At 69.1% G+C, this 47405-nt stretch carries 47 protein-coding genes and 1 pseudogene; 38 read left to right on the top strand and 10 right to left on the bottom strand.

The annotated features are described in order from the left end of the window. Positions 1 to 196 precede the first annotated feature (196 nt). On the bottom strand, positions 197 to 589 hold the full coding sequence (locus AWC14_RS02670; RefSeq protein WP_045376290.1) for a DoxX family protein: 393 nt from the start codon (positions 587 to 589) through the stop codon (positions 197 to 199). 77 nt (positions 590 to 666) lie between these two features. On the opposite strand from AWC14_RS02670, the gene AWC14_RS02665 reads away from it, so the two are divergent. Both AWC14_RS02665 and AWC14_RS02660 read left to right on the top strand, forming a co-directional pair. Next, positions 667 to 2013 carry a replication-associated recombination protein A gene (locus tag AWC14_RS02665; RefSeq protein WP_142281524.1) on the top strand — a complete coding sequence of 449 codons (1347 nt, stop codon included), beginning with the start codon at positions 667 to 669 and terminating at the stop codon, positions 2011 to 2013. Positions 2014 to 2109: 96 nt separating this feature from the next. Then, positions 2110 to 2445 (top strand): hypothetical protein, encoded by a 336-nt coding sequence (locus AWC14_RS02660; RefSeq protein ID WP_045376293.1) that lies wholly within the window; start codon positions 2110 to 2112, stop codon positions 2443 to 2445. 2 nt (positions 2446 to 2447) lie between these two features. On the opposite strand, the gene AWC14_RS02655 is transcribed toward AWC14_RS02660, so the two are convergent. Beyond that, positions 2448 to 3071 carry a hypothetical protein gene (locus AWC14_RS02655; protein ID WP_045376296.1) on the bottom strand — a complete coding sequence of 208 codons (624 nt, stop codon included), beginning with the start codon at positions 3069 to 3071 and terminating at the stop codon, positions 2448 to 2450. A gap of 193 nt (positions 3072 to 3264) precedes the next feature. Next, on the bottom strand, positions 3265 to 3894 hold the full coding sequence (locus tag AWC14_RS02650; protein ID WP_045376416.1) for a hypothetical protein: 630 nt from the start codon (positions 3892 to 3894) through the stop codon (positions 3265 to 3267). 311 nt (positions 3895 to 4205) lie between these two features. Between AWC14_RS02650 and AWC14_RS02645 the strand changes: the two genes are divergently transcribed. The 10 genes from AWC14_RS02645 to aroQ all read left to right on the top strand — a co-directional run bounded on the left by AWC14_RS02645 (position 4206) and on the right by aroQ (position 13763). Next, entirely contained in the window at positions 4206 to 4595 is a 390-nt protein-coding gene (locus AWC14_RS02645; RefSeq protein WP_162835650.1) for a secondary thiamine-phosphate synthase enzyme YjbQ, read from the top strand. Positions 4596 to 4652: 57 nt separating this feature from the next. Then, the gene (gene alaS / locus AWC14_RS02640) at positions 4653 to 7349 is read left to right on the top strand and encodes an alanine--tRNA ligase (RefSeq protein ID WP_045376303.1); all 2697 of its coding nucleotides are present in this window, start codon (positions 4653 to 4655) and stop codon (positions 7347 to 7349) included. Next, entirely contained in the window at positions 7350 to 7844 is a 495-nt protein-coding gene (gene ruvX, locus AWC14_RS02635) for a Holliday junction resolvase RuvX (protein WP_045376306.1), read from the top strand. It abuts the gene before it with no gap. A 103-nt stretch (positions 7845 to 7947) separates the two neighbouring features. Then, positions 7948 to 9129: an endolytic transglycosylase MltG gene (locus AWC14_RS29375; protein WP_045376309.1), complete on the top strand. Its 1182-nt coding sequence runs from the start codon at positions 7948 to 7950 to the stop codon at positions 9127 to 9129. Then, the gene (locus AWC14_RS02625) at positions 9107 to 9898 is read left to right on the top strand and encodes a shikimate dehydrogenase (RefSeq protein WP_045376312.1); all 792 of its coding nucleotides are present in this window, start codon (positions 9107 to 9109) and stop codon (positions 9896 to 9898) included. The genes AWC14_RS29375 and AWC14_RS02625 overlap by 23 nt, the downstream gene beginning before the upstream one ends. Positions 9899 to 9908: 10 nt before the next feature. Continuing rightward, positions 9909 to 10313 carry a prepilin peptidase gene (locus AWC14_RS02620; RefSeq protein WP_045376318.1) on the top strand — a complete coding sequence of 135 codons (405 nt, stop codon included), beginning with the start codon at positions 9909 to 9911 and terminating at the stop codon, positions 10311 to 10313. A gap of 114 nt (positions 10314 to 10427) precedes the next feature. Next, positions 10428 to 11636: a chorismate synthase gene (gene aroC, locus AWC14_RS02615; protein ID WP_045376321.1), complete on the top strand. Its 1209-nt coding sequence runs from the start codon at positions 10428 to 10430 to the stop codon at positions 11634 to 11636. Next, a complete protein-coding gene (locus AWC14_RS02610) occupies positions 11636 to 12256 on the top strand; it encodes a shikimate kinase (protein ID WP_045376324.1) in 621 nt (206 codons plus the stop codon). Before aroC ends, AWC14_RS02610 begins: the two co-directional genes overlap by 1 nt. Then, positions 12253 to 13338 carry a 3-dehydroquinate synthase gene (gene aroB, locus AWC14_RS02605; protein WP_045376327.1) on the top strand — a complete coding sequence of 362 codons (1086 nt, stop codon included), beginning with the start codon at positions 12253 to 12255 and terminating at the stop codon, positions 13336 to 13338. Before AWC14_RS02610 ends, aroB begins: the two co-directional genes overlap by 4 nt. Next, entirely contained in the window at positions 13335 to 13763 is a 429-nt protein-coding gene (gene aroQ / locus AWC14_RS02600) for a type II 3-dehydroquinate dehydratase (RefSeq protein WP_045376330.1), read from the top strand. The genes aroB and aroQ overlap by 4 nt, the downstream gene beginning before the upstream one ends. Here aroQ and AWC14_RS02595 read toward each other — a convergent pair. Continuing rightward, positions 13760 to 14473 carry a B-4DMT family transporter gene (locus AWC14_RS02595; RefSeq protein ID WP_081968050.1) on the bottom strand — a complete coding sequence of 238 codons (714 nt, stop codon included), beginning with the start codon at positions 14471 to 14473 and terminating at the stop codon, positions 13760 to 13762. The genes aroQ and AWC14_RS02595 overlap by 4 nt on opposite strands. A 34-nt stretch (positions 14474 to 14507) precedes the next feature. Between AWC14_RS02595 and AWC14_RS02590 the strand changes: the two genes are divergently transcribed. The 13 genes and pseudogenes from AWC14_RS02590 (at position 14508) to AWC14_RS02530 (ending at position 28645) form a co-directional block, all read left to right on the top strand. Then, positions 14508 to 15590 carry a M24 family metallopeptidase gene (locus AWC14_RS02590; protein ID WP_045376333.1) on the top strand — a complete coding sequence of 361 codons (1083 nt, stop codon included), beginning with the start codon at positions 14508 to 14510 and terminating at the stop codon, positions 15588 to 15590. Positions 15591 to 15605: 15 nt separating this feature from the next. Further along, positions 15606 to 16163: an elongation factor P gene (efp, locus tag AWC14_RS02585; protein ID WP_045376336.1), complete on the top strand. Its 558-nt coding sequence runs from the start codon at positions 15606 to 15608 to the stop codon at positions 16161 to 16163. Between the two features lie 2 nt (positions 16164 to 16165). Continuing rightward, positions 16166 to 16648 carry a transcription antitermination factor NusB gene (nusB, locus tag AWC14_RS02580; RefSeq protein ID WP_045376339.1) on the top strand — a complete coding sequence of 161 codons (483 nt, stop codon included), beginning with the start codon at positions 16166 to 16168 and terminating at the stop codon, positions 16646 to 16648. Beyond that, on the top strand, positions 16645 to 17022 hold the full coding sequence (locus tag AWC14_RS02575; RefSeq protein WP_045376342.1) for a hypothetical protein: 378 nt from the start codon (positions 16645 to 16647) through the stop codon (positions 17020 to 17022). The genes nusB and AWC14_RS02575 overlap by 4 nt, the downstream gene beginning before the upstream one ends. 67 nt (positions 17023 to 17089) lie before the next feature. Continuing rightward, the gene (locus tag AWC14_RS02570) at positions 17090 to 19891 is read left to right on the top strand and encodes an aminotransferase class I/II-fold pyridoxal phosphate-dependent enzyme (RefSeq protein WP_045376422.1); all 2802 of its coding nucleotides are present in this window, start codon (positions 17090 to 17092) and stop codon (positions 19889 to 19891) included. Positions 19892 to 20136: 245 nt separating this feature from the next. Continuing rightward, positions 20137 to 20880: pseudogene (locus AWC14_RS02565) on the top strand (GntR family transcriptional regulator). Further along, a complete protein-coding gene (locus AWC14_RS02560) occupies positions 20877 to 21104 on the top strand; it encodes a 4Fe-4S dicluster domain-containing protein (RefSeq protein WP_045376345.1) in 228 nt (75 codons plus the stop codon). The pseudogene AWC14_RS02565 and the gene AWC14_RS02560 overlap by 4 nt, the downstream one beginning before the upstream one ends. A 26-nt stretch (positions 21105 to 21130) precedes the next feature. Further along, positions 21131 to 22486 carry an ABC transporter substrate-binding protein gene (locus AWC14_RS02555; RefSeq protein ID WP_045376348.1) on the top strand — a complete coding sequence of 452 codons (1356 nt, stop codon included), beginning with the start codon at positions 21131 to 21133 and terminating at the stop codon, positions 22484 to 22486. Then, positions 22483 to 23331: an ABC transporter permease gene (locus AWC14_RS02550; RefSeq protein WP_045376352.1), complete on the top strand. Its 849-nt coding sequence runs from the start codon at positions 22483 to 22485 to the stop codon at positions 23329 to 23331. The genes AWC14_RS02555 and AWC14_RS02550 overlap by 4 nt, the downstream gene beginning before the upstream one ends. Next, positions 23328 to 24068: an ABC transporter ATP-binding protein gene (locus AWC14_RS02545; RefSeq protein ID WP_045376354.1), complete on the top strand. Its 741-nt coding sequence runs from the start codon at positions 23328 to 23330 to the stop codon at positions 24066 to 24068. The genes AWC14_RS02550 and AWC14_RS02545 overlap by 4 nt, the downstream gene beginning before the upstream one ends. Continuing rightward, the gene (locus tag AWC14_RS02540; RefSeq protein ID WP_045376356.1) at positions 24065 to 26761 is read left to right on the top strand and encodes a fumarate reductase/succinate dehydrogenase flavoprotein subunit; all 2697 of its coding nucleotides are present in this window, start codon (positions 24065 to 24067) and stop codon (positions 26759 to 26761) included. The genes AWC14_RS02545 and AWC14_RS02540 overlap by 4 nt, the downstream gene beginning before the upstream one ends. Positions 26762 to 26820: 59 nt before the next feature. Continuing rightward, complete coding sequence (locus AWC14_RS02535; RefSeq protein WP_045376358.1) at positions 26821 to 27384, top strand: TetR/AcrR family transcriptional regulator; 564 nt, start codon at positions 26821 to 26823, stop codon at positions 27382 to 27384. 121 nt (positions 27385 to 27505) lie between these two features. Then, positions 27506 to 28645, top strand: a complete 1140-nt coding sequence (locus AWC14_RS02530; RefSeq protein ID WP_045376425.1) for an acyl-CoA dehydrogenase family protein — start codon at positions 27506 to 27508, stop codon at positions 28643 to 28645. Between the two features lie 74 nt (positions 28646 to 28719). On the opposite strand, the gene AWC14_RS02525 is transcribed toward AWC14_RS02530, so the two are convergent. Next, entirely contained in the window at positions 28720 to 29928 is a 1209-nt protein-coding gene (locus tag AWC14_RS02525; protein ID WP_045376360.1) for a serine hydrolase domain-containing protein, read from the bottom strand. Further along, complete coding sequence (locus AWC14_RS02520; protein ID WP_045376363.1) at positions 29925 to 30551, bottom strand: class I SAM-dependent methyltransferase; 627 nt, start codon at positions 30549 to 30551, stop codon at positions 29925 to 29927. Before AWC14_RS02520 ends, AWC14_RS02525 begins: the two co-directional genes overlap by 4 nt. A 150-nt stretch (positions 30552 to 30701) precedes the next feature. On the opposite strand from AWC14_RS02520, the gene pyrR reads away from it, so the two are divergent. From pyrR to pyrF, 7 genes are all read left to right on the top strand, one after another. Continuing rightward, positions 30702 to 31265: a bifunctional pyr operon transcriptional regulator/uracil phosphoribosyltransferase PyrR gene (pyrR, locus tag AWC14_RS02510; protein WP_045376366.1), complete on the top strand. Its 564-nt coding sequence runs from the start codon at positions 30702 to 30704 to the stop codon at positions 31263 to 31265. Next, positions 31262 to 32209, top strand: coding sequence for an aspartate carbamoyltransferase catalytic subunit (locus AWC14_RS02505; RefSeq protein WP_045376368.1), 948 nt, complete (start codon positions 31262 to 31264; stop codon positions 32207 to 32209). The genes pyrR and AWC14_RS02505 overlap by 4 nt, the downstream gene beginning before the upstream one ends. After that, on the top strand, positions 32206 to 33498 hold the full coding sequence (locus AWC14_RS02500; RefSeq protein WP_045376371.1) for a dihydroorotase: 1293 nt from the start codon (positions 32206 to 32208) through the stop codon (positions 33496 to 33498). Before AWC14_RS02505 ends, AWC14_RS02500 begins: the two co-directional genes overlap by 4 nt. Further along, positions 33495 to 33995 (top strand): PH-like domain-containing protein, encoded by a 501-nt coding sequence (locus AWC14_RS02495; RefSeq protein ID WP_045376374.1) that lies wholly within the window; start codon positions 33495 to 33497, stop codon positions 33993 to 33995. The genes AWC14_RS02500 and AWC14_RS02495 overlap by 4 nt, the downstream gene beginning before the upstream one ends. Then, a complete protein-coding gene (gene carA / locus AWC14_RS02490) occupies positions 33995 to 35113 on the top strand; it encodes a glutamine-hydrolyzing carbamoyl-phosphate synthase small subunit (protein WP_045376377.1) in 1119 nt (372 codons plus the stop codon). The genes AWC14_RS02495 and carA overlap by 1 nt, the downstream gene beginning before the upstream one ends. Positions 35114 to 35198: 85 nt before the next feature. Beyond that, complete coding sequence (gene carB, locus AWC14_RS02485; RefSeq protein WP_045376380.1) at positions 35199 to 38546, top strand: carbamoyl-phosphate synthase large subunit; 3348 nt, start codon at positions 35199 to 35201, stop codon at positions 38544 to 38546. Position 38547: 1 nt separating this feature from the next. Next, positions 38548 to 39366, top strand: a complete 819-nt coding sequence (pyrF, locus tag AWC14_RS02480; RefSeq protein ID WP_045376382.1) for an orotidine-5'-phosphate decarboxylase — start codon at positions 38548 to 38550, stop codon at positions 39364 to 39366. A gap of 23 nt (positions 39367 to 39389) precedes the next feature. Here the strand turns inward: pyrF and AWC14_RS02475 are convergent, their stop codons facing one another. Together AWC14_RS02475 and AWC14_RS02470 are read right to left on the bottom strand one after the other, a co-directional pair. Further along, positions 39390 to 39650 carry a hypothetical protein gene (locus AWC14_RS02475; RefSeq protein WP_045376385.1) on the bottom strand — a complete coding sequence of 87 codons (261 nt, stop codon included), beginning with the start codon at positions 39648 to 39650 and terminating at the stop codon, positions 39390 to 39392. A gap of 161 nt (positions 39651 to 39811) precedes the next feature. After that, on the bottom strand, positions 39812 to 40231 hold the full coding sequence (locus AWC14_RS02470) for a TOBE domain-containing protein (protein WP_045376388.1): 420 nt from the start codon (positions 40229 to 40231) through the stop codon (positions 39812 to 39814). 498 nt (positions 40232 to 40729) lie between these two features. Here AWC14_RS02470 and mihF point away from each other — a divergent pair, with 498 nt between their 5' ends. From mihF to metK, 5 genes are all read left to right on the top strand, one after another. Next, a complete protein-coding gene (gene mihF / locus AWC14_RS02465) occupies positions 40730 to 41047 on the top strand; it encodes an integration host factor, actinobacterial type (protein ID WP_003932123.1) in 318 nt (105 codons plus the stop codon). A 15-nt stretch (positions 41048 to 41062) separates the two neighbouring features. Next, complete coding sequence (gmk, locus tag AWC14_RS02460; protein ID WP_081968052.1) at positions 41063 to 41719, top strand: guanylate kinase; 657 nt, start codon at positions 41063 to 41065, stop codon at positions 41717 to 41719. 68 nt (positions 41720 to 41787) lie between these two features. Further along, positions 41788 to 42111, top strand: coding sequence for a DNA-directed RNA polymerase subunit omega (gene rpoZ / locus AWC14_RS02455; protein WP_045376397.1), 324 nt, complete (start codon positions 41788 to 41790; stop codon positions 42109 to 42111). 19 nt (positions 42112 to 42130) lie between these two features. After that, positions 42131 to 43381, top strand: a complete 1251-nt coding sequence (gene coaBC, locus AWC14_RS02450) for a bifunctional phosphopantothenoylcysteine decarboxylase/phosphopantothenate--cysteine ligase CoaBC (RefSeq protein ID WP_045376400.1) — start codon at positions 42131 to 42133, stop codon at positions 43379 to 43381. 90 nt (positions 43382 to 43471) lie between these two features. After that, entirely contained in the window at positions 43472 to 44683 is a 1212-nt protein-coding gene (metK, locus tag AWC14_RS02445) for a methionine adenosyltransferase (protein ID WP_045376403.1), read from the top strand. 22 nt (positions 44684 to 44705) lie between these two features. Here metK and AWC14_RS02440 read toward each other — a convergent pair whose 3' ends face one another. Continuing rightward, positions 44706 to 45644 (bottom strand): alpha/beta hydrolase, encoded by a 939-nt coding sequence (locus AWC14_RS02440; protein WP_045376406.1) that lies wholly within the window; start codon positions 45642 to 45644, stop codon positions 44706 to 44708. After that, positions 45641 to 46579, bottom strand: a complete 939-nt coding sequence (locus AWC14_RS02435; protein WP_057003455.1) for an alpha/beta hydrolase — start codon at positions 46577 to 46579, stop codon at positions 45641 to 45643. The genes AWC14_RS02440 and AWC14_RS02435 overlap by 4 nt, the downstream gene beginning before the upstream one ends. Here AWC14_RS02435 and AWC14_RS02430 point away from each other — a divergent pair. Then, complete coding sequence (locus AWC14_RS02430) at positions 46578 to 47306, top strand: lysoplasmalogenase (RefSeq protein WP_045376409.1); 729 nt, start codon at positions 46578 to 46580, stop codon at positions 47304 to 47306. The genes AWC14_RS02435 and AWC14_RS02430 overlap by 2 nt on opposite strands. The last annotated feature ends 99 nt before the right edge of the window (positions 47307 to 47405 follow it).

The raw sequence follows: 47405 nt of genomic DNA, 5'->3' as shown, positions 1-47405 counted from the left end.
GGCCGTAGCCGGGCGGCGGGGGCGGGGGCGGTGGCTGGTAACCGGGTGGCGGAAAGCCGGGGCCACCGGGCTGCGGGTCGGTGGGGCTGCCGGACTGCTCCGGTGTTTGGCTCATGTCCCGCTCCTACCTCGTCGGCGTGAAGTATGCGCTCGCAGAACTTAGCAAGTATTCGGCAGCGCCGCCGGAAACGCGCCGTCAGTCCGCCCGCCCGCGCAGGCCGAGGACGCGCAGCAGTTCCGGCCGGCGCAGGACCAGTCCGATCCACAGCAGCACGCTGACATAGACCGCGGACAGAACGAATGTGGCGACGGGCTTTTCGACGCGCATGTTGGCCGTCACCGCGCCGCCGAGGTAGGCGGTGATGCCGATCGCGCCGAGCACCGCGGTACGCGGAATGAGAAAGACCACCAGGCAGGCCAGCAGCACCCACCCGATCACCGCGGTCTGCCCGACCGGAAACCCGAGCTCGGCCGTCCCTTTGCGGCTGGCTTCGACACCGAGGATTTTGGTGAGGCAGTCGAACGCAAGGAATACCGCGAGCAGTGCGCTGATCACGATGCCGGCGACGCGGCTGGCTGTTTTGGACATGGGTTCGTTCTCTCGTCAATGTGGCTGTGGATGTGCAGACCACGTCGGCGCGCAGTTTTCATCGGCGCCGCCGTGGTATGCCTGAAACCGTGTCCGACGGTCTGTTCGACGTCCCCGACGCGGCCGGGCTCACCGAGCGCCCCCTGGGCGCGACGGCCGCTGCGCCGTTGGCGGTGCGGATGCGCCCGGCCACTCTCGACGAGGTGGTCGGGCAGGACCACCTGCTGCGACCGGGCTCGCCGCTGCGCCGCCTGGTCGAGGGCTCCGGGGTGGCGTCGGTCATCCTCTACGGGCCTCCCGGCAGCGGCAAGACCACGCTGGCGGCGCTGATCTCCCAGGCCACCGGCCGGCGGTTCGAGGCGCTCTCGGCGCTGTCGGCCGGCGTCAAGGAGGTCAGGGCCGTCATCGATCTGGCCCGCCGCGCCGCGGCGCACGGCGAGCAGACCGTGTTGTTCATCGACGAGGTGCACCGGTTCTCCAAGACCCAGCAGGACGCGCTGCTGTCCGCGGTGGAGAACCGGGTGGTGCTGCTGGTTGCGGCGACGACCGAAAATCCGTCGTTCTCGGTGGTGTCGCCGCTGCTGTCGCGGTCGCTGATCCTGCAACTGCATCCACTGAGCGGCGACGACGTGCGCACCGTGGTCCAGCGCGCGATCGACGACCCGCGCGGGCTGAACGGGCGGGTGCAGGTAACGCCCGAGGCCGTCGACCTGCTGGTGCAACTGGCCGCCGGCGACGCCCGTCGCGCCCTGACCGCGCTGGAGGTGGCCGCCGAGGCTGCCGACCCCGTGACCGTGGAGGCCATCGAACAATCGCTGGACAAGGCCGCGGTCCGCTACGACCGCGACGGCGACCAGCACTATGACGTGATCAGCGCGTTCATCAAGTCGGTGCGCGGCTCCGACGTCGACGCCGCACTGCACTACCTGGCCCGGATGCTGGTCGCCGGCGAGGACCCGCGGTTCATCGCGCGCCGGCTGATGATCCTCGCCAGCGAGGACATCGGCATGGCCGATCCGACCGCGCTGCAGACGGCGGTGGCTGCGGCGCAGACCGTGCAGCTGATCGGCATGCCCGAGGCGCAACTCACGCTCGCGCACGCCACCGTGCACCTGGCCACGGCACCCAAGTCGAACGCGGTGACCACCGCGCTGGGCGCGGCGATGGCCGACATCAAAGCGGGCACAGCCGGACTGGTGCCCGCGCATCTGCGCGACGGCCACTACTCGGGTGCCGCCGCCCTGGGCAATGCGCAGGGCTACCGGTACTCCCACGACGACCCGGATGGCATTGTGGCACAACAATATCCGCCCGACGAGCTGGTCGGGGTGGACTACTACCACCCGACCGGCCGCGGCGCCGAACGCGAAATCGCCGGCCGGCTGGACAAGCTGCGGGCGATCATCCGCGGCAAGCGCCGCTAATTTCGCGCCAGCGAGTGTAACGCCACGGCGGCAAAACCGCCGAATTGTCGCCGTGGCGTTACGCTCGGCGCGGCCACGTCAGCGAGGAGACCGGAGATGAAGACCTTCACCGACGACGAGATGAACGCGCTGCTGCCGGCCGCCAAGGCCTACAGCGTCGTCATCCTCAAGCAGGGGCCCAACTTCGGCGGCGACGACACCCCGGCGATCATCTGGGAGCACGGCCGGCGCAACTTCGCGCTTCGCCACGAAGGCGTCCTGCCGGTGGTGTTGCCGGTCACCGACGGCTCGCAGGTATACGGCGTCGGCGTGTTCACCGGCAGCGTCGACGAGACCACCGCGGTGATGAACGACGACCCCGGCGTGCAGGCCGGGGTGTTCACCTTCGAGGTGCACCCCTGCCGGGGATTTCCGGGCGACGCGCTGCCCTAGTGCTAGACCAGCTCGGGCACCCGCAGCTGGGCGATCGCCAGCTCGAATTCGCCGACGTCGACCTGGTCGGCGCCGAGATCGCGAAGCAGACCGGTGCGCAGTGAGCGGGCCCGGTCGTCGCTGCGCCGCATCGTCTCCATGCTGTCGAAGGTCGACGAGGACACGGCACGGCAGGACGTGCGGTCCAGCATCAGGCTGGCGCTGCAGAACCCGTCGAGTTCCTCGATCGCCGGCAACACCGACTCGCGGTAGAAGCCGATGGCGTTGTCGAACTGCTCGGGCCGGATCTTGAGCCAGGTGGCGCGCACGCAGGCGCCGGGGGCCGAGCGGTGGTCGCGGTGCAGCACCGCGATCTCCCACCGGTCGACGGTCGGGGTGCCGCCGCCGAACACCTGCGCCGCCCGCTGCTGAAGCGGCCGAACCTGCTCGCCGCTGGCGTGCATCGTCTTCTCCGAGTCCCACGAGCTGGTGGCGATGCAGCGGCCGGACTCGCGGTCGACGAGCAGCGACAGTCCCATGCAGCCGTCCAACTCCTGCAGAGCGGGCATCACCACGTCACGAATATGCGCAATCCCGGCGTCGATGCACGACCGTTGCGCCTGGATTGTGGTAGAGCGCGCGTACACGATTCAACCCCTCCTTGCTCGGGGGCAGCGCCCCGGTGGCGCCACCGGTCCTACGACTTCCTTTTCCTACCTTCCTCCAACGGAATGACCCCCGCAATGGTTTTGCCCGGGTTTGGGGAGTTGCCAAGGCAATTGGCCGAACGCCAGCGCACGCCGTCGAATAGTTCGTGACGGCGTTCGAGCAGGGCGCCGCTCAGACCAGCTCGGGCACCCGCAGGTGGGCGAGCGCGAGCTCGAACTCGCATACATCGAGTTCCTCGAGCTCCGGGACGCCCGCTTTCTGAATGCGTGCCGTCCTAAGGGCCCTCGCCTGTTCCCTGTTTCGCTGCATCGCCTCAAGGCTGTCGTACGTCGCACAGGACACGAAACGTCCGGACGCGCGGTCGAGCATCAGACTGGCGCTGCAGAACCCCTCGAGGTTCTCCAGATCGGGCAGGATGGACGTCTTGTAGTAGTCGACGTTCTGGTCCGCCTGGGCGGGATCGCCCTTTACCCACACCGCCCGCACGCAGGCGCCCTCGTGTGAGCGGTGGTCTCGATGGAGCACCGCGATTTCCCACTCTTCGACGGTCGCGGTACCGCCGAACATCTCGGCGGCCCGATCCCGGATCGGACGTACCTGCTCGGCGCTGGCATGCATCGCGTCTTGGGTCTCCCAGGAGCTGCTGGCGATACATCTGCCGGACTGCCGGTCGACCAACAGCGACACACCGACACACCCGTCGATCGCCTGCAGGGCGGGCATTACCTGGTCGCGAATGTGCGCAATCCCCGCGTCGATGGACGAAGGTTGCGCCTGGATAGTGGTAGAGCGCGCGTACACGATCCACTTCCTCACCTACTCGGGGCAGCGCCCCGGTGGCGCCACCGGTCCACCGATTACTTTCCTCCGATCGGGTAAGCGTCGCAACGGGTTTGCCGCGGATTGGCAGGTTGCCGCGGCCGGCTCGTGGCTCGGTGACGGCGACCCGCTGCGCCCGGCTTTGCCGCGCTTGCGATCGCCGGTTCGGTGACGGCGACCCGCTGCGCCCGGCTTTGCCGCGCTTGCGATCGCCCGGTTCGCTGACGGCGACCCGCTGCGCCCGGCTTTGCCGCGCTTGCGATCGCCGTACCCTGGATGACGTGGATACCGATGTGCTGGATGTCGACACCACGCGTCGCCGGATCGTCGACCTGACAGGCGAGGTGCGGTCGTTCTGTGCTTCGCGCGCTGACGGCCTGTGCAACGTGTTCGTCCCGCACGCGACGGCCGGGGTGGCGATCATCGAGACCGGCGCCGGTTCCGAAGACGACCTCGTCGATACCCTGGAGCGGCTGCTGCCGCGTGACGACCGTTACCGCCACCAACACGGCTCGCCTGGTCACGGCGCCGACCATGTGTTGCCGGCCATAGTGTCGCCGTCGGTGACGGTGCCCGTGCAGGGCGGCGAACCGCTGCTGGGCACCTGGCAGAGCGTGGTGCTCGTCGACCTCAACCGGGACAATCCGCGGCGGTCGGTGCGGCTGAGCTTCGTCAAGGGCTGATCCTGCAGACCGGTAAGGTAGTGCGATCAAATTGGCTAGAAGGACAGCGACGACAACGTGCAGACACACGAGATCAGGAAGCGGTTCCTCGATCATTTCGTGAAAGCGGGTCACACCGAGGTGCCGAGTGCCTCGGTGATCCTCGACGACCCCAACCTGCTGTTCGTCAACGCCGGCATGGTGCAGTTCGTGCCGTTCTGTCTCGGCCAGCGCACCCCGCCGTACCCGACGGCCACCAGCATCCAGAAATGCATCCGCACTCCGGATATCGACGAGGTCGGGATCACCACCCGGCACAACACCTTTTTCCAAATGGCCGGCAATTTTTCGTTCGGCGACTACTTCAAACGCGGAGCGATCGAGCTGGCCTGGACGTTGTTGACCAACTCGGTCGACGACGGCGGCTACGGGTTTGATCCCGAAAAGCTCTGGGCCACAGTCTATTTGGACGACGACGAGGCTGCGGGACTCTGGCAGGAGGTAGCCGGACTGCCGGCGGAGCGGATCCAGCGCCGCGGGATGGCCGACAACTACTGGTCGATGGGCATCCCGGGTCCGTGCGGGCCGTCGTCGGAGATCTATTACGACCGCGGCCCGGAATACGGGCCGGAAGGCGGTCCGCTCGCCAGCGAAGAGCGCTACATCGAGATCTGGAATCTCGTGTTCATGGAAAACGAGCGCGGCGAGGGCACCACCAAAGACGACTACGCGATTCTGGGACCGTTGCCGCGCAAGAACATTGACACCGGGATGGGTGTCGAGCGGGTCGCGGTGCTGTTGCAGGGCGTGCACAACGTCTACGAAACCGACCTGCTGCGCCCGGTCATCGACACCGTGGCCGCCAAAGCGCCGCGCGGGTACGACGTCGGCAACCACGACGACGACGTGCGCTACCGGATCATCGCCGACCACAGCCGCACCGCCGCGATCCTGATCGGCGACGGGGTGAGCCCCGGCAACGACGGGCGCGGCTATGTGCTGCGCCGGCTGCTGCGCCGGGTGATCCGCTCGGCCAAGCTGCTCGACATCGACGGCCCGATCGTCGGCGAGCTGATGGCAACCGTGCGCGACGCGATGGGCCCGTCGTATCCCGAATTGGTCACCGACTTCGAGCGGATCAACCGGATCGCCGTCGCCGAGGAGACCGCGTTCAACCGCACGCTGGCGTCGGGCTCGAAGCTGTTCGAGGAGGTGGCCGGCGCCACCAAGGCATCCGGCGCCACCGTGCTGTCCGGGTCGGATGCGTTCACGCTGCACGACACCTACGGGTTCCCGATCGAGCTGACGCTCGAGATGGCCGCCGAAGCGGGCCTGAAGGTCGACGAGGCCGGCTTCCACGAGTTGATGGCCGAGCAGCGCCGTCGCGCCAAGGCCGACGCCGCCGCGCGCAAACACGCCCACGCCGATCTGTCCGCCTACCGCGAGCTGGTCGACGCCGGGCCGACCGAGTTCACCGGCTTCGACGAATTGTCCTCGGAAGCCCGCATTTTGGGCATCTTCGTCGACGGCAGGCGGGTGCCGGTAGTGGCACACGACGATGCCGTCGCCGCCGACCGCGTCGAACTGGTGTTGGACCGCACGCCGTTGTACGCCGAATCCGGTGGGCAGGTCGCCGACGTCGGGACCATCAGCGGCACCGGCGCCGGGGAGAGCGCCCGCGCGGCGGTTACCGACGTGCAGAAGATCGCGCACACCCTGTGGGTGCACCGGGTCAACGTGGAATCCGGCGAATTCGTCGAGGGCGACACGATTGTCGCGGCCGTCGACCCCGGCTGGCGCAAGGGCGCCACCCAGGGCCACTCGGGCACCCACATGGTGCATGCGGCGCTGCGACAAGTGCTGGGCCCCAACGCCGTTCAGGCCGGCTCGCTGAACCGGCCGGGGTATCTGCGCTTCGACTTCAACTGGCAGGGTCCGCTGACCGAGGAGCAGCGCACCCAGATCGAAGAAGTGACCAACCAGGCCGTGCAGGCCGATTTCGAGGTGCACACCTTCACCGAACAGCTCGACAAGGCCAAGGCCATGGGGGCGTTGGCGCTGTTCGGCGAGCGCTACCCGGACGAGGTGCGGGTCGTCGAGATCGGCGGGCCGTTCTCACTGGAGCTGTGCGGCGGCACCCACGTGCACAACTCGGCCCAGATCGGGCCGGTCACGATCCTAGGCGAATCGTCGGTGGGTTCGGGGGTTCGCCGGGTCGAGGCCTACGTTGGGCTGGAGTCGTTCAAGCACCTGGCCAAGGAGCGCGCGCTGATGGCGGGGCTGGCATCGTCGCTGAAGGTGCCGTCGGACGAGGTGCCCGCCCGGGTGGCCAATCTGGTCGAGCGGCTGAAGGCGGCCGAGAAGGAACTCGAACGCGTCCGGCTGGCCAATGCCCGGGCTGCCGCGACGAATGCCGCGGCCGGCGCGCAGCGCATCGGTAACGTGCGTGTGGTGGCGCAGCGGATGTCGGCGGGGATGACGGCCGGTGACCTGCGCTCACTGGTCGGCGACATCCGCGGCAAGCTCGGCAGCGACCCTGCGGTTGTCGCGTTGATCGCCGAGGGGGACGGCGACACCGTGCCGTATGCGGTCGCCGCCAATCCCGCTGCCCAGGAGCTGGGGCTTCGGGCTAATGACCTGGTCAAGCAGCTGGCCGGGGCGGTTGATGGGCGCGGTGGCGGCAAGGCCGACCTCGCGCAGGGCTCAGGGAGGGACCCGTCGGGCATCGAGGCGGCGCTCGACGCGGTACGGGCAGAGATAGCGCGGGTCAGCTGAGTGGATTCTTCGCAACACCGCCGGCCAGACCGGCCCGGCGGAGACGATCCCGGACGCGGACGGCGGCTGGGCGTCGACGTCGGCAGCGTGCGCATCGGCGTGGCCGCCAGCGACCCCGACGGCATCCTGGCCACCCCGCTCGAGACGGTGCGCCGGGACAGGTCCGGCCGGCACGTGCGCCGGCTGGCCGAGCTGGTCGCCGAGCTGGGCGCCGTCGAGGTGATCGTCGGGCTTCCCCGCACGCTGGCCGACCGGACCGGTCCGTCGGCCCGCGACGCGATCGACATGGCCGAGTCGCTGGCCTGCCGGATCGCTCCTGTCCCGGTGCGGCTGGCCGACGAGCGGTTGACGACCGTCAGCGCGCAGCGGTCGCTGCGCGAGGCGGGTGTTCGGGCCAAGGGCCAGCGCGGTGTCATCGACAAGGCAGCGGCGGTGGCGATCCTGCAGGGCTGGCTCGACGAGCGCCGGACCGTCTTGGAGGTCAACGGTGCGTGAAAGCGGGCGCGGCAGGGCGCAGCCGCCGAGCGATCGCAAGCGCGGCGAAGCCGGGCGCGGCGGGTCGCGAGCAGCACCTGAGGCGGTTGGGCCGCCCCGACGCGTGCGCAGCCGCGCCGAACGGCTGCGAGCCGAGCGTGGCCGTCGCCGTCGTCGCCTCGTCAGTGGGCTCGCCACCGCCGTGCTCGTGGTCGTGGTGGTCGCGGCCGTCTTCATCGGCTCCAAGCTGTGGCACATGTTCGGCTCGCAGAACGATTACCGGGGCAGCGGCAAACAGGACGTGGTGATCCAGATCCACGCCGGCGACTCGACCACTGCGATCGGCGAAACCCTGCATGAACAAGGCGTGGTCCGCACGGTCCGGGCGTTTGTCGACGCGGCGCACGGCAACGCCGCGATCTCGTCGATCCAGCCCGGCTACTACCGGATGCGGACCGAGATCCCGGCGTCGTCGGCCGTCCAGCGGCTCGCCGACCCCAACAGCCGGGTGGGCCGGCTGGTGATCCCGGAGGGCCGCCAGCTCGACGACACCACCGACGTGAAGACCAATGCCGTCACGCCCGGGATCTTCACGCTGATCTCCAGGGCCACCTGTGTGGATCTCGACGGCGACAAGCACTGCGTTGCGGTCAACGACCTGCGGGCCGCGGCCGCCAGCACACCGCCGGCGCTGCTGGCGGTGCCCGGCTGGGCCGTCGACCCGGTGAACCGGATGGGCAGCGACCATCGCCGGATCGAGGGGCTGATCGCGCCGGGGACGTTCAACGTGAACCCGTCGGCCTCCCCGCAGAAGATCCTGTCCACGCTGATCAGCTCCAGTGCCGTGGACTATGTGAAGTCGGGGCTGGTGGACACCGCCAACACCATGAACATGTCGTCGTACGACGTGCTGGTGGTGGCGTCGCTGGTGCAGCGCGAAGCCAAGCCGCAGGACTTCCCGAAGGTCGCGCAGGTCATCTACAACCGGCTGGCCGAGCACCGCACGCTGGAGTTCGACTCGACGGTCAACTATCCGCTGGATCGCCGGGAAGTCGCCACCACCGACGCCGACCGGGCTCAGCCGACGGCGTGGAACACCTACCTGTCGGAAGGTCTGCCGGAAACGCCGATCTGTTCGCCGGGCACCGATGCGCTGTCTTCCGCCGAGCATCCCGAGCCGGGTGACTGGCTGTACTTCGTCACGATCGACGCGCAGGGCACGACGCTGTTCACCCGCGATTACCAGCAGCATCTGGCCAACATCGAGCAGGCCCAACACAACGGTGTTCTCGACAGCGCGCGGTAGACGCGCCGGCGTGCTCGGCAAGCCGATCGCGCATTCACGCTCCCCGCAGCTGCATCTGGCGGCGTATCGCGCGCTGGGACTGGACGATTGGACCTACGAGCGCATCGAGTGCGACGCCGACGAACTGCCGGGCGTGGTTGCTGGCTTCGGCCCGGAGTGGGTCGGGGTGTCGGTGACGATGCCGGGCAAGTTCGCCGCGCTGCGGATCGCCGACGAACGCACCGCGCGCGCCGAATTGGTCGGCTCGGCCAATACGCTGGTGCGCACACCGCGCGGGTGGCGCGCCGACAACACGGACATCGACGGCGTGACGGGAGCGCTCGGCGCAGCGGCGGGACAGGCGGTGGTCGCCGGCTCAGGCGGCACCGCACCGGCGGTGGTCGTGGCCTTGGCGGAGCTGGGCGTCAGCGGCATCACCGTCGTCGCGCGGAACCCCGAGAAGGCCGCCCGGCTGGTGCAACTGGGCGCGAAGGTTGGCGTGCCGACCCGATTCCGCGAGCTGGGCACGCCGCTTGACGAGCCGACGGTGTTGGTCAACACGCTGCCGGCCGACGTCGCGGCACGGTACGCGCAGACTCTGGCGCCGGTCCCGGTGCTCTTGGACGCGATCTACGACCCGTGGCCGACGCCGCTGGCGCAGGCGGTGGCCGGCGCGGGCGGGCGGGTCATCGGCGGCCTGCAGATGCTGCTGCACCAGGCGTTCGCGCAGGTGGAACTATTCACAGGCTGGCCCGCGCCGCGAGCGGCAATGGCGGCTGCCGTCGGCTAGCCTGCCGCGCATGCTGGCGGCGGCGGTGTTGTGGATGGCCGCGCTGAGTTGCTACGACATCGTGCAACGGCGGCTGCCCAACTTTTTGACGCTGCCCGGGGCCGCGGTGATCCTGCTGGCCGCCACGTTGGGTGGGCGATGCGCGCCCGCGCTGGCCGGGGCAGTCGCCTTGGCCACGCTCTACCTGGCGGTGCATCTGGTGTCGCCGGCCGCGATGGGCGCCGGCGACGTGAAGCTGGCGCTGGGGATGGGCGCATTGACCGGCCGCTTCGGCGTCGACGTGTGGTTCCTGGCGGCCCTGGGCGCACCGCTGCTGACGGCACTGTTCGCGCTAATTCTCGGCATCCGCCGCCTGCCGCACGGGCCGTCGATGTGCCTGGCGAGCGCAGTGGCTCTCGCGCTAAGTCTGCACTGATTCGCCGAACGTGAAGCTGTTGCGAATTTCTGGCGAATTTTTCGCAACAGTTTCACGTTCGGCGCATCGGCCGGCATTTAGGCGGCTCGAGCCCGTCGTGGGAAGATGGGACACGTGTTGCGTTGGACCACTGCCGGCGAATCCCACGGCCGCGCGCTGGTAGCCGTGCTGGAAGGCATGGTCGCCGGGGTGACCGTCACCTCCGAGGACATCGCCGCCCAGTTGGCCCGTCGTCGGCTGGGCTATGGGCGCGGCGCCCGGATGAAATTCGAGCGCGACCAGGTGACCATCCTGGCCGGGGTGCGGCACGGCAGCACGCTGGGCGGCCCGATCGCCGTCGAGATCGCCAACACCGAGTGGCCCAAGTGGGAAGAGGTGATGGCCCCCGACCCGGTGGACCCGGCAGTGCTCAGCGACGTGGCCCGCAACGCGCCGCTGACTCGGCCGCGGCCCGGCCACGCCGACTACGCCGGCATGCTCAAGTACGGCTTCGACGACGCCCGCCCGGTGCTGGAGCGGGCCAGCGCCCGCGAGACCGCCGCCCGCGTGGCGGCCGGCACCGTCGCACGGCAGTTTCTGCGGCAGGCGCTTGGCGTCGAAGTGCTCTCCCACGTCGTCTCGATCGGCGCATCAGCGCCCTACGACGGGCCGCCGCCGCAGCCCGACGACCTGCCCGCGATCGACGCCAGCCCGGTGCGTGCGTTCGGCGAAGAGGCCGAAAAATCGATGATCGCCGAGATCGAGGCCGCCAAGAAGGACGGCGACACGCTCGGCGGCGTCGTCGAGGTGGTCGGCTATGGCTTGCCCGTCGGCATCGGGTCGTTCACCAGCGGCGCCAACCGGCTGGACAGTCAGCTCGCCGCGGCGGTGATGGGCATCCAGGCGATCAAGGGCGTGGAGATCGGCGACGGGTTCCAGACCGCGCGCCGCCGCGGCAGCCGCGCCCACGACGAGATGTACCCCGGGCCCGACGGCGTCGTGCGCTCCACCAACCGGGCCGGCGGGCTTGAGGGCGGCATGACCAACGGCCAGCCCTTGAGGGTGCGCGCCGCGATGAAACCGATCTCCACCGTGCCGCGCGCACTGGCGACCGTCGACATGGCCACCGGCGACGAGGCCGTCGCCATCCACCAGCGCTCGGACGTGTGCGCGGTGCCGGCCGCGGGCGTGGTGGTCGAAACCATGGTGGCCCTGGTGCTGGCCCGCGCGGTACTGGAGAAGTTCGGCGGCGATTCGCTGGCCGAAACCCGCCGCAACGTCGAGGGTTATCTGCGTTCGGTCGCCGAACGCGAGCCTGCCACCGAAGTCCGGGCGTCCGGGTAATGGCGCCGAAGGCGGTGCTGGTGGGCTTGCCCGGGTCGGGCAAGTCCACGATCGGCCGGCGGCTGGCCAAGGCCCTCGGTGTCGAGATGCTCGACACCGACGCCGCGATCGAAGCGGAGACCGGGCGCAGCATCGCCGACATCTTCGCCGCCGACGGCGAGAAGGAATTCCGTCGCATCGAGGAGCAGGTGGTGCGCCGGGCGCTGGCCGAGCACGACGGCGTGGTGTCGCTTGGCGGCGGTGCGGTGACCACACCCGGTGTGCGTGCCGCGCTGGACGGCCACACCGTGGTCTTCCTGGAGATCAACGCCGCCGAAGGGGTGCGCCGCACCAGCGGCAACACGGCGCGCCCGCTGCTGGCCGGGCCGGACCGCGCCGAGAAGTTCCGGGCGCTGATGTCGCAGCGGGTTCCGCTGTACCGGCGAGTCGCCACGATCCGGGTCAACACCAACCGGCGCAATCCCGGCGCCGTCGTGCGCTACATCGTGTCGCGGCTGGACAATCGCGAGAAGACCGGCCGCTGCGGGCGCCGCCGACTGGAGGTCCAACCCGTGGCGCCGACCACCCCGGTCACTCCGGCCACCCTGGCCGCCGCCCGGCGCACCGAGGCGGGCAAATGACCCAGCCAGCCGCACCGGTCACCGTGCAGGTCGCCGTCGACCCGCCCTACCCGGTGGTGATCGGCACCGGTCTGCTCGGTGAGCTCGAAGAGCTGCTGGCCGGCCGGCACCGCGTCGCAATCCTGCACCAGCCGGTGCTGTCGGAGACCGCCGAGGTGATCCGGAAGCGCTTGGCGGACAACGGCATTGACGCGCACCGTATCGAAATCCCGGACGCCGAGGCGGGCAAGGATCTGCCGGTGGTGGGATTCATCTGGGAAGTGTTGGGCCGCATCGGGATTGGCCGCAAGGACGCGCTGGTCAGCCTGGGCGGGGGAGCTGCCACCGATGTCGCGGGTTTCGCCGCCGCCACCTGGCTGCGCGGCGTCGACATCGTGCACGTGCCCACCACATTGCTGGGCATGGTCGACGCCGCGATCGGCGGCAAGACCGGGATCAACACCGACGCCGGCAAGAACCTGGTCGGCGCGTTTCACCAGCCGGCCGCCGTGCTCGTCGACCTGGCGACACTGGAAACGCTGCCGCACAACGAGATCGTCGCAGGGATGGCCGAAGTGGTGAAGGCCGGATTCATCGCCGACCCGATGATCCTCGACCTGATCGAAGCCGACCCGCAGGCAGCCCTGGACCCGGCCGGTGACGTGCTGCCGGAGCTGATCCGCCGCGCGGTCACGGTCAAGGCGGAAGTCGTCGCGGCCGACGAGAAGGAATCGCAGCTGCGCGAAATCCTCAACTACGGGCACACTTTGGGGCATGCCATCGAGCGGCGGGAACGCTATCAGTGGCGCCACGGCGCCGCGGTGTCGGTGGGCCTGGTGTTCGCCGCCGAGCTGGGCCGGCTGGCGGGACGGCTCGACGACGCCACCGCAGAGCGGCACCGCAGCATCCTGAGCTCGCTGGGGTTGCCGGTCAGTTACGACGCCGACGCGCTGCCGCAGTTGCTGGAATACATGGCCGGGGACAAGAAAACCCGTTCGGGGGTCTTGCGATTCGTCGTTCTCGACGGGTTGGCCAAGCCCGGCCGGCTGGAAGGGCCGGACCCGGCGCTGCTGGCCGCGGCCTACGCGGAGGTTGGTGCATGACTCAAGTCAACGTCATCAATGGACCCAACCTCGGCCGCCTGGGCCGGCGCGAACCCGACGTCTACGGCGACGCCAGCCACGACGACCTGGTGGCGCTGATCGAGCACGAGGCCACCGAACTAGGCCTGAAAGTTGTTGTGCGGCAAAGTGACAGCGAAGCCCAATTACTGGAGTGGATCCATTCGGCGGCCGATGCGCAAGAACCGGTGATCCTCAACGCCGGCGGGCTGACCCACACGTCGGTGGCACTGCGGGATGCGTGCACAGAGCTGCGCGCACCGTTGATCGAGGTGCACATCTCCAATGTGTATGCCCGCGAAGAGTTCCGGCGGCATTCCTACCTGAGCCCGATAGCGACCGGGGTGATCGTCGGCCTGGGCGTGCAGGGCTACCTGCTGGCCCTGCGCTACCTGGCCGGCGTCTAGGACTGATCTTCGCGCTTGGACTTCTCGGTTTCGGCCTCGGCTTCGGCCGGGCGGGCTTCGGTGCGCGGCTCGACGTCGGACAGCTTGATTTCCTCCGTCGGTGACTCGCTGCCGTAGGCCGGCTGCGGCGCGGTGGTGTCTTCCCGTTCGGCCGTGGCCACCGACGACGCCTGTTGCTGATGCGCAGCGCCGCCCTGGGTGGCGGTGTCCTCGGGCCGAACCGCCGCGAACACGTCGGTGTCCACGCGGTCCTCGTCACCCCCTCCACCCCGCGGCTGCGGCGCGTACTCGCCCTTGCGGTCGACCAGCCAGCGGCCCAGCGTCGCGCCGCCGATTCCGCCCAGGAACACCAGCAGTGCGGTGAACGCGGCGAACGTGGTGACCTCGTTGATCAACCCGCCGGCGTACAGGCCCTTGTAGAGCAGCGAGATCAGCCAGGCGACCACACCGCTGACGATGCCGGCCACCAGACCGGCCAGCAGCCACACCATCGCCAGGTCGGCGCGACGGTCCGGGTCGGGCTGCACCCGCGCGTCGGCGCGCCCGTCGATCACTCCCCACACCACGATCCCGATGATGAAGAGGATGAGCAGCACAATGCTGATCAACGCGGCCTGGGTTTGAAAAGCGTTGATCAACGTCCCCTGGAACAGGCGGACGACGACCATCGCGGCGGCGTAGACCAGACCGCGCAGCATCCAGTTACTCATGGGGCCACAGCGTAGACGAGTACCGTCGTCGGGCGTGACACATTCCCAGCGTCGACACAATCTGAGTTCACGGATCGGCGCGGCCGAGCTGGACGCGATGCTGGTGACCGACCTGGTCAACGTCCGCTACCTGTCGGGTTTTACCGGCTCGAACGCTGCCCTGCTGGTCTTCGCCGACGACCGCCCGCCGGTGCTGGCCACCGACGGGCGGTATCGCACCCAGGCCGCCGAACAGGCACCCGACCTAGAGGTCGTCATCGAGCGGGCCTGCGGTCGGCACCTGGCCGGTCGCGCCGCGTCGGCGGGCGTGCGGCGGCTGGGCTTCGAAAGTCACGTGGTCACCGTCGACGGCTTCGATGCCCTGGCCGACGAGGCGGGCAGCGCCGAATTGGTCCGCGCGCCGCGAACGGTGGAAGCGCTGCGCGAGGTCAAGGACGCCGGCGAGGTCGCGCTGCTGCGGCTGGCGTGCGAGGCCGCCGACGCCGCGCTGGCCGACCTGGTCGAGCGCGGCGGGCTGCGGCCGGGCCGGACCGAACGCGAAGTGGGCCGCGAGTTGGAGTCGCTGATGCTCGACCACGGCGCCGACGGGCCGTCGTTCGAGACGATCGTCGCCGCAGGCGCCAACTCGGCGATCCCGCACCATCGCCCCACCGACGCGGTGCTGGCCGCCGGCGACTTCGTCAAGATCGACTTCGGCGCGCTGGTCGCCGGTTATCACTCCGACATGACCCGCACCTTCGTGCTGGGCCAGGCCGCCGACTGGCAGCGCGACATCTATCAACTGGTCGCCGCGGCGCAGCAGGCCGGGCGCGACGCGCTGCAACCCGGCGCGGACCTGTCCGAGGTGGACGGCGCCGCTCGCCAGGTGATCGACGACGCCGGCCACGGCGAGCATTTCGGGCACGGCCTGGGCCACGGGGTGGGCCTGCAGATCCACGAAGCGCCGGGGATCAGCGCCAGCGCCGCCGGTACACTACGGGCGGGCTCTGTGGTGACGGTGGAGCCCGGTGTCTATGTGCCCGACCGTGGCGGCGTCCGCATCGAGGACACGTTGGTCGTGGGAACGCAAGGCCCCGAATTGCTTACCCGGTTCCCCAAGGAACTGGCCATTCTCTAGGAGACGTAGAAAACCGTGGCAACGACTGCCGACTTCAAGAACGGCCTGGTGCTGGTCATCGACGGCCAGCTGTGGCAAATCGTCGAGTTCCAGCACGTCAAACCCGGCAAGGGCCCTGCGTTCGTGCGCACCAAGCTCAAGAACGTGATCTCCGGCAAGGTGGTCGACAAGACCTACAACGCCGGCGTGAAGGTGGAGACGGCCACCGTGGACCGCCGCGACACCACCTACCTGTACCGCGACGGCTCGGACTTCGTGTTCATGGACAGCGAAGACTACGAGCAGCACCACCTGCCGGAGTCCCTGGTCGGCGACGGGGCCAAGTTCCTGCTCGAAGGCATGCCGGTGCAGGTGGCCTTCCACAACGGCTCGCCGCTGTACATCGAGCTGCCGGTGACGGTCGAGTTGGAGGTCACCCACACCGAGCCCGGTTTGCAGGGCGACCGGTCCAGTGCCGGCACCAAGCCGGCGACGCTTCAGACCGGCGCGCAGATCAACGTCCCGTTGTTCATCAACACGGGCGACAAGTTGAAGGTCGACTCCCGCGACGGCAGCTACCTCGGCCGCGCCTGATCATGCCTGAGGCCAAGCCGGCGAGGCCTGTCAAAGGGCGGCATCACGCGCGCAAGCGCGCCGTCGACCTGCTGTTCGAGGCCGAGGCGCGCGGCTTGACCCCGATCGAGGCAGCCGAAGCCCGTGCCGCGCTGGCGGAGGCCAAACCGGATGTGGCGCCGCTGCACCCGTACACCGAGACGGTGGCCCGCGGCGTCACCGAGCATGCCGCTCACATCGACGACCTGATCTCGTCGCACCTGCAGGGCTGGACGCTGGAACGGCTCCCGGCGGTGGACCGGGCCATCCTGCGGGTCGCGGTGTGGGAGCTGCTGCACGCCGACGACGTGCCGGAGCCGGTCGCCGTCGACGAGGCGGTGGAGCTGGCCAAGGAGCTGTCCACCGACGATTCGCCGGGCTTCGTCAACGGGGTGCTGGGTCAGGTGATGCTGGTGACGCCGCAGATCCGGGCCGCTGCGCAAGCGGTTCGGAACCGCGAGTCATGACCCGCCTGGAGTTGCGGGTCGTCATCGCCGGCGTGCTGGCGGCGACCGTCGTGCTCGGCGCGGTGGTGTGTGCCGCGTACGGTCAGGCCGCGATCGCGGCGGCGCTGGCGATCTATGCGCTGGGTGTCGGAGCGTGGCTGTACCACTGCATCGAGCGCTACGTGGTGGCGCGGCGCATCAGCACGGTTCGTTCGGTGGCCCGGCCGTTCGCGCCGCTGCTTCCGGTGATGGCCGCGATCATGGGGCTGACCCAGGCCGTGGTCCGGTCGCTGTCCGACGTCACCGAGGTCGGGTCGCGTCGCTGGGATCTGCCGGTGCGCCGGTGGATGGCGGTCAACCGGGGCAGGGCAGGCGACGACGACCTCGACGGCTGAGTCGCCGCGTGGCGCACCGGGGCCCGAAATGCCCCCACGCCGTTCGACGGAGGGACACACTGGCGACATGGACCGTGACGGCAAGCGCCCGAGACGGCTTCGTGTTTCCGCGCTGGCGGCGGTAGCCAACCCGTCGTATTCCCGGCTGGATACCTGGAACCTGCTCGACGACGCCTGCCATCAGCTCGCCGTCGTCAACCGGGCCGGCCTGGACACCACACACGAGTTGGCCCGGGTCAAGCGCCTGCTCAAGCGGCTCGCGGCCTACGAACGGTATTGGCTGTACCCGGGCGCCGAGAATCTGGCGGCATTCCGCGAGTACCTCGACAACATGGCCACCGTACGGCTGGCCGACGAGGTGTCGCTGGCGGTGCGCCTGCTCTCCGAATACGGCGACCGGGCAGCGCTGTTCGACACGTCCGAGTCGTTGGCCGATCAGGAGCTGGTGGCACGGGCCAAGGAACAACAGTTCTACACCGTGCTGCTTGCCGACGACTCGCCGACGGCGGCCCCGGAGAGCCTGGCCGAGTGCCTGCGCGAACTGCGCGACCCGTCCGACGATGTGCAGATCGAGCTGCTGGTGGTGACCAGCGTCGAGGACGCCATCACGGCCGTCGCGCTCAACGGCGAAATCCAGGCCGCGATCATCCGCCACGACCTGCCGCTGCGATCCCGCGATCGGGTGCCGTTGATGACGACGCTGCTCGGCGCCAACGACCAGGTGATAGCCACCGACCGCACCCACGACTGGGTCGAGTGCGGCGAGTGGATGCGCGAACTGCGGCCGCACATCGACCTGTATCTGCTCACCGACGAGTCGATTGCCGCCGAAACCGAGGACGAGCCTGACGTCTACGACCGCACGTTCTACCGGCTCAACGACGTCACCGACCTATACAGCACGGTGCTCGCCGGCATCCGGAATCGTTACGCCACACCGTTTTTCGACGCGCTGCGGGCCTACGCCGCCGCGCCGGTCGGCCAGTTCCACGCCCTGCCCGTCGCGCGCGGCGCCAGCATCTTCAACTCCAAATCGCTGCACGACATGGGTGAGTTCTACGGCCGCAACATCTTCATGGCCGAGACGTCGTCGACGTCGGGCGGCCTGGACTCGCTGCTGGACCCGCACGGCGCCATCCGGGCGGCGATGGACAAGGCCGCGGTGACCTGGAACGCCAACGCGACCTACTTCGTCACCAACGGCACTTCGACGGCCAACAAGATAGTGGTGCAGGCGCTCACCCGGCCCGGCGACATCGTGCTGATCGACCGCAACTGCCACAAGTCGCATCACTACGGCCTGGTACTGGCCGGCGCGTACCCGCTATATCTGGACGCCTATCCGTTGCAGCCGTTCGCAATTTACGGCGCGGTCTCGCTGGAGACCATCAAGCAGGCGCTGCTCGAGTTGGAGGCCGCCGGCCAGCTGGGCCGGGTCCGCATGCTGCTGTTGACCAATTGCACGTTCGACGGTGTGGTCTACAACCCACGACGGGTGATGGAGGAGGTGTTGGCGATCAAGCCGGACATCTGCTTCCTGTGGGACGAAGCGTGGTACGCGTTCGCCACCGCGGTGCCGTGGGCGCGGCAGCGGACCGCGATGATCGCCGCCGAGCAACTCGAATCGATGCTGGCATCTCCGGCCTACGTCGAGGAGTACCGCACGTGGAGCGCGTCGATGGAAGGGGTCGAGCGCGCGCAGTGGGTCAACCACCGACTGCTCCCGGATCCTGCGCGCGCCCGGATCCGAGTCTACGCAACACATTCCACGCACAAGTCGCTGTCGGCGCTTCGCCAGGCGTCGATGATTCACATCCGCGACCAGGATTTCCAGGCGGTAAGCCGCGACGCCTTCGGTGAGGCGTTTTTAACTCACACCTCGACCTCGCCCAATCAGCAGCTGCTCGCGTCGCTGGACCTAGCGCGCCGTCAGGTCGACATCGAGGGCTTCGAGATGGTCCGCTACGTCTACGACATGGCGCTGGTGTTTCGGCACCGGGTCCGCAAAGACCGGTTGATCGGCAAGTGGTTTCGCATCCTCGACGAGTCCGACCTGGTGCCCGAGGAGTTTCGGCAGTCGACGGTCAGCTCGTACCGGCAGGTCCGCCAGGGCGCGCTGGCGGAGTGGAACGAGGCGTGGCGCTCGGACCAGTTCGTGCTGGACCCGACCCGGGTCACCCTGTTCATCGGGAAGACCGGCATGAACGGGTACGAGTTTCGCGAGAAGATCCTGATGAACCGGTTCGGCATCCAGATCAACAAGACGTCGATCAACAGCGTGTTGCTGATCTTCACGATCGGCGTCACCTGGTCGAGCGTGCATTACCTGCTCGACGCGCTGCGGCGGGTGGCCGCCGACTTCGAGCGCAGCCAATCCGCGGCCGGCAAGGAAGATCGCATTCTGCACCAGCGCCGGGTCGAGGAGATCACCGAGGATCTGCCGGCGCTGCCGGACTTCAGCGAATTCGACGACGCGTTCCGCCCCGAGAGCGCCTGCTCGTTCGGCGACATGCGGTCGGCTTTTTACGCCGGATACGAGGATTCCGACCGCGAACACGTCCAGCTCGGCGCCGCCGGACGCCGGCTCGCCGAGGGAAAACCGTTGGTGTCCACCACGTTTGTGGTGCCCTACCCACCGGGCTTCCCAGTGCTGGTTCCCGGCCAGGTGATCTCCAAGGAGATCCTGTACTTCCTCGCCGAGCTCGACGTGAAAGAGATCCACGGCTACAACCCCGAGCTCGGACTGTCGGTCTTCACCGAGGCGGCGCTGCAACGCATGGCCAACACCAGACGCGCCGTCGCCCAGGCAAGCGGCAACGGCAAGACGTCGGAGGTCGCGGTCGCGTCCACCCGGGCCATCCTCGGCTAGCCCCCTCCTCCTGCCGCGACCGTGCGTCCCCCGGTCGACACGCCGGGGTGATCGCCGGATTTGCGCAGGCTCGCGCGGAACATTTCGCTCAGCCGGATCAGAAACCAGGGCGGTGGCGTGATTGTGCGCTGAACGCAGGTTTGTGCTGATGGCTGCTCACCCAAGAGTGGCGCAATACGTTTGAGCTTGCCCAAGGCCGCAAATCGCTGGCCAGGACACATCTCGGGCGCCGATAGCGTGACGGCGTGGCCCTTGCCGTACCGCTGCCGATTCCGCCGGCCCCGCGCCGACCGCGCGCGCCTGGTCGCCGACGTGTTGCGGCATCAGATCCACACCGGCGCCTACGACCACGGGCTGCCACCGAGCAGCAACTGGCAGGAGAGTTCTTCGTCTCCCGCAACACGATTCGGGAAGCGCTTGCGGTCCTGAAGAACGAGGGGCTGATCGATTGCGGACCGCGCATCGGAACCCATGTCGCGCAGCGCAAATACGACCACGGGCTCGACACGCTGTTGGGTCTGAAGGAAACCTTCAAGGGCTACGGCGAGGTCCGCAACGAGGTGCGCGCGGCCATGACGGTCGCCGCCCCGCCGTCCGTGGCGCAGCGGCTGCAACTGTCGCCCGGCCAGCAGGTGGTGTTCATCGAACGACTGCGTTACCTCGGCGGGCTGCCGCTCAGCCTGGACCTGCCCTACCTGGCGCCCGACATCGGCGGCGAGATCCTGAACCAGCCGCTGGAGACCAACGACGTGTTCGCCCTCATCGAGCAAGTCAGCGGCCGTCGGCTCGGCTCGGCGAGCCTGGCGCTGGAGGCCATTCCCGCCGACCCCCATTCCGCGGCGGCCCTGCAGGCGCCCGACGGCGCGGCGCTGCTCATGCTGGAACACCTCACCAGCCTCGATGATGGCAGACCTGTTGACCTGGAATACATCCGGATGCGCGGTGATCGAATCACCATGCGCGGCAGCCTTGTTAGGAGTTCGACGTGACACTGGTCAATCAGCGCGCCGACGTCCCGGTGACCATCGACGAGTCGCTGTGCATCGACGGCTGCACGTTGTGCGTCGACATCTGCCCGCTGGACTCGCTGGCCATCAACCCCGACACCGGCAAGGCCTTCATGCACGTCGACGAGTGTTGGTACTGCGGCCCATGCGCGGCCCGCTGTCCGACCGGCGCGGTGACCGTCAACATGCCCTACTTGATCCGCTGAGATTCACCGAGCGCCAGGACATTTCCATGAGACGATCCGCCGTCATAGCGGCCTCGCTTGCGCTGCTTGCCGCCGGTTGCGCGCTGACCTCCACCGATGCCGTCAACGTCGTCGTCGGCTACCAGTCCAAGACCATCAACACGGTGACCGCAGGCACGATGCTGCGCGCCCAGGGTTATCTGGAACGCCGGCTCGACGACATCAGCAAACGCACCGGCACGAAATACCGTGTCACATGGCAGGATTACGACACCGGCGCCCCGATCACCGCCCAGATGGTCGCCGAGAAAATCGACATCGGCTCGATGGGCGACTACCCGATGCTGATCAACGGCTCCAAGACCCAGGCCAACGAGCGTGCCCGCACCGAGATCGTCTCGGTCACCGGCTACCAGCCCAAGGGCGCACTGAACATGGTCGTGGTGACGCCCGCGTCGACAGCGGGGGCGATCACCGACCTGGCTGGGAAGAAGGTCTCCGCCAGCATCGGCTCGGCCGGTCACGGCACCCTCGTGCGGGCGTTGTCCAACGCCGGCATCAACCCGACCACCGGCGTCGAGGTATTCAACCAGCAGCCGCAGGTGGGGGCTTCGGCGCTGGAATCCGGTCAGGTGCAAGGACTTTCGCAGTTCGTGGCCTGGCCCGGCCTGCTGGTCTACCAGGGCAAGGCCAAGCTGCTCTACGACGGCGCCGAGCTGAACTACCCGACGCTGCACGGCGTCGTGGTGCGCCGCGCCTACGCCGCCGCCCACCCGGAGGTGCTCGACGCCTTCCTGCAGGCGCAGCTCGACGCGACCGACTTCATCAACACCAAGCCGCTGGAGGCGGCACGCATCGTCGCGCAAGCCAGCGGACTGCCGCAGGAAGTGGTCTACCTCTACAACGGCCCGGGCGGCACTGCGTTCGACACCACGCTCAAGAAGCCGCTGGTTGATGCTCTGAAAGGCGATGTGCCGTACCTGAAGTCGATCGGCGACTTCGCCGACCTCGACGTCGGCGGTTTCGTCCAGGACGCGCCGCTGCGGGCGGCGTTCGCCACCCGAAAGCTTGACTACGACAATGCGGTGGGCCAAATCGACCAGCCATCGCTGACCGGCGGTGAGGTGTGGGTCGACGGATCGGACACCACCCTGTCGGTGGCCGACCCGAACGCGCTGCTGCGGGCCGTGCGCGACGCCACGGCCCGCGGCGGGCGCGTGCGCGCGGCGTACGTACACGACGCCGAATTCGGCACCCGCTGGTTCGCCGACAAATCGGTGTGGGTCCGCGACGGCGCGAACTATCTACCGTTCGACACCACGGCGGGCGCGCACCGCTACGTCGCCGCGCACCCGGGCAGTGTCGCGGTCGACTACCAGCAAGCGCTGGCGGGTGCGGCATGACCGCCGTCGAGATCGGCGCCCCGGCGGCACTCACGCCCGTCACCGCGCTGCCGCGCCGAGGCCGCTCGCGGTGGCGGTCGCGGCTGCTGCGGGTGGCGTCGGTGGCCGCCGCGATCGGGCTGTGGCAGTTGCTCACCGCCGGCAACGTGCGGCTGTGGCTGCGGTTCGACACGCTGCCAACGGTCACCGAGATCGTGAGCGCGCTGGCCCGTCGGCTTGCGACCGACGGATACTGGCTTGACTTGGGGCAGTCGCTGATTCGCATCCTGACCGGCTTCGGGCTGGCCGCGGTAGTCGGTGTCGGCACCGGCATCCTGCTGGGCCGGTCCCGGTTGTTCGCCGACGTGTTCGGCCCGCTGACCGAGTTGACCCGGCCGATCCCGGCGATCGCGGTGGTGCCGGTGGCGATCCTGCTGTTTCCCACCGACGAGGCCGGCATCGTGTTCATCACGTTCCTGGCGGCCTACTTCCCGATCATGGTCAGCACCCGGCATGCGGTGCGCGCGTTGCCCACGCTATGGGAGGACTCGGTGCGCACCCTGGGCGGTGGCCGGTGGGACGTGCTCACCCGCGTCGTACTGCCCGGCATCCTGCCCGGCGTGTTCGGCGGCCTGTCGGTCGGCATGGGCGTGGCGTGGATCTGCGTCATCTCCGCGGAGATGATCTCCGGCCGCCTCGGTGTCGGATACCGCACCTGGCAGGCCTACACGGTGCTGGCCTATCCCGACGTGTTCGTCGGCATCATCACCATCGGGGTGCTCGGCTTCGCCACCGCAGCGGCGGTGGAGTTGGTGGGCCGCCGGGTGACCCGTTGGCTTCCGCGCGGTGAGGAGAACGCCCGATGACCGCCGGCATGAGTCTCGAGCTGGATCGAATCCGGTTGTCCTACAACGCGTCTCCGGTGATCGAGGGTCTCAGCCTGACCGTGCGGCCGGGGGAGATCCTGGTCCTAACCGGGCCGTCGGGTTGCGGCAAGACGACGGTGTTGCGCGCACTGGCCGGGCTGCTGAGACCCGACGCCGGCCGAGTCCTGGCCGACGGCGCCGAGGTCACCACCACCTCCGGCGACCGCGGCGTGGTGTTCCAGGACAACGCGCTATTGCCGTGGCGCAGTGTGCGTTCCAACATCGAGCTCGCGCTGCGGCTGCGCGGCGAGCCGCGCGCCACCCGGCGCGCCCAGGCCGACCGGTGGATCGCCGAGCTCGGGCTGACCGGCTTCGGCGATTACCTGCCCAAGAACCTCTCCGGCGGCATGCGGCAGCGCGTCCAGCTGGCCCGCGGCCTGGCCGGAGCGCCGCGGGCGGTAATGATGGACGAGCCGTTCGGCGCGTTGGACACCCAGACCCGCGCCGCGATGCAGCGGCTGCTGATCGACACCTGGCGCACCCACCCCACGACGATCGTGTTCGTCACCCACGACGTCGACGAAGCGCTGGTGCTGGGCGACCGGGTCGCGGTGCTCGGCCGGGCCGGGCAGCCGCTGCGCGCGCTCATCGACGTACCCGCCCCCCGCAGCGCCGTCGCCCCGTCCGCGCTACGAGCCGAAATCGTTGCCGCACTTGAATACTCGGTGGCAGCATGATCGAGATTCCCGACCCTGCGGCGCCAGCCAGGCTCGACTGCGACGTGCTGGTCATCGGCGGCGGCACCGCCGGCACCATGGCCGCGCTGACCGCCGCCGAACACGGCGCCCAGGTGCTGCTGCTGGAGAAGGCGCACGTGCGCCACTCCGGCGCCTTGGCGATGGGCATGGACGGCGTCAACAACGCCGTCATCCCCGGGAAGGCCGAACCGGAGGACTACGTCGCCGAAATCACCCGCGCCAACGACGGAATCGTCAACCAGCGCACCATCTACCAGACCGCCACCCGGGGCTTCGCGATGGTGCAGCGGCTCGAGCGCTACGGCGTCAAGTTCGAAAAGGACGAACACGGCGAATACGCGGTGCGCCGGGTACACCGCTCCGGCTCCTACGTGTTGCCGATGCCCGAGGGCAAGGACGTCAAGAAGGCGCTGTACCGGGTGCTGAGGCAACGCTCGATGCGCGAGAAGATCCGCATCGAGAACCGGCTGATGCCGGTGCGGGTGCTCGTGCAGGACGGCCGCGCGGTCGGCGCTGCCGCATTGCACACCAGGACAGGCGAATTCGTTGCCGTCGGCGCCAAGGCCGTCATACTGGCGACCGGGGCGTGCGGCCGGCTGGGACTGCCCGCGTCGGGGTACCTGTACGGCACCTACGAGAACCCGACCAACGCCGGCGACGGATACTCGATGGCCTACCACGCCGGTGCGGAGCTGTCCGGCATCGAGTGTTTCCAGGTCAACCCGCTGATCAAGGACTACAACGGCCCGGCGTGCGCCTACGTGGCCAACCCGTTCGGCGGATACCAGGTCAACGCGCTGGGGGAGCGGTTCGTCGACTCCGACTACTGGTCGGGGCAGATGATGGCCGAGGTCCGCAGCGAGATCGAATCCGCCCGCGGGCCGATCTATCTGAAGGTCTCGTATCTGCCGGACGAGACGCTGACGGCGCTGGAGAACATCCTGCACACCACCGAACGGCCGACCCGCGGCACTTTTCACGCCAACCGCGGGCACGACTACCGCACGCACGATATCGAGATGCACATCTCCGAAATCGGCCTGTGCAGTGGACATTCCGCGTCCGGAGTGTGGGTCGACGAGCATGCGCGGACCACGGTGCCCGGGCTGTACGCCGCCGGGGACCTGGCCTGTGTGCCGCACAACTACATGATCGGCGCGTTCGTGTTCGGCGACCTGGCCGGGGCACATGCGGCGTCGACGCTCGCCGAAGTGCCCGCACCGCAAGCTCTTCCACGAGACCAGTTGGGCGAGGCCCACGAGCTGATCTACCGGCCCCTGCGCCATCCCGACGGGCCGCCGCAACCCCAGGTGGAATACAAGCTGCGGCGGTTCGTCAACGACTACGTGGCGCCGCCCAAAACAGCGGCCAAACTGTCGATCGCGGTGCGGACCTTCGAGCGGATGCGCGACGAGATCGCCGAGATGGGTGCCCGCACGCCGCACGAGCTGATGCGCGCCGTCGAGGTGTCGTTCATCCGGGACTGTGCCGAGTTGGCGGCCCGCTCGTCGCTGACCCGCACCGAGTCGCGGTGGGGCCTCTACCACCAACGCTCCGACCTGCCCGCGCGCGACGACCAGCAATGGGGCTACCACCTCAACGTGCACAAGGGCGCCGACGGGTCGATGCAGTTCATCAAGCGGCCGGTGGCGCCGTATTTCATCTCGGTGCCGGGACTGGAGGCCGTGCCGCCCGCAGACCAAACCGCATACCCGGTGCAGCAGCCAGCGTTGGTCGGCGGTCAGGCACCGCTCACCACCCGGTCGCGGATCAGCGCCACAGCGTCTAGCGAGCCGCCGTCGCCGCGGATCGCCGCCGTGCTGGCAATCGAGGAACCGACCGTCGCGAAACTGGCCGGTTTTCTTGCCGATTCGGACGCCGGGGTGCGGCGCACGGCGGTCAGCACGCTGACCGAACACACACCAGACGGCTACGCCGCGGCGCTGCTGGAAGCTCTCGACGACACCGACCCTGGCGTGCGGCGGGTCGCCGCCGAAGGCGTACGCGAGCTCGTCGAAGTGCTTCCGCAACCCGAAGCCGGACGCGCGTATCTGACGTCGGCCGACCCGGTGGTCCGGGCCGTGGCCGTCTATCTGCTGGCCGCGCGTCGCGCCGGCGAGGCCGGGCAATACCGCTGGGCGCTCGACGACCCCGATCACCGGGTGCGGATCGAAGCGGTGCGGGCACTGGTCTCCGTCGACGACGCCGACGGGGTGGCCGCAGCCGCCGGCGACGACAACCGGGAGGTCCGCATCGTCGCCGCCAACGGTCTGGCCACGCTGGGCTGCGGGGTGGCCACCGTCCGCGGGTTGATCGCCGACGCGGACCCGCTGGTGCGCGCGGCCGCACTCGCGGCGCTCAGCGAACTGGGTTGCGGCGCCGACGATGTGGCCGCCGTCGAGCAGGCGCTGCGGGCGCCGGCCTGGCAGGTGCGCGAAGGCGCCGCGAAAGCGCTGTCGGGCGCCGCAGCCGAGGTTGCCGTCCCGCGGCTCAGCGCGGCGCTGGCCGACGAGCACCTCGACGTGCGCAAGGCGGCGGTGCTCAGCCTGACCCGGTGGGCGGGGTCGGACGTCGCCGCGCGCGATGCGCTGGGCATTGCGCTCAAGGACGACGACGCCGACGTCCGGGCCTATGCTCGCCGCGCGTTGGCCGCCTCATCGTCCAACATATGACATTCGCGTCAAATTAGTGCATTCAGCGGCCGCGGAACTCACTAGGCTTAATCAACGTGGTGACTTCGGCTGGCTCGTCCAATTCGCGGCTGTCCGTGGATGACTGGGTGCAGGAAGGCTTCCGGGTCCTCGCAGAGGACGGCCTCAAGGGGCTGACCCTGGACCGGCTGTGCCGCCGGCTCGGTGTGACCAAGGGCAGCTTCTACTGGCACTTCAGCGACATGAAGGCCTACCGCAAAGCGCTGATCGACACCTGGGCGGCGGTCCGCGACGAGGACCGCTGGTATTTCGACGACCTGGCCGGCGACCCGCCCCGGCAGCGGCTGTCCCGGATGATGACCGCGCTGGTCGGGCCCCGGCACTGGATGCTGGAGCGTGCGATGCGGGAGTGGGCGCGTTCGGAGGAGATGGTCGCCAAGGCGGTGCGGGCATCCGACGAGCGGGTGGTCGACGCCGTGCGGCAGGCATTCCTCGACGACGGCTTCGACCCGGAGGAGGCCGACATGCGCGCCAACGCGACGTTCGCCGCCGGCATCGGATTTCTGCACCTGTCCGGGTCGCGGCCCAGCCCCCGCGCGGCCGGCCGTCGCGAGGACTTCATCGAGGTGATGCTGCGGCACTGACGGCACTGCGCCCACAGCGGCGAAACTGCGCACAGCGCGCGGTTTTTCGCGCGTGGAGGCCGTGACCGCAGTCTCGATCGGATGGCAATACCATACCAAAAGGTATGGTACGGTCCTGGCCATGATTACCGCGGACTTCGTCACCAGCCTGGCCGAACGTGCTGGTGAAGCGGAAAAGCTGCGACGGCTGCCGCAGGCCACCGTCGACGACTACCGCCGATCCGGGCTGGCGCGGCTGCTGATGCCGGCGCGCTACGGCGGACGACAGGCCGAGTTTCCCGAAATCTTCGACGTGGTACGGCAAATGGCGCACGGTTGTGCGTCCAGCGCCTGGACGCTGGGCTTCTACACCCTGCACAACTGGATGCTCGCTTTGCTGAGCGAGCAGGCCCAGGACGAGGTGTTCGCCGACGGCCCGGTGCTGTGCCCGGCGCCGCTGGCTCCGACCGGGCGAGGGGTACCGGTCGACGGCGGCATCCGGCTGTCGGGGCGATGGTCCTGGGCCACCGGTGTGATGGACGCCGACTGGGTGCTGGTCGGGGCTCTCTGCGACCCCGAGGGCAGCCCGTATCCGGCGCTGGTGCTGCTGCCGGCGTCCGACGTCCGCATCGAGGACGTCTGGCACGTCGCCGGGATGTGCGCCACCGGCTCCAACGACGTCGTCGTCGACGACGCGTGGGTCCCCGGCCATCGGCTGGTCAAGGTCGTCGACATCTACAGCGGCACCACGCCGGGCGCTGCGCTACACGACGCCCCGGTGTACCGCTGGCCGATGGTGCCCGCTTTGGCGCTGACCGCGGCGATGCCGGCGCTGGGCTCGGCCGAACTGGTCGCCGACACCTACGCCCGCCGACTCGGCGAGCGGGTGCTGGCGTATTCCGGTGTGGCGCAAAAGGATCAGCCTGCCTCGCAAATCCGACTGGGCGAGGCGCGGGTGCGGCTGCGTGCCCTGCACGCCTTGCTCGACGACACCGCGAACCGGATCCAGTCCGCCGTGTGCGCCGGTCAGCGGGTCAGCCGCGCCGCGCGCGCCGACGCCCGGGCCGCGGCCGCGCACATCGTGCACGAGTCCCGGTCGGTGATCGCCGACCTGCTGGAGGCGTCGGGGGCCAGCGCGCAGTTCCTGGACAACCCGTTGCAGCGGGCCAAGCGCGACGTCGACGTCATCTCCGGGCATGTGGTGTTCGACTACGACGTCAGCCGCGAACTGGCCGGCGCGCTGGAGATCGGCGCCAAAGTCTCGCCGATCGCGATGATCTAGGCCCGGCGAGCAGACGCACAATGCTCCAAAACCTCGGCGTGTCAGGCGATTTCGCGTCTGCTCGCGGCTAAACGCTACAGCCCCAGCGCCTGGTAGGTGCGGCGGACGAATTTCGGTTGCACCGCTTGCAGTCTCGCCTGCGACGTGTTTCCGGCGACGGCTGCGGCGGCAGCGTCGGTGGACAGGGTGGGCATGTTCTGCACGAGGTACAGCAGGATCAGCTCGGCGGCGGGATCGGCCTGCCACCACGTGCCGTATGCACCGGGCCAGCTGAACGTTCCGAGTCCACCGGGCCCGAACAACGGCGTCGACTTCGCCGGATCGGTGACCACCGACAGGTTCAACCCGAACCCGCGGCCGATCCAGAACGGCGCCCCCAGGAAAGAATGCCGCTTCTGCTCGTCGGTGAGCCGGTCGGTGCGCATCGCCCGCACCGACTCTTCCGAGAGCACCCGCACGCCGTCGAGAGTGCCGCCACGCAACAGCATTTCGACGAACCGCAGGTAGTCGTCGGCGGTCGACCATAACCCGCCGCCGGCATTGGGGAATGCCGGCGGCGTCAGGTGAGGCGGCCCCATCACGTCGTGGCGCAGTTGGTTGTTCTCGTCGAGCCGGTACATCGTCGCAGCCCGACGGCGGCCCTCGGCCGAGACGCAGAAGCCGGTGTCGACCATGCCCAGCGGCTGCAGGATTCGTTCCTCGAGCACGTGGTGGAACGGCTTGCCCTCGATGCGCGACACCAACACCCCGAGCACGTCGATCGAATGGCTGTAGGTCAGCCGCTCACCGGGCTGATGCACCAGGGGCAGCTCGCCGAGCGCAGCCAGCCAGACGTCGGGGCCCTGCCCGAACGGCAGCCGCACGTACGCCCGCGAGATCGGTCCGCCGACCGAGAATCCGTACGCCAGCCCACTGGTGTGGGTGAGCAGGTCCGCGACCAGAATCGCCCGCTGCGCCGGATGGGTCTGGTCCAGCGGACCGTTGGGGTCGTCGAGCACTCGCATGTCGGCCAGTTCGGGTAGCCAGCGCGCGACCGGGTCGGCCAGCGCCAGCTTGCCCTCGTCGACCAGCGTCATCGCCGCGGCGACCGTGACCGGCTTGGTCATCGACGCGATCCGAAACAGCGTGTCGCGCTGCATCGGTAGTCCGGCGTCGATGTCGCGGTAACCGATCTCGTTGACCTGCAACACTTTTCCGTGCTGCCACACCACCGTGAGCGCGCCCGCCAGCAGGCGGGCGTCGCAGGCCGCGCGGATCGAGGCCTGGTTTCCGTCGAGATTCATGAGCGCCGTCGCGCCTGGACGTACCAGAACGCCATCTCGCCGCCCCACCCTTCGCGGTACACCGTGGCCGGTTCCAGCGACACAATGTCCCAGCCGGCGCCGCCGAGAACGTCGCGCAATGTCTGCTCGGACACCGCCGGGCGCGGTTGCTCAGGGTCCGGTGGCTTGGCATCGGAGAAGCAGCTGAGTAACAACGTGGCGCCCTCGCGAGTCGCCCGGTGCACGGCGCGGGCGTAGCTGCGTTTGCCGTCCTCGTCGAGGCAATGGAACATGCCGCTGTCGATGACGGTGTCGAACGCGTCGGTGTAGCCGTCCAACCGTGTGGCGTCGGCCACTGCGAACGTCACCTCCACGCCGGCATCCGTCGCGCGCCGCTCGGCGGTGCTCAGCGCGGTCGGGGAGATGTCCATCCCGGTCACCCTGAATCCGTGCCGCGCCAGGTAGACGGCGTTGTCGCCGAGGCCACAGCCCACGTCGAGAACGTCGCCGTGCACCAGACCCTGCTCATGCCAGCCCACCACATTCTCCTTGGGCGCCTTGGTGTCCCAGGGCGGCGCGCTCTCCTCGCGGTAGAGAGCGTCGAAATCGATGCGCGGAAAACCGGAGATTCCAGAGCCTGTCATTTTTGCCAGACTAGCGGCGATCGCAAGCGCGGCGGAGCCGGGCGCAGCGGGTCGCCGCGCACCGGACCCGCCTGCAGTGCTACGCTGCCCGGCAGTCGACATCCTTTAACGATCCGTCCGGTGAGGCGGAGAAGGAGGTCAAGGTCTCGCATGGGTGCAGCGGGTGACACCGGCACCGGCCGCGAATTGATGTCGGCGGCCGACGTGGGCCGCACCATTTCTCGCATCGCGCACCAGATCATCGAAAAGACCGCGTTGGACGGACCCGACGCACCGCGCGTGGTGTTGCTGGGGATCCCGACCCGCGGCGTGACCCTGGCCGAGCGGCTGGCCGCCCACATCGCCGAATTCAGCGGCGTCCAGGTCGCCCATGGTGCGCTCGACATCACGCTGTACCGCGACGACCTGATGCAAAAACCGCCCCGCCCTCTGGAGACCACCTCGATCCCGGCCGGCGGCATCGACGACGCCCTGGTGATCCTGGTCGACGACGTGCTGTACTCCGGCCGCTCGGTGCGCTCGGCGCTGGACGCGCTGCGCGACATCGGGCGGCCGCGGGCCGTGCAGCTGGCGGTCCTCGTCGACCGCGGCCACCGCGAACTGCCGCTGCGCGCCGACTACGTCGGCAAGAACGTGCCGACCTCGCGCAGCGAGAGCATACATGTGCTGCTGCGCGAACACGACGACCGCGACGGGGTGGTGATCTCGCGATGAGCACCCGACACCTGCTGGCCGCCGGCGACCTGTCCCGCGACGACGCCACCGCGATCCTCGACGACGCCGACCGGTTCGCCGAGGCGCTGGTCGGCCGCGAGGTGCGCAAGCTGCCCACGCTGCGCGGACGCACGATCATCACGATGTTCTACGAGAACTCCACCCGCACCCGGGTATCGTTCGAGGTGGCCGGCAAATGGATGAGCGCCGACGTGATCAACGTCAGCTCGACGGGATCGTCGGTGGCCAAAGGGGAGTCGCTGCGCGACACCGCGCTGACATTGCGGGCCGCCGGCGCCGACGCGCTGATCATCCGGCATCCCGCCTCGGGCGCGGCGCAACTACTCGCCGACTGGACCGCCACGGAAACCGGTGGCCCATCGGTGATCAACGCCGGCGACGGCACTCACGAACACCCGACGCAGGCGCTGCTGGACGCACTGACCATGCGCCAACGGCTCGGCGGCATCGAGGGCCGGAGGGTGGTGATCGTCGGCGATATCCTGCACAGCCGCGTCGCCCGCTCCAACGTGATGCTGCTGGCAACCCTGGGCGCCGAAGTGGTGTTGGTGGCGCCGCCTACGCTGCTGCCGGTCGGCGTGGCCGACTGGCCGGTCACCGTCTCCTACGACCTGGACGCCGAATTGCCCGCCGCCGACGCGGTATTGATGCTGCGCGTGCAGGCCGAGCGGATGAACGGCGGCTTCTTCCCGTCGGCGCGCGAGTACTCGGTGCTCTACGGATTGTCCGATCGGCGCCAGGCGATGCTGCCCGGCCATGCGGTGGTGCTGCATCCCGGCCCGATGCTGCGCGGCATGGAGATCGCGTTCTCGGTGGCCGACTCGTCGCAATCGGCTGTGCTGCAACAGGTTTCCAACGGGGTACATGTGCGGATGGCGGTGTTGTTCCACCTTCTGGTGGGGGCAGAGGAGGCCGCGGCGTGAGCGTGCTGATCCGCAGGGTGCGGCTCTACGGCGAGGGGGACCGGGTCGACGTGCTGGTCGACGACGGGCAGATCGCCGACATCGGTGCGGATCTTGCGATTCCGGACGTCGCCGACGTCATCGACGCCACCGGACAGGTGCTGCTGCCCGGCCTGGTCGACCTGCACACCCACCTGCGCGAGCCGGGCCGCGAATACGCCGAGGACATCGAAACCGGCTCGGCCGCAGCGGCTCTGGGCGGCTACACGGCCGTGTTCGCGATGGCGAACACCAACCCCGTCGCCGACAGCCCGGTGGTCACCGACCATGTCTGGCAGCGCGGCCAGCAGGTCGGCCTGGTCGACGTGCACCCGGTGGGCGCGGTCACGGTCGGACTGGGCGGAACCGAGCTCACCGAAATGGGCATGATGGCCGCCGGGGCGGCGCAGGTGCGGATGTTCTCCGACGACGGCAAGTGCGTGCACGACCCGCTGGTGATGCGCCGCGCCCTCGAATACGCCACCGGGCTCGGCGTGCTGATCGCCCAGCATGCCGAGGAGCCGCGGCTGACCGTCGGCGCCGTCGCCCACGAAGGACCGAACGCCGCGCGGCTTGGCCTGGCGGGCTGGCCGCGCGCGGCCGAGGAGTCGATCGTTGCCCGCGACGCGTTGCTGGCCCGCGACGCCGGCGCCCGGGTCCACATCTGCCACGCCTCCACCGCGGGGACCGTCGAGATCCTGAAATGGGCCAAACAGCAAGGGATTTCGATCACCGCCGAGGTCACCCCGCATCACCTGCTGCTCGACGACGCCCGGCTGGCCAGCTACGACGGCACCAACCGGGTCAATCCGCCGCTGCGGGAAGCCGCCGACGCGGTCGCGCTGCGTCAAGCACTGGCGGACGGGGTCATCGACTGTGTGGCCACCGACCATGCCCCCCACGCCGAGCACGAGAAATGCGTCGAGTTCGCCGCAGCGTTGCCCGGCATGCTCGGATTGCAGACCGCGCTGTCGGTGGTGGTGCAGGCGATGGTCCAGCCGGGTCTCCTGACGTGGCGTGACGTGGCCCGGGTGATGAGCGAGAACCCCGCCCGCATCGCCCGGCTGCCCGATCAGGGCCGGCCGCTGGAGGTCGGCGAGCCGGCCAACCTGACCGTGGTGGATCCCGACGCCACCTGGACGGTGACCGGTCCCGAGCTGGCCAGCCGGTCGGCCAACACACCGTACGAGGCGATGACGCTGCCGGCCACCGTGACGGCAACGCTGTTGCGCGGCAAGGTCACCGCGCGCGACGGAAAGAGCCCGGCATGAATTCCGGCACACTGGTCGCGTCGCTGATCTTCGCCGCGGTGCTCGCGGTGCTGATCGCATTCGTCATCCAGCTGATGATGCGCGGCTGGCGCCACCGCGCCGAGCGGCAGGCCACACTGGTCGGCACACTGCCGCCGGTGCCCGACACCGTCGGCGCGCCGATCGTCGCACCCACCCGCGGCATGTATGTCGGCTGCACACTGGTGCCCAGCTGGCACGACCGGGTCGCCGTCGGCGACTTGGGCTATCGCACCAAGGCGGTGCTGACCCGTTATCCGGAGGGAATCATGGTGCAGCGCAGCGGCGCCCGGCCGATCTGGATTCCGCAGGAGTCGATCACGGCCATCCGCACCGAGCGCGGCATGCTGGGCAAAGCGATGACACACCCGGGCATTCTGGCGATCCGGTGGCGGCTGCCGTCGGGGGCCGAGATCGACACCGGCTTCCGCGGCGACAACCGCGACGAGTACGCCCGCTGGCTGCCGGAGGCGGGCTGATGGACAAAGCCGTACTGGTCCTCGAGGACGGCCGGGTCTTTTCCGGCCGGCCGTTCGGCGCGATCGGCGAGACGCTGGGCGAGGCGGTGTTTTCCACCGGCATGTCCGGCTACCAGGAGACGCTGACCGATCCGAGCTATCACCGCCAGATCGTGATCGCCACCGCGCCGCAGATCGGCAACACCGGCTGGAATACCGAGGACGGCGAGAGTCGCGGCGACAAGATCTGGGTCGCCGGCTACGCGGTGCGCGACCCGTCGCCGCGCCCGTCGAACTGGCGGGCCACCACCACGCTGGAGGACGAGCTGGTCCGCCAGAACGTCGTCGGCGTCGCCGGCATCGACACCCGCGCCGTGGTGCGGCACATCCGCAACTTCGGCTCGATGAAGGCCGGCATCTTCTCCGGGGCGGCGCTGACCGAACCCGAGGTGATGCTCGAGCGGGTGCGCGCCCAGCAGCCGATGCTGGGCGCCGATCTGGCCGGCCAGGTCAGCACCCCGGGCAGCTACATCGTCGAACCCGAAGGGCCGCAACGGTTTACCGTCGCCGCGCTCGACCTGGGGATCAAGACCAACACGCCGCGCAATTTCGCCCGGCGCGGCATCCGCAGCCACGTGCTGCCGTCGTCGGCAACCTTCGAGCAGATCGCTGAGCTCAAGCCGCATGGTGTGTTCTTGTCCAACGGCCCCGGCGATCCGGCCACCGCCGACCACGTCGTCGGCGTGACCCGCCAGGTGCTGGACGCCGGAATCCCGTTGTTCGGCATCTGTTTCGGCAACCAAATCCTGGGCCGGGCACTCGGCCTGTCGACCTACAAGATGGTGTTCGGCCACCGCGGGATCAACATCCCGGTGATGGACCACGCCACCGGACGGGTCGCGGTCACGGCGCAAAACCACGGCTTTGCGCTCGAGGGCGAGGCGGGGCAGCGGTTCGACACGCCGTTCGGGCCCGCGGTGGTCAGCCATACCTGCGCCAACGACGGCGTCGTCGAGGGCGTCAAACTCGCTAGCGGGCGGGCGTTTTCGGTGCAATACCATCCGGAGGCCGCGGCCGGTCCCCACGACGCGGAGTACCTGTTCGACCAGTTCGTCGACCTGATGGGAGCCGGCCGATGACCGCCACTACGGCGAGCGTGCGTGTTTGTACGCAGATACGCCGTGAATGGCGTACAACTATGCACGCTCGCGGCAAGGAGACATAATGCCGCGGCGGACTGACTTAAACCACGTGCTGGTGATCGGCTCCGGGCCGATCGTCATCGGGCAGGCCTGCGAATTCGATTATTCGGGCACCCAGGCCTGCCGCGTTCTGAAAGCCGAGGGTCTGCAGGTCAGCCTGGTCAACTCCAACCCGGCCACGATCATGACCGACCCGGAGTTCGCCGACCACACCTACGTCGAGCCGATCACCCCGGCCTTCGTCGAACGGGTCATCGCCCAGCAGGCCGAGCGCGGCAACAAGATCGACGCGCTGCTGGCCACACTGGGCGGACAGACCGCGCTGAACAACGCCGTCGCGCTCTACGAGAACGGCGTGCTGGAGCGCTACAACGTCGAGCTGATCGGCGCCGACTTCGAAGCCATCCAGCGCGGCGAGGACCGGCAGCGGTTCAAGGACATCGTCGCCAAGGTCGGCGGCGAATCCGCCCGCAGCCGAGTGTGTTTCACCATGGACGAGGTCCGCGAGACGGTCGCCGAACTCGGCCTGCCCGTCGTGGTGCGGCCGAGCTTCACGATGGGCGGTCTCGGCTCGGGGATGGCCGATTCCGCCGAAGCAGTCGAGCGGATGGCCGGCGCGGGGCTGGCCGCCTCGCCGAGCGCAAACGTGCTGATCGAGGAATCGATCTACGGCTGGAAGGAATTCGAGCTCGAGCTGATGCGCGACGGCCACGACAACGTCGTGGTGGTGTGCTCGATCGAGAACGTCGACCCGATGGGCGTGCACACCGGCGACTCGGTGACCGTCGCGCCCGCGATGACGCTCACCGACCGCGAATACCAGCGGATGCGGGACCTGGGCATCGCGATCCTGCGCGAGGTCGGCGTCGACACCGGCGGCTGCAACATCCAGTTCGCGGTCAACCCTCACGACGGCCGGCTGATCGTCATCGAGATGAACCCCCGCGTGTCGCGGTCTAGTGCGCTGGCGTCGAAGGCCACCGGCTTCCCGATCGCCAAGATCGCCGCCAAGCTGGCCATCGGCTACACCCTCGACGAGATCCTCAACGACATCACCAAGGAGACCCCGGCCTGCTTCGAACCCACCCTCGACTACGTCGTGGTCAAAGCGCCGCGGTTCGCGTTCGAGAAGTTCCCCGGCGCCGACCCGACGCTGACCACCACCATGAAATCCGTCGGCGAGGCAATGTCGTTGGGGCGCAACTTCGTCGAAGCACTCGGCAAGGTAATGCGGTCGCTGGAAACCAGCCGAGCCGGATTCTGGACCGCGCCGGATCCCGACGGCGGTCCGCAAGAAACTCTCGACCGGTTGCGTACCCCCACCGAAGGCCGGCTCTACGACATCGAATTGGCGCTACGGCAAGGCGCGACCGTCGAGCAGGTGTCGGAGGCGTCCGGCGTCGACCCGTGGTTCGTCGCGCAGATCGCCGAACTGGTCACACTGCGGCGCGAGCTGGTCGACGCCGCGGTGCTCGACGCGGACCTGCTGCGGCGCGCCAAATACAACGGTTTGTCCGACCGCCAAATCGCCGCTTTGAGACCGGAATTGGCCGGCGAGAACGGCGTGCGCTCGCTGCGCGGACGGCTCGGAATCCACCCGGTGTACAAGACCGTCGACACCTGCGCGGCGGAGTTCGAGGCCAAGACCCCCTACCACTACAGCAGCTACGAGCTCGACCCGGCCGCCGAAACCGAGGTGGCGCCGCAGACCGACAAACCCAAGGTGCTGATCCTCGGCTCTGGACCCAACCGGATCGGGCAGGGCATCGAGTTCGACTACAGCTGCGTGCACGCGGCAACCACGTTGAGCCAGGCCGGTTTTGAGACCGTGATGGTCAACTGCAACCCGGAGACGGTGTCCACCGACTACGACACCGCCGACCGGCTGTACTTCGAGCCGCTGACCTTCGAAGACGTCCTGGAGGTGTTCTACGCCGAATCCCAGTCGGGGACCGGGGGACCGGGCGTCGTCGGTGTCATCGTGCAATTGGGTGGCCAAACCCCGCTCGGCCTGGCGCAGCGGCTCGCCGACGCCGGAGTGCCGATCGTCGGAACACCGCCCGAAGCCATCGACTTGGCCGAGGACCGCGGCGCATTCGGTGACGTGCTGACGGCCGCCGGGTTACCCGCCCCACGCTATGGCACCGCAACGACGTTCGAGCAGGCCCGCCGGATCGCCGCCGAGATCGGCTACCCGGTGCTGGTGCGGCCGTCATATGTGCTGGGTGGGCGGGGCATGGAGATCGTCTACGACGAGGAAACGCTGCGCGGCTACATCACCCGCGCCACCGAACTGTCGCCGGAGCACCCGGTGCTCGTCGACCGTTTTCTCGAGGACGCCATCGAGATCGACGTCGACGCACTCTGCGACGGCGCCGAGGTCTACATCGGCGGGATCATGGAGCACATCGAGGAGGCCGGCATCCACTCCGGCGACTCGGCGTGCGCGCTGCCGCCGGTCACCCTGGGCCGCACCGACATCGAGAAGGTACGACGGGCCACCGAGGGCATCGCGCAGGGCATCGGTGTGGTGGGGCTGCTCAACGTGCAGTTCGCGCTGAAAGACGACGTGCTCTATGTGCTGGAGGCCAACCCCCGCGCCAGCCGCACCGTGCCGTTCGTCTCCAAAGCCACCGCGATACCGCTGGCCAAGGCCTGCGCCCGGATCATGTTGGGCGCCACCATTTCTGCGCTGCGCGAGGAAGGGATATTGGCGGCAGTCGGCGACGGCGCCAGCGCGGCGCCGGATGCGCCCATCGCGGTCAAGGAAGCCGTGTTGCCGTTCCACCGGTTTCGCACCGTCGACGGCGCCGGCATCGACTCGCTGCTGGGCCCGGAGATGAAATCCACCGGCGAGGTGATGGGCATCGACCGTGACTTCGGCAGCGCGTTCGCCAAAAGCCAGACCGCCGCATACGGATCGCTGCCGGCGCAGGGCACCGTGTTCGTGTCGGTGGCCAACCGGGACAAGCGGTCGCTGGTCTTTCCGGTCAAGCGGCTGGCCGATTTGGGTTTCCGGGTGCTCGCCACCGAAGGAACAGCAGAAATGCTGCGGCGCAACGGTATTCCCTGCGACGTGGTCCGCAAGCATTTCGAACAGCCGCGACCGGGCCGCCCGCAGATGTCGGCCGTCGATGCGATCCGCGCGGGCGAGGTCGACATGGTGATCAACACCCCCTACGGCAACTCCGGTCCGCGCATCGACGGCTACGAAATCCGCTCGGCCGCAGTCGCAACGAACATCCCCTGCGTGACGACGGTGCAAGGCGCCTCGGCCGCGGTGCAGGGCATCGAGGCCGGGATCGGCGGCGTCATCGGAGTGCGCTCGCTGCAGGAACTGCACAGCGCACTGAACAACGGCGGCCACTAGCGTGCCGGGTTTCGGTACCCGGCTGGCCGACGCGATGTCGCGCCGGGGACGGCTGTGCCTGGGCATCGACCCACACCCGGAGTTGTTGCGCGCGTGGGTTTTACCGGAGAGCCCGGACGGCCTGGCTGCGTTGTGCGATACCTGCGTGGCGGCGTACGCCGACTTCGCCGTCGTCAAGCCGCAAGTGGCGTTTTTCGAGGCCTACGGTGCCGCCGGGTTCGCGGTACTGGAACGCACCATCGCCGCCCTGCGCGAGAACGGCGTGCTGGTGCTGGCCGATGCCAAACGCGGCGACATCGGCTCGACGATGGCGGCCTATGCCCAAGCGTGGGTTGGTGACTCGCCGCTGGCCGCCGACGCCGTCACGGCCTCACCGTATCTGGGCTTCGGCGCGCTGCAGCCGCTGCTGGACACCGCGGCGGCCCGGGACCGCGGAGTGTTCGTGCTGGCGGCCACTTCCAACCCCGAAGGCGCGGCGGTACAGGGCGCGACCAGTGGCGGGCGCAGCGTCGCGCAATCCGTGGTCGACGACGTCGCCCGCTGGAACAGCACGCATGAATCCGGCTCGGTCGGCGTCGTCGTCGGCGCCACGCTGACCCACGTGCCCGATCTCTCGACCCTGAACGGTCCGGTGCTGGTGCCGGGGATCGGCGCACAGGGTGGCCGAATGTCGGCGCTGAAGGGTTTCGGGGGAGCGCAACCCGACCAGCTGGTGCCTGCCGTCTCACGCGAGGTCCTGCGGGCCGGACCCGACGTCGGCGCGCTGCGCGCTGCGGCGGAGCGCATGCGCGAGGCGGCGGCCAGCCTGTCACGCGAATAGCGGGCCGCCGCTTCGGCGACGTGTCAGCGGTGGCTCGACGTGGGCGTGATCTGAGCCGGGTTGTGCTTGAGCTCCTTTTTGTCTTGCTTGAGAACCTGTTTGCGGTCGTGATGGTCGAGCTTGATGCTGGGGCTGGGCGCTGGCGCGGGCGCACTCTTGCTGGTGGCGATCGGCGAATTACCCGGTGTCGGAGCGGCGTTGGCCGTCGCGATCCCGCCGCACAGCCCGGCCAACCCGATGCCGGCCGTGATCGAAGAGGCGCACAGTATGCGTTTCGCGTCCATGAAGTCCAGTCCCTTTCTGACGTTGTGGTGCTTTCGCCCTACCCGGATGACGTTATGCGCCAAAGCCGTTGAAAGGCTGAACCGACTTTGTGAAGGAACTGGCAACAACTATGGGAATTGCGTACGGCTAGTTGTGATTTCGCTGCCAACGCGCCTGCCGGCTACCCGGCGCTGCGGGTGCGGTCCTCGGGTGTCTCGACGATGACCGTGGTGGCTTTCACGACCGCCACGGCCACACTGCCCGGCTCGAGCTTGAGTTCGCGCGCGGCCTCGGTGCTCATCAGTGAAACCACCGTGAAGGGCCCGCACTGCATTTCGACTTGGGTCATCACCTTGTCGGTGACCAGCCTGGTGACCAGGCCGACGAAACGGTTGCGGGCCGAGCTGCCGACGCCGAGCGGATTCGGCGGCAGGGCGGGTGCATTGGTGCGGGAAAATTCGGCCAGGGCGTCGCCGGCGATCACCTTGCGGCCGGACTGGTCCTGACTGACGGGCAAGGCGCCTTGGTCGATCCATCGCCGCACGGTGTCGTCGCTGACCCCCAGCAGCTCAGCCGCCTCGCGGATCCGCATCATCGCCATGAGTCGATCGTACGGTGGGCCGGCCGCCGGGGACCGGCACCTCGGTGGCGATTTTCGGGCCTCCCCGAACCCCTACTACACAGCGTCGTTGACCCGTTGGGGCGGGGCGCGAGATCCCTCGCACGATGCGCGACGTGCGGCGCGACACGCCCGACACGCCGTGACATGCGCAATTGGCCTCATTTCGCCATGTCCGGGCGCTCGGCGCCGTTCGTCGCGAGCGGCGACGAGCCGGCCGCGCGGCGCGGCGGCACCCCAAAAGCCCTGCTAGACACCATGTTCTGCGAACGTGCTGGACGGCGAAGCCCGGTCGCAAAGCGCTGCGCCGAAGCGCCGCCGGCGACGCCGTCGCACCGTCTGACAGCCCCGCACGCTGCGGCTTTGTAGCTTCAAGCAGGGGGGCGGGTTAGATTTCGTCAGACAGCGTGGGTACGGTCGTCTGCGCTGGCTGGGACTACCCCGGCTGAGACAAATCAAGATCGATGAGACGGAGGAATCGTGGCCCTTCCCCAGTTGACCGACGAGCAGCGCGCGGCCGCGTTGGAGAAGGCTGCTGCCGCACGTCGAGCACGCGCCGAACTCAAAGACCGGCTGAAGCGTGGCGGCACCAACCTCAAGCAGGTGCTCAAGGACGCTGAGACCGACGAGGTTTTGGGCAAGATGAAGGTTTCCGCGCTGCTGGAGGCCCTGCCGAAGGTTGGCAAGGTCAAGGCGCAGGAAATCATGACCGAGCTCGAAATCGCACCGACCCGCCGCCTGCGTGGGCTCGGCGATCGTCAGCGCAAGGCACTGCTGGAAAAGTTCGACTTCTCCTGACGGCGCCTGACGACGATGCAGGCCGAACGGCCTGAGGAGTCAGGCAATGCAGGAGGGTCGGTCAGAGCCGACGGAGGACCGGACGGCGAGCACGGCACGCGTCCCGGACGGGTGGTCGTGTTGTCCGGTCCCTCCGCGGTCGGAAAGTCGACGCTGGTCCGGTGCCTGCGCGAACGGATTCCTGACCTGCGCTTTTCGGTGTCGGCCACCACCCGGGCACCCAGGCCCGGCGAGGTCGACGGCGTCGACTACCACTTCGTGACCCCCGCCCAGTTTCAGGAGCTGATCGAGTCGGGCGCGCTGCTGGAGTGGGCGGACATCCACGGCGGCCTGCACCGATCCGGCACGCTGGCCCAGCCGGTCCGGGAAGCCACCGCCTCCGGGCATCCGGTGCTGATCGAGGTCGATCTGGCCGGAGCCCGCGCAATCAAGCAGGCCATGCCGGAGGCGCTGACGGTGTTCCTGGCGCCGCCGAGCTGGGAGGTCCTGGAGTCCCGGCTGGTCGGCCGCGGCACCGAGACGCCCGACGTGATCCGCCGCAGACTGGACACCGCCCGCGCCGAACTCGCAGCTCAGGGCGACTTCGACCAGGTCGTGGTGAACAGTCGATTGGAAACCGCCTGCTCGGAATTGGTATCGTTGCTGGTGGGAACCGCCCCCGGCACGGCGTGACCTGCCATCTTCATCCGATTCGCCACCCAGCGATTCGCCCCTCTACGCCGCCAGGAGAAAAGACCTTCGTGAGTACTCCCCAAGCCGACGCGCAACTGTCCGCCGTCCCCGACCAATTCGACCCGGCGTCGGGCGCGGTCGGTTACGACACGCCGCTGGGCATCACCAACCCGCCCATCGACGAGCTGCTGGACCGGGTGTCGAGCAAGTACGCCCTGGTGATCTACGCGGCCAAGCGGGCGCGGCAGATCAACGACTACTACAACCAGCTCGGCGAGGGCATCCTCGAATACGTCGGCCCCCTGGTCGAGCCGGGCCTGCAGGAAAAGCCGCTGTCGATCGCGCTGCGCGAGATCCACGCCGACCTGCTCGAGCACACCGAAGGCGAGTAGCGGGCAGGCCGGGTGCGCTGTGGACCGCAAGCGGATCATCGTCGGCGTCTCCGGGGGCATCGCCGCCTACAAGGCCGCGACCGTCGTCCGCCAGCTCACGGAGGCCGGCCACCGGGTCCGGGTCATTCCCACCGAATCGGCGCTGCGTTTCGTCGGCGCCGCCACCTTCGAGGCGCTGTCCGGCGAGCCGGTCCGCACCGGCGTCTTCGACGACGTCCCCGAGGTGCCCCACGTCGCCCTCGGACAGGGCGCCGACCTGGTCGTCGTCGCACCCGCTACCGCCGACCTGCTGGCCCGGGCCGTCACCGGCCGCGCCGACGACCTGCTGACCGCCACCCTGCTCACCGCGCGATGTCCGGTGCTGTTCGCGCCCGCGATGCACACCGAGATGTGGCTGCACCCCGCTACGCAGGACAACGTGGCCACCCTGCGCCGCCGCGGCGCGGTGGTGCTGGAACCGGCCTCTGGCCGGCTCACCGGCACGGACAGCGGCGCCGGCCGGCTACCCGAGGCCGAGGAGATCACCACGTTCGCCCAACTGCTGCTGGAGCGCCACGACGCCCTGCCCTACGACCTGGCCGGCTGCAAGATGCTGGTCACCGCCGGCGGCACCCGCGAGCCGATCGATCCCGTGCGCTTCATCGGCAACCGCAGCTCCGGCAAGCAGGGTTACGCGCTGGCGCGGGTCGCCGCTCAGCGCGGCGCCGAGGTAACGCTGATCGCCGGGCACACCGCCGGTCTGATCGACCCCGCCGGCGTCGACGTCGTACACGTCAGCTCGGCCCAACAGCTCGCCGACGCGGTGTCCAAGCACGCACCCGACGCCCATGTGCTGGCGATGGCCGCCGCCGTCGCCGACTTCCGGCCGGCCCAGGTGGCCACGGCGAAGATCAAGAAGAGCGCCGCTGAAGACACCGCGGCGCCGACCATCGAGCTGGTCCGCAACGACGACGTGCTGGCCGCGGCGGTGCGTGCGCGCGCCGACGGGCAGCTGCCGAACATGCGCGCCATCGTCGGGTTCGCCGCCGAGACCGGCGACGCCAACGGCGACGTGCTCTTCCACGCCCGGGCCAAGCTGCGCCGCAAGGGCTGTGACCTCCTGGTGGTCAACGCCGTCGGCGAGGGCAAGGCGTTCGAGGTGGACAGCAACGACGGCTGGCTGCTGGCTTCCGACGGCACCGAGTCGGCGCTGCAGCACGGCTCGAAGACGCTGATGGCCAGTCGTATCGTGGACGCAATCGCCACCTTTCTGCACAGCGGCAGCGGGTAGGTCCAAATCGCGGGGCGCCCGGAGCGGCGGGCGACATGGCGATATAATTCGTCTAACTAACATTTTGTCGAGGATGGGAAGGATCCGGGTGTGAGCGAAAAGGGTCGGCTGTTCACCAGCGAGTCGGTGACAGAGGGACATCCCGACAAGATCTGTGACGCCATCAGCGACTCTGTGCTCGACGCGCTTCTGGCCGACGACCCTCGTTCGCGCGTCGCGGTCGAAACGATGGTCACCACCGGTCAGGTGCACGTCGCCGGGGAGGTGACGACGAACGCCAAGGAAGCGTTCGCCGAGATCACCGACACCGTCCGCAGCCGCATCCTGGAAATCGGCTACGACTCGTCCGACAAGGGCTTCGACGGCGCGTCGTGCGGGGTCAACATCGCGATCGGGGCGCAGTCGCCCGACATCGCGCAGGGCGTCGACACCGCGCACGAGGCCCGCGTCGAGGGGGCCGCGGATCCGCTGGACGCCCAGGGCGCCGGCGACCAGGGCCTGATGTTCGGCTACGCGATCAGCGACACCCCGGAGATGATGCCGCTGCCGATCGCGCTGGCCCACCGGCTCTCCCGGCGGCTCTCCGAGGTGCGCAAGGGCGGTGTGCTGCCGTACCTGCGGCCGGATGGCAAGACGCAGGTCACCATCGCCTACGAGGGCAACACCCCGGTCCGGCTGGACACCGTCGTGATCTCCACCCAGCACGCGCCCGACGTCGACCTGGACGACATCCTCGCGCCCGACATCCGGGAGAAGGTGCTCAACACCGTTCTCGATGACCTGGCGCACGACACCCTGGATGCCTCCGACGTGCGGCTGCTGGTCAACCCGACCGGCAAGTTCGTGCTCGGCGGGCCGATGGGCGACGCCGGTCTGACCGGCCGCAAGATCATCGTCGACACCTACGGCGGCTGGGCCCGCCACGGCGGCGGCGCCTTCTCCGGCAAGGACCCGTCGAAGGTGGACCGCTCCGCGGCGTACGCGATGCGCTGGGTGGCCAAGAACGTGGTGGCGGCCGGGCTGGCCGAGCGGGTCGAGGTGCAGGTCGCCTACGCGATCGGCAAGGCCGCGCCGGTCGGGCTGTTCGTCGAGACGTTCGGCAGCGAGACCGTCGACCCGGTCAAGATCGAAAAGGCCATCGGCGAGGTGTTCGACCTACGGCCCGGCGCCATCATCCGCGACCTGGACCTGCTGCGGCCGATCTACGCGCAGACCGCCGCCTACGGGCACTTCGGCCGCACCGACATCGAGCTGCCGTGGGAGCAGCTCAACAAGGTCGACGACCTCAAGCGCGCGGTCTAGGCGCCGCGAACGTGCGGCTGTGCTAGCGCTGTAGCGCCTTTTTCAGAGCTTCCAACCCGCGGTTGGTCGCCTCCGCCGCCGCGGGCACCAGAAGCGCGAAGCTGACGAAGCCGTGTACCAGTGTCGGCTCGTTGCCCAGTTCGACGGGAACCCCTGCGGCGCTGAGTAATTCGGCGTAGCGGGCGCCGTCGTCGCGCAGCGGGTCATGCTCGGCGGTGCCGATATAGGCCGGCGCCAGACCGGAGAAGTCGGTCGCGTTGGCCGGCGCCAGCGTTACCGGCAACGTGGACGGATCGCTGATGTCGACGTCGGGCACGTACCACTGCAGGAACGCGTCGATGACCTCGCGGTCCAGGATCGGCGCGTCGGCGTTCTCGATGAACGAGGGCAGCGACAGGTCGCCGGTGGTCGACGGGTACCACAGCAACTGAAACGCCAGGTCCGGACCGCCGTTGTCGCGGGCCAGCCGCGCCATCACCGCCGACAGGTTGCCGCCCGCGGAGTCCCCGGCGACCGCGATCCGCTCGGGATCGCCGCCCAGCTCGGCGGCGTGCTCGGCGACCCATTGCAGCGCCGCCCAGCAGTCCTCCACCGCGGCCGGGAACGGGTGCTCCGGGGCCAGCCGATAGTCGACCGAGACCACGATGGCCTCGGCGCCCACCGCGTGGGCGCGGGCCACCGCGTCGTGGGTGTTCAGGTCGCCGATCGACCAGCCGCCGCCGTGGTAGAAGACCACCACCGGCAGGGTGTCCGAGGCCGCCGGCGGCCAGTAGACGCGGACCGGGATGCCGGAAGCGATCGTGCGGTCCTCGATTCGCAACTGCGGCAACATCTCCGGCGGAGCTTGCAGCGCGCGGATTCGCGCCCGCGCCACCTCGACGCCGTCGGCCGCCTTGAACGTCATCGGCAGCGCGTCCAGCAGCGACTTGAGCAGCGGGTCGATCTCCGGGCGGGCGGTCATCGGCTCAGTCCCGTTCGCAGGGCGGCCAATCCGCGGTCCATGGCCTCGGTGGCGGCGGGCACTACGCCGGCGTAGCCGACGTAGCCGTGCACCAACGTCTCGGCGTTGTCCACCTCGACCGGAACACCGGCGGCCGCCAGCAGCTCGCCGTAGCGAATGCCGTCGTCGCGCAACGGGTCGTGCCCGGCGACGGCGATGTAGGCAAGCGGCAGGCCGGCCAGGTTCTTCGCCCGCCCCGGCGCCATCCCGGGCGGTGGATCGGACAGGTCGATTTCGCCTGCGTACCAACGGGAAAACGCCGCGACGGAGTCGCGGCCCAGGATCGGTGCGTTCGCGTTCTCGGTGAACGACGGCAGCGTCGAGTCCCACAGCGTCGACGGGTACCACAACAGCTGGAAGGCGATCGGCGGTCCGCCGTTGTCGCGGGCGCGCTGCGCGACGGCCGCGGCGATGGTGCCGCCCGCGGAGTCTCCGGCCACCGCCAGCCGCGCAGCGTCGGCGCGAAGCTCCTCGCCGTGCCTGGCCACCCATTGCGTCGCGGCCCACGCGTCGTCCACCGCGGCGGGATAGGGGTGTTCGGGCGCCAGCCGGTAGGCGACCGACACCACCACCGCGCCGGCGCCGACGGCGTGCTGGCGACAGGTGCCGTCGTGGGTGTCGAGATCGCCGACGACAAAGCCGCCGCCATGGAAGAACACTACCAGTGGCAGCACAGAATCGATTGGGGGCCAATAGATTCGGATTGCGAGCGGGCCGCCCGGACCGTCGATGCTGCGGTCTTCGACACGAACCTCGGGATGCACCGGTCGGCGCGGCAGATCCCGCAGCCGCTGCCGCGCGGCCTCGACGCCGCCGTCCAGCGACAGCTCGAACGGCACCTTATCCAGTACCTTCAGCAGAATGGGGTCGATGGCGGGCCGGGTGTCCTCAGGCATGGAGACACCCTATGCACCGCGGATAGTGGCCGGTTGCTGGGTGGCCGCCGGCTGGGCCGGAGTGGCCTACGGGTTGTTTTTGACCGTGACGGTGTTGCGGTCGCCGCCGGGCGAGGAGCTGACCGGCCGCTTCATGGCCCAGCCGCTGTTCAAGGCGTCGATGGCGCTGTTGCTGGTGGCCGCCGCGGTGTCGCACCCGATCGTGCGCGAGCGGCGCTGGCTGATGCCTGCGTTGGTGTTCGCGGCGGTCGGCGACGTGCTGTTGGCCATTCCGTGGTGGACGGCGTCGTTCGTGCTCGGGCTTGCCGCGTTTTTGCTGGCGCACCTGTGTTTGCTGGGAGCGCTGATCCCGCTGGCACGTCGGTCGTGGCCGCGACTTGTGGCCGTCGCCGTCATCGGCGCGGCGTGTGTGGCGCTGCTGGTGTGGTTTTGGCCCGGGCTGAGCCACGACGGGCTGACGGTGCCGGTCGTGGTGTACATGGTGGTGCTGGGCGCCATGGTGTGCGCGGCGCTGCTGGCGCGGCTGCCCACGATCTGGACCGCGGTCGGCGCGGTGTGCTTTGCCGTCTCCGACGCGATGATCGGCATCGGCCGGTTCGTGTTGGGCAACGAAGCGTTGGCGGTGCCGATCTGGTGGGCCTATGCCACGGCGCAGATTCTGATCACCGCCGGCTTCTTCTTCGGCCGCGCCACCAACGGCGCGAGCGTGCGCAAACCCGAGGATTAGCGCGGCGTGTCGGCCGGGGACACGCACGCTGACCGGAAAATACCCACGGTGAGGTGACGGCGTGAAGCGGCCCGCAGGGCTGGTGGAGCGGGTGGTGTT

The organism is Mycobacterium kyorinense (assembly GCF_002101735.1).
Lineage (GTDB): Bacteria > Actinomycetota > Actinomycetes > Mycobacteriales > Mycobacteriaceae > Mycobacterium > Mycobacterium kyorinense.
Note: the sequence above shows the minus strand (reverse complement) of the source record. Positions and strands in the feature narration are given on the sequence as shown.

What these genes read in the sequence shown, in the direction of transcription:
- AWC14_RS02670 (WP_045376290.1), bottom strand. Translation starts at nt 589, where the DNA reads ATGTCCAAAACAGCCAGCCGCGTCGCCGGCATCGTGATCAGCGCACTG.
- AWC14_RS02665 (WP_142281524.1), top strand. Translation starts at nt 667, where the DNA reads ATGCCTGAAACCGTGTCCGACGGTCTGTTCGACGTCCCCGACGCGGCC.
- AWC14_RS02660 (WP_045376293.1), top strand. Translation starts at nt 2,110, where the DNA reads ATGAAGACCTTCACCGACGACGAGATGAACGCGCTGCTGCCGGCCGCC.
- AWC14_RS02620 (WP_045376318.1), top strand. Translation starts at nt 9,909, where the DNA reads ATGCTGGCGGCGGCGGTGTTGTGGATGGCCGCGCTGAGTTGCTACGAC.
- AWC14_RS02610 (WP_045376324.1), top strand. Translation starts at nt 11,636, where the DNA reads ATGGCGCCGAAGGCGGTGCTGGTGGGCTTGCCCGGGTCGGGCAAGTCC.
- aroB (WP_045376327.1), top strand. Translation starts at nt 12,253, where the DNA reads ATGACCCAGCCAGCCGCACCGGTCACCGTGCAGGTCGCCGTCGACCCG.
- aroQ (WP_045376330.1), top strand. Translation starts at nt 13,335, where the DNA reads ATGACTCAAGTCAACGTCATCAATGGACCCAACCTCGGCCGCCTGGGC.
- AWC14_RS02595 (WP_081968050.1), bottom strand. Translation starts at nt 14,473, where the DNA reads ATGAGTAACTGGATGCTGCGCGGTCTGGTCTACGCCGCCGCGATGGTC.
- nusB (WP_045376339.1), top strand. Translation starts at nt 16,166, where the DNA reads ATGCCTGAGGCCAAGCCGGCGAGGCCTGTCAAAGGGCGGCATCACGCG.
- AWC14_RS02575 (WP_045376342.1), top strand. Translation starts at nt 16,645, where the DNA reads ATGACCCGCCTGGAGTTGCGGGTCGTCATCGCCGGCGTGCTGGCGGCG.
- AWC14_RS02570 (WP_045376422.1), top strand. Translation starts at nt 17,090, where the DNA reads ATGGACCGTGACGGCAAGCGCCCGAGACGGCTTCGTGTTTCCGCGCTG.
- AWC14_RS02555 (WP_045376348.1), top strand. Translation starts at nt 21,131, where the DNA reads ATGAGACGATCCGCCGTCATAGCGGCCTCGCTTGCGCTGCTTGCCGCC.
- AWC14_RS02550 (WP_045376352.1), top strand. Translation starts at nt 22,483, where the DNA reads ATGACCGCCGTCGAGATCGGCGCCCCGGCGGCACTCACGCCCGTCACC.
- AWC14_RS02545 (WP_045376354.1), top strand. Translation starts at nt 23,328, where the DNA reads ATGACCGCCGGCATGAGTCTCGAGCTGGATCGAATCCGGTTGTCCTAC.
- AWC14_RS02540 (WP_045376356.1), top strand. Translation starts at nt 24,065, where the DNA reads ATGATCGAGATTCCCGACCCTGCGGCGCCAGCCAGGCTCGACTGCGAC.
- AWC14_RS02530 (WP_045376425.1), top strand. Translation starts at nt 27,506, where the DNA reads ATGATTACCGCGGACTTCGTCACCAGCCTGGCCGAACGTGCTGGTGAA.
- AWC14_RS02525 (WP_045376360.1), bottom strand. Translation starts at nt 29,928, where the DNA reads ATGAATCTCGACGGAAACCAGGCCTCGATCCGCGCGGCCTGCGACGCC.
- AWC14_RS02520 (WP_045376363.1), bottom strand. Translation starts at nt 30,551, where the DNA reads ATGACAGGCTCTGGAATCTCCGGTTTTCCGCGCATCGATTTCGACGCT.
- pyrR (WP_045376366.1), top strand. Translation starts at nt 30,702, where the DNA reads ATGGGTGCAGCGGGTGACACCGGCACCGGCCGCGAATTGATGTCGGCG.
- AWC14_RS02505 (WP_045376368.1), top strand. Translation starts at nt 31,262, where the DNA reads ATGAGCACCCGACACCTGCTGGCCGCCGGCGACCTGTCCCGCGACGAC.
- AWC14_RS02495 (WP_045376374.1), top strand. Translation starts at nt 33,495, where the DNA reads ATGAATTCCGGCACACTGGTCGCGTCGCTGATCTTCGCCGCGGTGCTC.
- carA (WP_045376377.1), top strand. Translation starts at nt 33,995, where the DNA reads ATGGACAAAGCCGTACTGGTCCTCGAGGACGGCCGGGTCTTTTCCGGC.
- carB (WP_045376380.1), top strand. Translation starts at nt 35,199, where the DNA reads ATGCCGCGGCGGACTGACTTAAACCACGTGCTGGTGATCGGCTCCGGG.
- AWC14_RS02475 (WP_045376385.1), bottom strand. Translation starts at nt 39,650, where the DNA reads ATGGACGCGAAACGCATACTGTGCGCCTCTTCGATCACGGCCGGCATC.
- AWC14_RS02470 (WP_045376388.1), bottom strand. Translation starts at nt 40,231, where the DNA reads ATGGCGATGATGCGGATCCGCGAGGCGGCTGAGCTGCTGGGGGTCAGC.
- gmk (WP_081968052.1), top strand. Translation starts at nt 41,063, where the DNA reads ATGCAGGCCGAACGGCCTGAGGAGTCAGGCAATGCAGGAGGGTCGGTC.
- AWC14_RS02440 (WP_045376406.1), bottom strand. Translation starts at nt 45,644, where the DNA reads ATGACCGCCCGCCCGGAGATCGACCCGCTGCTCAAGTCGCTGCTGGAC.
- AWC14_RS02430 (WP_045376409.1), top strand. Translation starts at nt 46,578, where the DNA reads ATGGAGACACCCTATGCACCGCGGATAGTGGCCGGTTGCTGGGTGGCC.
- AWC14_RS02435 (WP_057003455.1), bottom strand. Translation starts at nt 46,579, where the DNA reads ATGCCTGAGGACACCCGGCCCGCCATCGACCCCATTCTGCTGAAGGTA.